Annotated in this window: 52 protein-coding genes and 1 riboswitch (1 of these 53 only partly in view); of the genes, 28 read left to right on the forward strand and 24 right to left on the reverse strand. The window is 69.6% G+C overall.

What is annotated here, in order from left to right:
• The 3 genes in view from ACY0MJ_RS17525 to ACY0MJ_RS17535 are tightly spaced (each overlapping or abutting the next) and all read left to right on the forward strand, a layout consistent with a single transcriptional unit that may run on beyond the window.
• Positions 1–262: the final stretch of an MlaD family protein gene (locus ACY0MJ_RS17525; RefSeq protein WP_462639824.1), read on the forward strand. The gene continues 698 nt to the left of window position 1, outside the view; 262 of the gene's 960 nt are visible here — the last part of the coding sequence; the start codon falls outside the window, past its left edge; the stop codon is at positions 260–262.
• On the forward strand, positions 259–882 hold the full coding sequence (locus tag ACY0MJ_RS17530; RefSeq protein WP_462639825.1) for an ABC-type transport auxiliary lipoprotein family protein: 624 nt from the start codon (positions 259–261) through the stop codon (positions 880–882). The genes ACY0MJ_RS17525 and ACY0MJ_RS17530 overlap by 4 nt, the downstream gene beginning before the upstream one ends.
• The gene (locus ACY0MJ_RS17535) at positions 882–1,442 is read left to right on the forward strand and encodes a Crp/Fnr family transcriptional regulator (RefSeq protein ID WP_462639826.1); all 561 of its coding nucleotides are present in this window, start codon (positions 882–884) and stop codon (positions 1,440–1,442) included. The genes ACY0MJ_RS17530 and ACY0MJ_RS17535 overlap by 1 nt, the downstream gene beginning before the upstream one ends.
• Before the next feature lie 39 nt (positions 1,443–1,481).
• On the opposite strand, the gene ACY0MJ_RS17540 is transcribed toward ACY0MJ_RS17535, so the two are convergent.
• Positions 1,482–2,426, reverse strand: coding sequence for a LysR family transcriptional regulator (locus ACY0MJ_RS17540; protein WP_462639827.1), 945 nt, complete (start codon positions 2,424–2,426; stop codon positions 1,482–1,484).
• Positions 2,427–2,519: 93 nt separating this feature from the next.
• On the opposite strand from ACY0MJ_RS17540, the gene ACY0MJ_RS17545 reads away from it, so the two are divergent.
• From ACY0MJ_RS17545 to acuI, 3 genes are read left to right on the forward strand one after another with little or no spacing between them, the layout of a single operon-like run.
• Complete coding sequence (locus ACY0MJ_RS17545; protein ID WP_462639828.1) at positions 2,520–3,494, forward strand: Bug family tripartite tricarboxylate transporter substrate binding protein; 975 nt, start codon at positions 2,520–2,522, stop codon at positions 3,492–3,494.
• 8 nt (positions 3,495–3,502) lie between these two features.
• Entirely contained in the window at positions 3,503–4,714 is a 1,212-nt protein-coding gene (locus ACY0MJ_RS17550) for a CaiB/BaiF CoA transferase family protein (protein ID WP_462639829.1), read from the forward strand.
• On the forward strand, positions 4,692–5,669 hold the full coding sequence (gene acuI / locus ACY0MJ_RS17555) for an acrylyl-CoA reductase (NADPH) (protein WP_462639830.1): 978 nt from the start codon (positions 4,692–4,694) through the stop codon (positions 5,667–5,669). The genes ACY0MJ_RS17550 and acuI overlap by 23 nt, the downstream gene beginning before the upstream one ends.
• Before the next feature lie 50 nt (positions 5,670–5,719).
• Here acuI and ribB read toward each other — a convergent pair whose 3' ends face one another.
• Complete coding sequence (ribB, locus tag ACY0MJ_RS17560) at positions 5,720–6,409, reverse strand: 3,4-dihydroxy-2-butanone-4-phosphate synthase (protein ID WP_462639831.1); 690 nt, start codon at positions 6,407–6,409, stop codon at positions 5,720–5,722.
• Positions 6,410–6,506: 97 nt separating this feature from the next.
• Positions 6,507–6,661, reverse strand: a riboswitch (FMN riboswitch).
• Positions 6,662–6,761: 100 nt separating this feature from the next.
• Between ribB and ACY0MJ_RS17565 the strand changes: the two genes are divergently transcribed.
• Positions 6,762–7,706 carry a DMT family transporter gene (locus tag ACY0MJ_RS17565; RefSeq protein ID WP_462639832.1) on the forward strand — a complete coding sequence of 315 codons (945 nt, stop codon included), beginning with the start codon at positions 6,762–6,764 and terminating at the stop codon, positions 7,704–7,706.
• 3 nt (positions 7,707–7,709) lie between these two features.
• On the opposite strand, the gene ACY0MJ_RS17570 is transcribed toward ACY0MJ_RS17565, so the two are convergent.
• Both ACY0MJ_RS17570 and gspF read right to left on the reverse strand, forming a co-directional pair.
• Positions 7,710–8,612: a 5'-nucleotidase gene (locus ACY0MJ_RS17570; RefSeq protein WP_462639833.1), complete on the reverse strand. Its 903-nt coding sequence runs from the start codon at positions 8,610–8,612 to the stop codon at positions 7,710–7,712.
• A gap of 3 nt (positions 8,613–8,615) precedes the next feature.
• Complete coding sequence (gspF, locus tag ACY0MJ_RS17575) at positions 8,616–9,839, reverse strand: type II secretion system inner membrane protein GspF (protein WP_462639834.1); 1,224 nt, start codon at positions 9,837–9,839, stop codon at positions 8,616–8,618.
• Between the two features lie 146 nt (positions 9,840–9,985).
• Here gspF and ACY0MJ_RS17580 point away from each other — a divergent pair, with 146 nt between their 5' ends.
• Genes ACY0MJ_RS17580 through ACY0MJ_RS17595 form a run of 4 tightly spaced genes read left to right on the forward strand, consistent with a single transcriptional unit; the run spans position 9,986 to position 13,057 of the window.
• The gene (locus ACY0MJ_RS17580; protein ID WP_462639871.1) at positions 9,986–10,447 is read left to right on the forward strand and encodes a hypothetical protein; all 462 of its coding nucleotides are present in this window, start codon (positions 9,986–9,988) and stop codon (positions 10,445–10,447) included.
• Between the two features lie 56 nt (positions 10,448–10,503).
• A complete protein-coding gene (locus ACY0MJ_RS17585; RefSeq protein WP_462639835.1) occupies positions 10,504–11,043 on the forward strand; it encodes a GNAT family N-acetyltransferase in 540 nt (179 codons plus the stop codon).
• A gap of 26 nt (positions 11,044–11,069) precedes the next feature.
• Positions 11,070–11,534 (forward strand): MarR family winged helix-turn-helix transcriptional regulator, encoded by a 465-nt coding sequence (locus ACY0MJ_RS17590; protein WP_462639836.1) that lies wholly within the window; start codon positions 11,070–11,072, stop codon positions 11,532–11,534.
• A complete protein-coding gene (locus ACY0MJ_RS17595; RefSeq protein WP_462639837.1) occupies positions 11,531–13,057 on the forward strand; it encodes a DHA2 family efflux MFS transporter permease subunit in 1,527 nt (508 codons plus the stop codon). The genes ACY0MJ_RS17590 and ACY0MJ_RS17595 overlap by 4 nt, the downstream gene beginning before the upstream one ends.
• Positions 13,058–13,187: 130 nt before the next feature.
• Here the strand turns inward: ACY0MJ_RS17595 and ACY0MJ_RS17600 are convergent, their stop codons facing one another.
• Together ACY0MJ_RS17600 and ACY0MJ_RS17605 are read right to left on the reverse strand one after the other, a co-directional pair.
• Complete coding sequence (locus tag ACY0MJ_RS17600; protein ID WP_462639838.1) at positions 13,188–14,807, reverse strand: AMP-binding protein; 1,620 nt, start codon at positions 14,805–14,807, stop codon at positions 13,188–13,190.
• Positions 14,804–15,283 (reverse strand): MarR family winged helix-turn-helix transcriptional regulator, encoded by a 480-nt coding sequence (locus ACY0MJ_RS17605; RefSeq protein WP_462639839.1) that lies wholly within the window; start codon positions 15,281–15,283, stop codon positions 14,804–14,806. The genes ACY0MJ_RS17600 and ACY0MJ_RS17605 overlap by 4 nt, the downstream gene beginning before the upstream one ends.
• Positions 15,284–15,426: 143 nt before the next feature.
• Between ACY0MJ_RS17605 and ACY0MJ_RS17610 the strand changes: the two genes are divergently transcribed.
• Together ACY0MJ_RS17610 and ACY0MJ_RS17615 are read left to right on the forward strand one after the other, a co-directional pair.
• Positions 15,427–16,689: a class I SAM-dependent methyltransferase gene (locus ACY0MJ_RS17610; protein ID WP_462639840.1), complete on the forward strand. Its 1,263-nt coding sequence runs from the start codon at positions 15,427–15,429 to the stop codon at positions 16,687–16,689.
• A 4-nt stretch (positions 16,690–16,693) separates the two neighbouring features.
• Entirely contained in the window at positions 16,694–17,017 is a 324-nt protein-coding gene (locus ACY0MJ_RS17615) for a DUF1840 domain-containing protein (RefSeq protein WP_462639841.1), read from the forward strand.
• Between the two features lie 3 nt (positions 17,018–17,020).
• Here the strand turns inward: ACY0MJ_RS17615 and ACY0MJ_RS17620 are convergent, their stop codons facing one another.
• From ACY0MJ_RS17620 to ACY0MJ_RS17660, 9 genes are all read right to left on the reverse strand, one after another.
• Positions 17,021–18,040, reverse strand: a complete 1,020-nt coding sequence (locus tag ACY0MJ_RS17620) for a Bug family tripartite tricarboxylate transporter substrate binding protein (RefSeq protein WP_462639842.1) — start codon at positions 18,038–18,040, stop codon at positions 17,021–17,023.
• Positions 18,041–18,120: 80 nt separating this feature from the next.
• Positions 18,121–19,107 carry a tripartite tricarboxylate transporter substrate-binding protein gene (locus ACY0MJ_RS17625; RefSeq protein ID WP_462639843.1) on the reverse strand — a complete coding sequence of 329 codons (987 nt, stop codon included), beginning with the start codon at positions 19,105–19,107 and terminating at the stop codon, positions 18,121–18,123.
• A gap of 102 nt (positions 19,108–19,209) precedes the next feature.
• On the reverse strand, positions 19,210–20,460 hold the full coding sequence (locus ACY0MJ_RS17630; protein ID WP_462639844.1) for a phenylacetate--CoA ligase family protein: 1,251 nt from the start codon (positions 20,458–20,460) through the stop codon (positions 19,210–19,212).
• Positions 20,461–20,474: 14 nt separating this feature from the next.
• The gene (locus ACY0MJ_RS17635) at positions 20,475–21,278 is read right to left on the reverse strand and encodes an ABC transporter ATP-binding protein (protein ID WP_462639845.1); all 804 of its coding nucleotides are present in this window, start codon (positions 21,276–21,278) and stop codon (positions 20,475–20,477) included.
• 50 nt (positions 21,279–21,328) lie between these two features.
• Positions 21,329–22,642, reverse strand: a complete 1,314-nt coding sequence (locus tag ACY0MJ_RS17640) for an ABC transporter substrate-binding protein (RefSeq protein ID WP_462639846.1) — start codon at positions 22,640–22,642, stop codon at positions 21,329–21,331.
• 35 nt (positions 22,643–22,677) lie between these two features.
• The gene (locus ACY0MJ_RS17645) at positions 22,678–23,754 is read right to left on the reverse strand and encodes a branched-chain amino acid ABC transporter permease (RefSeq protein ID WP_462639847.1); all 1,077 of its coding nucleotides are present in this window, start codon (positions 23,752–23,754) and stop codon (positions 22,678–22,680) included.
• A 2-nt stretch (positions 23,755–23,756) separates the two neighbouring features.
• Positions 23,757–24,686 carry a branched-chain amino acid ABC transporter permease gene (locus tag ACY0MJ_RS17650; protein WP_462639848.1) on the reverse strand — a complete coding sequence of 310 codons (930 nt, stop codon included), beginning with the start codon at positions 24,684–24,686 and terminating at the stop codon, positions 23,757–23,759.
• A 1-nt stretch (position 24,687) separates the two neighbouring features.
• Positions 24,688–25,572 (reverse strand): ABC transporter ATP-binding protein, encoded by an 885-nt coding sequence (locus ACY0MJ_RS17655; protein WP_462639849.1) that lies wholly within the window; start codon positions 25,570–25,572, stop codon positions 24,688–24,690.
• A 22-nt stretch (positions 25,573–25,594) separates the two neighbouring features.
• Positions 25,595–27,529 carry an AMP-dependent synthetase/ligase gene (locus ACY0MJ_RS17660; protein WP_462639850.1) on the reverse strand — a complete coding sequence of 645 codons (1,935 nt, stop codon included), beginning with the start codon at positions 27,527–27,529 and terminating at the stop codon, positions 25,595–25,597.
• A 120-nt stretch (positions 27,530–27,649) separates the two neighbouring features.
• Between ACY0MJ_RS17660 and ACY0MJ_RS17665 the strand changes: the two genes are divergently transcribed.
• Together ACY0MJ_RS17665 and ACY0MJ_RS17670 are read left to right on the forward strand one after the other, a co-directional pair.
• The gene (locus ACY0MJ_RS17665) at positions 27,650–28,372 is read left to right on the forward strand and encodes a Crp/Fnr family transcriptional regulator (RefSeq protein WP_462639851.1); all 723 of its coding nucleotides are present in this window, start codon (positions 27,650–27,652) and stop codon (positions 28,370–28,372) included.
• Positions 28,365–29,141, forward strand: coding sequence for a pseudouridine synthase (locus ACY0MJ_RS17670; RefSeq protein ID WP_462639852.1), 777 nt, complete (start codon positions 28,365–28,367; stop codon positions 29,139–29,141). Before ACY0MJ_RS17665 ends, ACY0MJ_RS17670 begins: the two co-directional genes overlap by 8 nt.
• A gap of 9 nt (positions 29,142–29,150) precedes the next feature.
• On the opposite strand, the gene ACY0MJ_RS17675 is transcribed toward ACY0MJ_RS17670, so the two are convergent.
• The 3 genes from ACY0MJ_RS17675 to groES form a co-directional block, all read right to left on the reverse strand.
• Positions 29,151–29,507 (reverse strand): hypothetical protein, encoded by a 357-nt coding sequence (locus ACY0MJ_RS17675; RefSeq protein WP_462639853.1) that lies wholly within the window; start codon positions 29,505–29,507, stop codon positions 29,151–29,153.
• Positions 29,508–29,610: 103 nt separating this feature from the next.
• On the reverse strand, positions 29,611–31,257 hold the full coding sequence (gene groL / locus ACY0MJ_RS17680; protein ID WP_462639854.1) for a chaperonin GroEL: 1,647 nt from the start codon (positions 31,255–31,257) through the stop codon (positions 29,611–29,613).
• Positions 31,258–31,299: 42 nt separating this feature from the next.
• Positions 31,300–31,620, reverse strand: coding sequence for a co-chaperone GroES (gene groES / locus ACY0MJ_RS17685; protein ID WP_462639855.1), 321 nt, complete (start codon positions 31,618–31,620; stop codon positions 31,300–31,302).
• Positions 31,621–31,894: 274 nt separating this feature from the next.
• On the opposite strand from groES, the gene ACY0MJ_RS17690 reads away from it, so the two are divergent.
• Positions 31,895–32,644, forward strand: coding sequence for a hypothetical protein (locus ACY0MJ_RS17690; protein ID WP_462639856.1), 750 nt, complete (start codon positions 31,895–31,897; stop codon positions 32,642–32,644).
• 4 nt (positions 32,645–32,648) lie between these two features.
• Here the strand turns inward: ACY0MJ_RS17690 and ygiD are convergent, their stop codons facing one another.
• Positions 32,649–33,521: a 4,5-DOPA-extradiol-dioxygenase gene (gene ygiD / locus ACY0MJ_RS17695; RefSeq protein WP_462639857.1), complete on the reverse strand. Its 873-nt coding sequence runs from the start codon at positions 33,519–33,521 to the stop codon at positions 32,649–32,651.
• 106 nt (positions 33,522–33,627) lie between these two features.
• Between ygiD and ACY0MJ_RS17700 the strand changes: the two genes are divergently transcribed.
• Positions 33,628–34,116: a DUF1003 domain-containing protein gene (locus ACY0MJ_RS17700; RefSeq protein ID WP_462639858.1), complete on the forward strand. Its 489-nt coding sequence runs from the start codon at positions 33,628–33,630 to the stop codon at positions 34,114–34,116.
• Here ACY0MJ_RS17700 and ACY0MJ_RS17705 read toward each other — a convergent pair.
• From ACY0MJ_RS17705 to ACY0MJ_RS17715, 3 genes are read right to left on the reverse strand one after another with little or no spacing between them, the layout of a single operon-like run.
• On the reverse strand, positions 34,113–34,757 hold the full coding sequence (locus tag ACY0MJ_RS17705) for a MarC family protein (protein WP_462639859.1): 645 nt from the start codon (positions 34,755–34,757) through the stop codon (positions 34,113–34,115). The two genes, ACY0MJ_RS17700 and ACY0MJ_RS17705, sit on opposite strands and share 4 nt — an antisense overlap.
• Entirely contained in the window at positions 34,758–35,258 is a 501-nt protein-coding gene (locus tag ACY0MJ_RS17710) for a MaoC family dehydratase (RefSeq protein ID WP_462639860.1), read from the reverse strand.
• Positions 35,258–36,004 (reverse strand): SDR family oxidoreductase, encoded by a 747-nt coding sequence (locus ACY0MJ_RS17715; protein ID WP_462639861.1) that lies wholly within the window; start codon positions 36,002–36,004, stop codon positions 35,258–35,260. Before ACY0MJ_RS17715 ends, ACY0MJ_RS17710 begins: the two co-directional genes overlap by 1 nt.
• A gap of 124 nt (positions 36,005–36,128) precedes the next feature.
• Here ACY0MJ_RS17715 and ACY0MJ_RS17720 point away from each other — a divergent pair, with 124 nt between their 5' ends.
• Both ACY0MJ_RS17720 and ACY0MJ_RS17725 read left to right on the forward strand, forming a co-directional pair.
• Positions 36,129–36,812, forward strand: coding sequence for a dienelactone hydrolase family protein (locus ACY0MJ_RS17720; protein ID WP_462639862.1), 684 nt, complete (start codon positions 36,129–36,131; stop codon positions 36,810–36,812).
• A gap of 8 nt (positions 36,813–36,820) precedes the next feature.
• The gene (locus tag ACY0MJ_RS17725; protein ID WP_462639863.1) at positions 36,821–37,468 is read left to right on the forward strand and encodes a glutathione S-transferase family protein; all 648 of its coding nucleotides are present in this window, start codon (positions 36,821–36,823) and stop codon (positions 37,466–37,468) included.
• A gap of 7 nt (positions 37,469–37,475) precedes the next feature.
• Here the strand turns inward: ACY0MJ_RS17725 and ACY0MJ_RS17730 are convergent, their stop codons facing one another.
• Both ACY0MJ_RS17730 and hemB read right to left on the reverse strand, forming a co-directional pair.
• Positions 37,476–38,579 carry a magnesium transporter CorA family protein gene (locus tag ACY0MJ_RS17730; RefSeq protein ID WP_462639864.1) on the reverse strand — a complete coding sequence of 368 codons (1,104 nt, stop codon included), beginning with the start codon at positions 38,577–38,579 and terminating at the stop codon, positions 37,476–37,478.
• Positions 38,580–38,592: 13 nt separating this feature from the next.
• Positions 38,593–39,594 (reverse strand): porphobilinogen synthase, encoded by a 1,002-nt coding sequence (gene hemB, locus ACY0MJ_RS17735; protein WP_462639865.1) that lies wholly within the window; start codon positions 39,592–39,594, stop codon positions 38,593–38,595.
• 259 nt (positions 39,595–39,853) lie between these two features.
• Between hemB and ACY0MJ_RS17740 the strand changes: the two genes are divergently transcribed.
• From ACY0MJ_RS17740 to ACY0MJ_RS17780, 9 genes are all read left to right on the forward strand, one after another.
• Complete coding sequence (locus ACY0MJ_RS17740) at positions 39,854–40,276, forward strand: CopD family protein (RefSeq protein ID WP_462639866.1); 423 nt, start codon at positions 39,854–39,856, stop codon at positions 40,274–40,276.
• A gap of 1 nt (position 40,277) precedes the next feature.
• The gene (locus ACY0MJ_RS17745; RefSeq protein WP_462639867.1) at positions 40,278–41,411 is read left to right on the forward strand and encodes a VanZ family protein; all 1,134 of its coding nucleotides are present in this window, start codon (positions 40,278–40,280) and stop codon (positions 41,409–41,411) included.
• A complete protein-coding gene (locus tag ACY0MJ_RS17750) occupies positions 41,408–41,758 on the forward strand; it encodes a (2Fe-2S) ferredoxin domain-containing protein (RefSeq protein ID WP_462639868.1) in 351 nt (116 codons plus the stop codon). Before ACY0MJ_RS17745 ends, ACY0MJ_RS17750 begins: the two co-directional genes overlap by 4 nt.
• Before the next feature lies 1 nt (position 41,759).
• Positions 41,760–42,389, forward strand: coding sequence for an alpha/beta hydrolase (locus tag ACY0MJ_RS17755; RefSeq protein ID WP_462639869.1), 630 nt, complete (start codon positions 41,760–41,762; stop codon positions 42,387–42,389).
• Positions 42,390–42,400: 11 nt separating this feature from the next.
• Positions 42,401–43,546: a D-alanyl-D-alanine carboxypeptidase family protein gene (locus ACY0MJ_RS17760; RefSeq protein WP_462639872.1), complete on the forward strand. Its 1,146-nt coding sequence runs from the start codon at positions 42,401–42,403 to the stop codon at positions 43,544–43,546.
• Positions 43,547–43,652: 106 nt separating this feature from the next.
• Complete coding sequence (rpsL, locus tag ACY0MJ_RS17765) at positions 43,653–44,030, forward strand: 30S ribosomal protein S12 (protein WP_048438439.1); 378 nt, start codon at positions 43,653–43,655, stop codon at positions 44,028–44,030.
• 153 nt (positions 44,031–44,183) lie between these two features.
• Positions 44,184–44,657, forward strand: a complete 474-nt coding sequence (gene rpsG, locus ACY0MJ_RS17770; RefSeq protein WP_135251794.1) for a 30S ribosomal protein S7 — start codon at positions 44,184–44,186, stop codon at positions 44,655–44,657.
• Positions 44,658–44,725: 68 nt separating this feature from the next.
• Entirely contained in the window at positions 44,726–46,828 is a 2,103-nt protein-coding gene (gene fusA, locus ACY0MJ_RS17775; protein ID WP_462639870.1) for an elongation factor G, read from the forward strand.
• Positions 46,829–47,055: 227 nt separating this feature from the next.
• Positions 47,056–47,150, forward strand: a 95-nt coding sequence (locus tag ACY0MJ_RS17780) for a GTP-binding protein (RefSeq protein ID WP_005434227.1), incomplete at its 3' end; no start/stop codon positions are given.

A 47,150-nucleotide genomic window follows, 5' to 3' on the forward strand; every position in this document is an offset into this window, starting at 1 on the left:
GCAGCGCCTCAACGCCTCCGGCGGGCCGATGGACCGCCTGACCGAGGGCACGGACGCGCTCGCGCAGGCGGCGCAGCGCTTCAGCAACGGCACCCTGCCGCGCATCGACCGCGTGGCCGACGAAACCACGCGCACGATGCGCACCGTGAAGCGCACGGTGAACGACCTGAGCGAGAACCCGCAGATGCTGATCTACGGCGACGGCAAGCCGCAACCGGGACCGGGCGAACCGGGCTTCCACGCCCCGGGGGCGCAGCGGTGAGGCGCCGCGCGTTCGCGCTGCTGCTCGCCGCGGCCACGCTCGCCGGCTGCAAGTCGCTGCCGGACAAGCCGGTGCGCCAGACGCTGTACGACTTCGGCCCTCCGGCGGCCCCGGGCACGGCCGCGGCGCCCGGGCGCGCGGCGCTGGTGCTGCCGGAGGTGCAGGTCCACGGCATCCTGGAGACCACGGCGCTGCTGTACCGGCTCGGCTACGACGATCCGCACGAACTGCGCCCCTATGCCTATGCGCGCTGGAGCGCGCCGCCGGGGCAGCTGCTGCACCAGCGGCTGCAGGACGTGCTGGGGCGCGACCGCGCCGTGCTCGACACGGATGCGGCCGCGGCGCTCGCGCGCCGCGGCGGCAGTGCGCCGCCGGTGCTGCGGGTGGAGCTGGAGGAGTTCAGCCAGCTGTTCGACTCGGCGAAGGAGAGCCGGGGCGTGCTGCGCCTGCGCTGCACGCTGCTGGAAAGCACGGCCGGCGGCGAGCGGCTGGTGGCGCAGCGCAGCTTCACCGTGCAGCGTCCCGCGCCCAGCGCCGATGCGCCCGGCGGCGTGCGCGCGCTGGCGGCGGCGGTGGATGCCGCGGCGCAGGACATCGCGGGCTGGCTGCAGCAGCACTGATGGCGGCGCCGTCCCCGTCCCTCGAGCAGCAGGTCCGCGCGGCCGGCCTGGAGGTGGTCGGCCCCTGCGAGCGGCTGTCGCAGTGGCCGGGGCTCATGGAGCACAGCGTGCTGCTGCAGGACTTCGCGCCGGAGGAAGCCGACGTGCTGGGCAGCCTGATGCTGCAGGTGCGCGCGAAGCCGGGGCAGATGCTGATCACCGAGGGCGACACGAGCGACTGGATGATGCTGCTGCTGCGCGGCACGGTGGACGTGGGCAAGCGCATCGGCCCCGACGCCGAGCCGGAAATGCGCGGCGACAACACGCGCCTGGCGGTGCTGCTTCCCGGCACCGTGCTGGGCGAGATGTCGATGTTCGACGGCGAGCCGCGCTACGCCAGCTGCTGGGCGCTGAGCGAGGTGGAGGCGGCGGTGCTGGACCGCGCCGCTGTCGCCCGCCTGATCCACGCGCGGCCGGAGATCGGCGCCAAGCTGCTGGTGAAGCTCACGCAACTGCTGGCGCAGCGGTTGCGCAATACCAGTCAGCAGCTGGTGCGGGTGTTGCATCGGCAGGTGGGGTGAGTCGGGAGCGGTGGGGTTCGCCTTCGGCTCACCGCCACCCTACGAATGCATGCTCAAGGCCGCGCGGAGGGCGTCCACCCGCGCATTGCGCGGGCCTGCGCGGGTGATCAAAGCTACCGGCGCGGGCGGCATGGCGGGTGACACGCGCAACCGTACGACGCGGCCCTGCGCCACGGCCGGCTGCGCCGCCGGGGCCGGGACGGCGCCGAGGCCCAGCCCCTGCGCCACCAGTTCGACGTTGGTCACCGGGCTCGTCGACTCCACCACCGGCGCGGGCCCCACCGTGCCGGCGCGCAGGAAGCATTCGCCCATCACCCGGTGCAGCATCGAATTGCGCCCCGGCAGCACCCAGCGCTCGCGCGCGAGCTGCGCCCAGTCCACGCGTCGGCTGCGCGCCAACGCGTGGCCGCGGGGAGCGATCACCTCGAAGTCGGCGTCGAACAGCTTCTCGAAGGCGAGCTCCGCGCCCAGGTCCTCCGGCATCTGCGCCGGATGGCTGCTCACGAGCGCATCGACCTCGCCGGCGGCCAGCGCGCGCAGCAGCATGGGCACGCGCTCCTCCAGCAGCGAGACCTGCACCGGCGGCGTCGCCGTGGTCAGGCGCGCCAGCACCGGCGGCAGGTAGCCGTGCGCGACGAAAGGCGGCGCCCCCACCCGCAGCAGCAGCGCTGGCGCCGCGGCCGTCAGCTCCTGCTGCACCTGCCCCAGCTGGGCCAGCAGCAGGGCCGCGCCCTGGAGAGCGATGCGGCCGCGCGGCGTCGCCTTCAGGCCGCGCGCATTGCGCTCGAACAGCGGCACGCCGAAGGCGGACTCGATCTCGGCGAGCGCCTTGCTGAGCGCCGGCTGCGTCAGGTTCATGCCCTGCGCGGCGCCGCGCAGGCTGCCTTCGCGCTCCAGCGCCAGCAGCAGCTGCAGGTGGCGGAAGCGCAGGCGCGCTGCCAGGCGGCCGGCGGCGTCGGCGACGGCGCTGGAAGGAGGTGGCATGAGCGATCACCGGAAGTTTGCAATGCCTGAAAACATATCACTTCCTTGCAATCCCCACCCGGCCTATCCTGCGGCCTTCCCAGGAGACAAGCCATGCAGCGCCGACACTTCCTCGCTTCCACCCTTCCCCTTGCGCTGGCCGCGGCCGGCGTGCGGGCGGCCGAGCCCTTCCCGAGCCGGCCGGTGCGCGTGATCATTCCGTACGCCGCGGGCGGCGGGCCCGACGTGCTGGTCCGCCAGTTCGGGCCGCAGCTCGGCGAGGCGCTGGGCCAGGCCGTCGTGCTGGAGAACAAGGTGGGCGCCGCCGGCGTGCTGGCCGCGCAGTACGTCGCGCAGCAGGACCCGGACGGCTACACGCTGCTGATGGGATCGAACACGCACCTGATCCAGAAGCTGCTGCAGCCCGCCCTCAAGTTCGACCCGATCGGAGAGTTCCTGCCGGTCAGCAACATGGCGGCGTCGCCCACGGTGATGGTGGTGCGCGCCGACGGCCCCTACCGCACGGTGGAAGACGTGATCGCCGCCGCCAAGGCGGCCCCGGGCAAGATGAACTACTGCTCGGGCGGCATCGGCACCTCGGCCCACCTCGCGGGCGCGACGCTCGTCTCGCTGGCCGGCCTCAAGGCGACGCACATCCCGCTGAAGGGCTCCGTCGAGATCATGGCCTCGCTGCTGCGCGGCGACACTGACTTCGCCTTCCCGGTCACGGGCACCGGCCTGCCGCAGGTCAAGGGCGGCAAGCTGCGCGCGCTGGCGATCACCGGTGCGAAGCGGCTGGCCGACTACCCGGACGTGCCCACGCTCAAGGAGGTCCTGAAGAACGACCTGGCGGTGCAGGAGTCCTGGTTCGGCTTCTGGGCGCCGGCGCGCACGCCGGCCGACGTGGTCGGAAAGCTTCACGCCGCGATCGTCAAGGGCCTGGCGCAGCCCGGCGTGCGCGAGCGCTTCGAGGCCACCGGCAACTCGGTGGTGCCGAGCGAGAGCCCGCAGGCCTTCGCTGCCTTCGTCCGCAGCGAGAACAGGAAGTGGGCCGACATCATCAAGCTGGCCGGCGTGTCGGTGGCCTGAGGAGCGACATGCTGCAAGCCCTGAAAGGTGTGCGCGTCGTCGACATGTCGCACGTCATCGCCGGCCCGCTGGCGTCGTTCTACCTGGCCCAGCTCGGCGCCGAGGTGATCAAGATCGAATCGCCGGAGGGCGGCGACGTGCTGCGCGGCCCGCGCACGGCGCCCACGGACACGCCCGACGGCTTCGTCGCGCTCAACGCCGGCAAGCACTCGGTGGCGGTGGACGTGCGCACGCCGGAAGGCGCGCAGGCCGTGCGCGACCTGGCCCGCACGGCCGACGTGTTCATCGAGAACTTCCGCCCCGGCGTGGTCAAGCGTTTCGGGCTCGACGAGCCGGCGGTCCGCGCCGTCAACCCCGGCATCGTCTACTGCTCGATCTCCGGCTTCGGCCAGCACGGCGCGTGGTCCGGCCGCGGCGCCTACGACCACGTGGTGCAGGCGCTCACCGGCATGATGATGATGTCCGGCGACGACCCGCAGGGTCCGCCGGTGAAGGTCGGCTTCCCCGTGATCGACGTCGCCGTCGGCATGCTGGCGGCGATGGCGATCTCGGCGGCGCTGCACCAGCGCGCGCGCGACGGCCAGGGCCAGACCATCGACGCCTCGATGGTGCAGGCCTCGCTGATGCTGATGTACCCGAACGTGAGCGCCTTCATGAGCAGCGGCGTCGAGCCGCAGCGCATCGGCAACCGCGGCTACAGCGGCAGCCCCACGGCGGACACCTATCGCTGCAGGGACGGCTGGCTGTCCACGGCCGCGAACACGCCGGCGCAGTTTCGCAAGCTCGCCAAGGTGCTGGGGCTGGAGTCCTTGTGCGAGGATGGCCGCGCGCTGGACCTGGACGCCTTCAACTCCGACGGCGGCTTCGTGGTCGCGCGCGACATCCCCTACCTGCGCGCGCAGTTCGCCGAGGCCTTCGTGCAGCGCAGCGCGGCCGAGATGGAGGAGCGGCTGAACGCGGTCGGCGTGCCGGCGGCGCGGGTGCGCAAGCTCGGCGAATTCCTGCGCGAGGTGCAGGACGGCGAGAAGCTGCCCCTGCCGGAAATGCAGTTCGTGCAGGGCGAGCGCACGGTGCGCACGGCCGGCCTGGGTTTCCGCGCCGGCGCCCCCGTTCCAGTTGACCCGCGTCCCGGGGCAGAATCGCTGGGTGCCAGCACCCGCCGCCTGCTGGAAGAGGCGGCTGCCACGAGGAGAGCGCATGTTCCGAGCCCTGGTCCTTGAGAAGGAACCCGAATTCCGCGCCGCCGTCCGCGAGGTCGGCGACGATTTCCTGCCGGAGGGCGACGTCACCGTCGCGGTCGAGTACTCGACGCTGAACTACAAGGACGGCCTGGCGATCACCAACAAGTCGCCGGTCGTGCGCAGCTGGCCCATGGTGGCCGGCATCGACGGGTCCGGCACCGTGCTGGAAAGCAGTTCGCCCCAGTGGCAGAAGGGCGATCCCTTCGTGCTCAACGGCTTCGGCGTCGGCGAGACGCACAAGGGCTGCCTGGCCGGCAAGGCGCGGCTGAAATCCGGCTGGCTCGTGCGGCGGCCGGACGCGTTCACCGCGCGGCAGGCGATGGCGATCGGCACCGCCGGCTACACGGCGATGCTGTGCGTGCTGGCGCTGGAGCGCCACGGCCTGCGGGCCGGCGACGGCGAGGTGCTGGTGACGGGTGCGACCGGCGGGGTCGGCTCGGTGGCGGTGGCCCTCCTGTCCAAGCTGGGGCATCGCGTCGTCGCGGCCACGGGCAAGGCCGCGGAAGCGGACTACCTGAAGAAGCTGGGCGCCGCTTCGGTCATCGACCGGGCCGAGCTGTCGGCGCCGGGCAAGCCGCTGCAGAAGGAGCGCTGGAGCGCCGTGGTGGACGCCGTCGGCAGCCACACGCTGGCGAACGCCTGCGCGCAGGTGCGCTACGGCGGCGCCGTCGCCGCCTGCGGGCTCGCGCAGGGCATGGACTTCCCGGCGAGCGTCGCGCCCTTCATCCTGCGCGGCATCGCCCTGCTGGGCGTCGACAGCGTGATGGCGCCGATGGCGCTGCGCCAGCAGGCGTGGTCGCGGCTGGCGCGCGACCTGAAGCCGGGACTGCTGGAGGAGATCACCAGCGAGATCCCGCTGTCGGAAGCCATTCCCGCGGCGCAGAAGCTGATGGCGGGGCAGGTGCGCGGACGGATCGTGGTCAGGACCGCGTGAGTGCGGTGGGGTTCGCCTGCGGCTCACCGCCACCCTACGAAATCGCTGCTCTACGAATGGGCCACCGGCTCCCGTAGGGTGGCGGTGAGCGGAAGCGAACCCCACCGATCCCCCGCAGCGAGCCGCCAAGCGCGCACTGCCTCCACCGTGGTGCAGAGCAGGCCGTGGCTTCGCGCGAATGCGGCGACCTGCGCGCCGCGCGCCATGCTTCCGTCCGGGTTCATCAGCTCGCACAGCACGCCCGCCGGCGCGCAGCCGGCCAATTCGGCCAGGTCGACGGCCGCCTCGGTGTGGCCCTGGCGCTCCAGCACGCCGCCGGGGCGCGCGATCAGCGGGAAGACGTGGCCCGGGCTCACGATCTCGCCCGCGCCCAGCGCGCAGCGGATGGTCTGGACGCGATCGGCCGCGGAGACGCCGGTGCTCACGCCCTGCGCGGCCTCGATCGACTGCGTGAACGCCGTCGCGTAGCGCGAGCGGTTCACCTCCACCATCGGCCGCAGCTTCAGCGCCGCGGCGCGGTCCGGGCGCAGGCACAGGCAGACGATGCCGCTGCCTTCGCGGATCAGCAGCGCCATGGTGGCGGGCGTGATGCGGTCGGCGGCGACGATCAGGTCGGCCTCGTTCTCGCGGTCGGCGTCGTCGAGCACGAGCACGGGTTCGCCGGCGGCGATGCGTGCCAGCACGTCGGGCACGGGCGCCAGCGCGAGGGCGCCGGCGGGAGAGAGGGTGTCGGTGGACATGAAACGCTCCTGTCGTTGAACAAAAACGCTCCAAGGCGGCAAGAACGCGCGTGCCTTCCCTCGCGGGCAGGCGCACGGCAACGCGCCGCGGGGCGGCGCGCATCTTCTTCCATCCGGACTGTGACCGTCGGCCCCGGCATTCGACCGGGTCTGCTGACCCCGCGGGTGCACGCGCACCTGCAGGCGCTCGCGGGCTCGCGGCTCGCGCCGCCTACCGCCGGTGGGGACTTCCACCCCGCCCTGAAGACCCCGGCATCCTAGGACAAGGCGAACAGCCCTGCTGGCGACGCAGTCGCGCGGGCGCCACGCACCGTTGGTGTCGCGTCAGGCGAAGGGCCCTATAGTGGCCGGCATGGGGAGAAGCGCGCAGGCCGCGGCACGCGGCAGGAGGCACCTGTGGGCGCGGCATGCCGCCGTGGTGCAGTGGCGCGCTTCGCGGCTCGACCCCACGGTGCGCGGCCTGCTCTGGTCCGGCGTGGCCGGCCTGCTGTTCGTCATGCTCAACACGCTGATGCGCGGGCTGTCGCTGGCGGTCGATCCCTTCCAGACGCAGTTCCTGCGCTACCTGATGGGCCTGGTCGTGATGCTGCCGCTGGTGCTGCGCAGCGGCCTGGCGACCTACCGGCCGGTGAACACGCTGGGGCAGTTCACGCGCGGCGGCGTGCACACCCTCGGCCTGGTCATCTGGTTCGTCGCGATCCCGCACATCAGCATCGCCGACACCACGGCGATCGGCTTCACGACGCCGATCTTCATCATGCTGGGCGCCGTGCTCGTGTTCAAGGAGCCGATGCGCTGGGAGCGCTGGGTCGCCGCCGGCCTGGGCTTCGCCGGCGTGCTGATCGTCGTGGCGCCCAAGCTGGCCGGTACGGGCGGCGTCTACACCCTGGTGATGCTGGCGTCCTCGCCGGTGTTCGCCGCGTCCTTCCTCATGACCAAGGCGCTCACGCGCTACGAGCGCGCCGAGGTGATCGTGCTGTGGCAGGCGATCTCGGTGACGCTGTTCAGCCTGCCGCTGGCGCTGCTGCACTGGCAGGCGCCGACGCCGGGGCAGTGGCTGCTGTTCGTGCTGTGCGGCCTGCTGGGGAGCGCGGGCCACTACTGCCTGACCAGCTCGTACCAGGCGGCGGACATCTCCGCCACGCAGTCGGTGAAGTTCCTGGACCTCGTGTGGGCGACGGTGCTGGGCTGGCTGGCCTTCGGCGACGCGCCGAACCGCTCGACCCTGATCGGCGGCGTGGTGATCTGCGTGTCGACGCTGTGGATCGCGCGCAGGGAGTCGCGCGGGGCGCGCTGACGCTCAGGCCACCGTGTTCGCGATGCCCGCGGCCACGTGCCCCGAGGGCACGTGCAGCGCCGCATGGGCGACGTGGCGCGTCTGGTCGTCGAAGAAGAAGTCAGGCTCGAACTCGCGCAGGAACTCGCCCTTGGGCAGGCCGCCGAGGAACATCGCCTCGTCCACCTGGATCTTCCAGTCCATCAGCGTGCGGATCGCGCGCTCGTGCGCCGGGGCGCTGCGCGCCGTGACCAGGGCCGTGCGGATGCGCATCTGCGCATTGCCCGCCTGCTGCAGCCGGTGCAGCGCGGCCAGCAGGGGCTTGAAGGGGCCGCCGGGCAGGGGCTGCGTGGCCTTGCTCAGTTCATGCTGCTGGAAGGCCTCCAGGCCCTGGTCCTGGAACACGCGCTCCGCCTCATCCGAGAACAGCACGGCGTCGCCGTCGAAGGCGATGCGCACCTCGTTGGGATGGTTGCTGCCCGCCAGCACCGACTCGGTCAGCACGCGCGCCGCCGGGAATCCCGCGGCCAGCGCCTGCCGCACGTCGTCGGCATTGGCGGAGAGGAACAGGTGGGCGCGCAGCGGGCGGAGATAACCGAAGGGCGAGCGGCCCTGCGTGAACACGCCGCGCTGCAGGTGGATGTCGTTGGCCTTGGCCGAGCGGAACACGCGCATGCCGGACACGGGATCGTTGCGCGAGAGCACCACGACCTCCACCCGCTGCGAGGTGGTGTCGTTGAAGGCCAGCAGCTTGCGGATCAGCGAGAAGGCGATGCCGGGCGCCGCCGGCCGGTCCAGCCGCTGCAGCTGCAGCTGCATGTAGCCGGCCGGGTCGCCGCTTTCGAAGACGCGGTTCTCCTCCTCGAAGTCGAACAGCGCCCGCGAGGAGATCGCCACCACCAGCTTGTCGTCGAGGGAGACGCCCATGGCCTATCGTACCCACTGGTTGAGCTGGATGATAGGCAGCAGCACCGCCAGCACGATCAGCATCACGACCAGGCCCATGCCGACGATCAGCAGCGGCTCCAGCAGGGTGGCCAGCTGCAGCGCCCGGCGCTGCACTTCCGCCGAGAGCTGGTTGGCGGCGCGCTGCAGCATCACGGGCAGCTGGCCGGTCTGCTCGCCCAGCCGGGCGAACATGCCCAGCAGGCCCGGGAAGCGCTTCTTCTGCGCCAGCGCCGAGGCGAGCGGGGCGCCCTCGCGCACCAGCACCAGCGCGTCCAGCGCGTCGGCCCGCATGGCGCGGTTGCCCAGCGTCTCCGCCGCCGCCTGCAAGGCCTTGAGGATGGGCACGCCGGCGCCAGCCAGCATGGCCAGCGTGCCGGCGAAGCGCGCCGCGTTGTAGCTGCGGCTCAGGCGACCGAGCAGCGGCAGCCCCAGCCAGCCGGCGTCGAAGCGCGCGCGGAAGGCCGGATTGCGCAGCGCAAGGCGCAGCGCCCCGAAGGCGCCTGCCAGGAGCACCAGCAGGACCAGCCCCCAGCTGCGCAGGAAGGCGCTGAGGGCGAGCATCGCCACCGTCAGCAGGGGGAGGGCCCGCTTGGTGCCGGCAAAGACGTTGGCGACCTGCGGCACGACGTAGGTCATGAGCAGCAGCACGATGGCGATCGCGGCGACCGTGACGATGGCGGGGTACAGCGTCGCGGCCAGCAGCTTGGCGTTGAGCGCCTGCCGCTCCTCCAGGTCGTCGGCCAGCCGCTCCAGCACGGCGCCCAGGTGGCCGCTCTGCTCGCCGGCGCCGACCACGGCCACGTAGATCTCGGAGAACTCGCGCGGGAAGCGCGCCAGCGCCTTGGCGAAGGAGGAGCCGGCGTTGACCTCCGCGCGCAGCGCGGCCACCAGGTGGTGCTGGCGCTCGTTCTCCGCCTCGTCGGCCAGCGCCGTGAGCGCCCGCTCGAGCGTGAGGCCGGAGCCGACCAGGCCGGCGAGCTGCCGCGTCCAGATCGACAGGCTGGTGGCGCTGAAGACGGGACGGCGCAGCAGGGCGGCGCCCGGCGCGACCGCCGCGCCGTCTCCTGCGGCGACCGGCCGCACTTCCAGCGGCACGAGGGCGCGGCCGCGCAGCAGGCCGCGGGCCGCCTTGGCGGTATCCGCCTCGATCACGCCCTTCTGCGTGGCGCCTTCGGCGTCCAGGGCTTCGAATGCGTAGGCCGGCATGACGGGATGATACGGGCGCAGCGCGGCCGCACGCGGCCGGCGGGGCGCGGCGGCGGCCTACACGGCAGGCTCTGCGGTTGCGCCAGCATGCGAGCGTGCGCATCCGCCACCTGATCCTCAGCGGCTTCGGCGTCGTCCAGGCCGTGATGGCCGCCCTGTTCGTGCTGGCGGCCCTGCTGCTCATCGCCGCGGCGGCGCAGGTGGGCTGGCATGCCGTGGTCGGCGGGCTCGACCGCGATGGCGCCCAGCAGGTCATCGAGGCGATCGGCCTGCTCGCGGCCGCCGTGGTGGCGCTGCAGATCGCGCAGACGATCGCCGAGGAGGAAGTGATCCGCGAAGTGCACGTGAGCGCGCCCACGCGCGTGCGGCGCTTCCTCTCGCGCTTCCTCGTGGTGCTGGTGGTGGCGCTCACGATCGAGGGGCTGGTCGCGACGCTCAAGGCCCTGCACGAGAAGCCGTCCGACCTGGTCTACGCCGCGCTCCTGATCGGCGCCTCGGGCCTGCTGCTCGTGGCCTGGGCGGTGTTCGTGCGGCTGAACACGGCGGCCGAAAAGCTCGAGCCCGAGGCGATGGAAGAAGCTAAGCAGGAAGACCGCAAGCTTCGCTAGAGAATCTCTGAAAAAGTCGTGAACGCCTTTTTTCAGAGTTCCTCTAGCATCGGCGCATGAGCGTCACCCTGCCGACCGCGCTGCCCGGCTGCGTGCTGCGTCCCTGGCGGTCGGCGGACAAGGCCGACCTGGTGCGGCACGCCAACGACCGGCGTGTGTGGCGCAACATGACCCACACCTTCCCGCATCCCTACACGGAGCAGGACGCCGACCTGTGGCTGGAGATCGCGGCGCATCCGGGCGCCAGCATCCAGCTGGCCATCGCGGTGGACGGGCGGGCCGTGGGCGGCATCGGCGCCATCGCCGGCGAGGGGATCTTCGCGGCGACGGCGCTGTTCGGCTACTGGCTGGGGCACGCCTTCTGGGGCCGGGGCATCGCGACGGCGGCGGCGCGGGCGCTGGCCGACCGCATCGGCAGCGAGCGCCTCTTCGCCCGGCTGGAAGCCCAGGTGTTCGAGTGGAACCCGGCGTCCATGCGCGTGCTGGAGCGCGCCGGCTTCGACCGCGAGGCCGTGCTGCGCTGCGCGGCCACCAAGGACGGCCGCCTGATCGACACCGTGCTGTACGCGCGCGTGTTCCCGCCGCGCCCGAAATAGTAAACATGCTTATAATCAGCGCGCTGATGAAAAAATCCGCGCTGGCCACCCGCTTCGGCTTCCTCGTCAACGACGTCTCCCGCCTCTACTCGCAGCAGTTCGACCGCCTCGCGCGCGAACGGCTGGGCCTGTCGCAGGCGCAGTGCCGGCTGCTGGCCGTGCTGGCCTGGCACGAGGGCGCCGCGCCCCTGTCGCAGGCCGAGCTGGCGCAGAAGCTGGGCCTGACGGCCATGGCCGTCGCCGGCATGTGCGACCGGCTCGCCGCCGCCGGCTGGATCGAGCGGCGCGCGCACCCGGAAGACCGGCGCGTGAACCACCTGCACATCAAGCCGGCGGCGCGCAAGGCGCTCGACCAGGCGCTGGCGATCGGCGATGAGCTGAGCGCGCGCACGCTGGCAGGCCTGGGCGCCGCCGAGCGGACGCAGCTGCTGGCGCTGCTGGCCAAGGCGCGGCAGGGGCTGATCGCCGCGGCGGAGGACGCGCCGGAATGACCGCCCCGGGCGAAGCCGCGGTGCCGCACCGCGGCATGATCACGCTGTCGATCATGCTGGCGACCATCATGCAGGCGCTGGACACGACGATCGCCAACGTGGCCCTGCCGCACATGCAGGGCAGCCTGCAGGCCTCGCAGGACCAGATCACCTGGGTCCTCACCTCCTACATCGTCGCGGCCGCGATCGCGCTGCCGCTGACCGGCTGGCTGTGCGCGCAATGGGGACGGCGCAAGGTGTTCGTGCTGTCGATCATCGGCTTCACCGTCGCCTCGGCGCTGTGCGGGCTGGCCACCTCGCTGGGCGGCATCGTCGCGGCGCGGCTGCTGCAGGGCATCTTCGGCGCGGCGCTGGTGCCGCTGTCGCAGGCCGTGCTGCTGGACATCAACCCGCCGCACAAGGTCGGCCAGGCCATGGCGATCTGGGGCGCCGGCATCATGGTCGGCCCGATCCTGGGCCCGATGCTGGGCGGCTGGCTCACCGAGAACTTCGACTGGCGCTGGGTGTTCTTCATCAACGTGCCGGTGGGCGCCTTCGCGTTCTGGGGCGTGGTGCGCTACCTGCCGGAGAGCAAGCCGCGGGCGGCGCCGCTGGACCTGTTCGGCTTCATCACCCTGAGCCTCGCCATCGGCCTGCTGCAGATGTTCCTGGACCGCGGCGAGCTGATGGACTGGTTCGATTCCTGGGAGATCCGCCTGGAAGCGGCCGGCGCGCTGGTCGCCTTCGCCTTCCTGGCCGTGCACACGTGGACGGTGCGCGGGCCGTCCTTCGTGGACCGCGACCTGCTGAAGGACCGCAATTTCGTCACCGGCTGCCTGTTCGGCTTCGTCGTCGGCATCGTGCTGTACGGGACGATGGCGCTGCTGCCGCTGTTCCTGCAGTCGCTCATGGGCTACCCGGTGGTCTACACCGGCATCGTGACGGCGCCGCGCGGCGTGGGCACCATGCTGGCGATGATCGTGGTGGGGCGGCTGGTGGGCCGCGTGGACTCGCGCCTGATCATGGCGACGGGCTTCATGCTGACGGCCGTCGCGCTGTGGCAGATGACGCAGGTGACGCTGCAGATGGACAGCGACCTGATCGTCTGGTCCGGCTTCATCCAGGGCGTGGGCATCGGCTTCACCTTCGTGCCGCTGTCGGCCATGGCCTTCGCGACGCTGGCGCCGCGGCTGCGCAACGAGGGCACGCCGCTGTACAGCCTGGTGCGCAACATCGGCGGCAGCGTCGGCATCTCCATCGTGCAGGCCCTGCTCACGCGCGGCGCAGGGCAGGCGCATGCGCAGCTGGCGACGACGATCAGCGAAGGCAGCCCGGGGCTGGTGGGATTGCCGCAGGCGCTGGACCCGCACACGGCGTCGGGGCTGGCGCTGCTGAACGCGGAGGTGACGCGCCAGGCGTCGCTGCTGGCCTACGTCAACGACTTCTGGATCATGATGGTGGTGACGCTGGTGTCGATCCCGCTGCTGTTCCTGATGCGGGCGCCGAAGCGGGCGTCGTCGGAAGCGGCGGAAGTGCCGCATTGACCGGGGTTGGCGGTGGGGTTCGCTGCGCTCACCGCCACCCTACGAAAACCGCCCTGCCGTAGGGTGGCGGCGGCCGGCGGCCGCCGGGAGGTGAGCGAAGCGAACCCCACCGCTTCCTCACAACCCCTACTCACATCTGCCGCAACCGGAACCGCTGCAGCTTCCCCGTCTCCGTCCGCGGCAAACTCGCCACGAACTCGATCTCGCGCGGGTACTTGTAGGGCGCGATGCTGGCCTTCACGTGCTCCTGCAGCGTGCGCACCATCGCGGCATCGCCCGCGTGCCCCGGCTTGAGCACGCAGAAGGCCTTCACGATCATCCCGCGCTCCTCGTCGGGCTTGCCGATCACGCCGCACTCGGCCACCGCCGGGTGCTTCAGCAGCGCGTCCTCGACCTCCGGGCCGCCGATGTTGTAGCCCGAGCTGATGATCATGTCGTCGGCGCGCGCCTGGTAGAAGAAGTAGCCGTCGGCGTCCTGCAGGAAGGCATCGCCCGGGTAGTTCCAGCCGTCGCGCACGTAGTTCGCCTGGCGCGGGTCCTCCAGGTACTTGCAGCCGGTGGGGCCGATCACCGCCAGCTTGCCGATGGTGCCGCGCGGCACTTCCCGGCCGTCGTCGTCGACCACCCTGGCCTGGTAGCCGGGCACGACCTTGCCGATCGCGCCGCGGCGCACCTCGCTGCCGGCCGACGAGATGAAGATGTGGAACATCTCGGTGGCGCCGATGCCGTCCAGCATCTCGATGCCGCTCGCCTCCTTCCACAGCTGCCGCGTCGCGTCGGGCAGGCCTTCGCCGGCGCTCACGCAGATGCGCAGCTTGCCCACGCCCAGCTCGCGCGCGAAGGGCGCGGCCTGGCGATAGAAAGTCGGCGCGGTGTAGCAGATGGTGGCGCCGATCTCCTTGATCGTGCGCACCATGGTCTCGGGCGTGTACGGCCGGTCGTGGAAGTACACCGAGCAGCCGGCCCACATCGGGAACACCAGCAGGCCCCCGAGGCCGAAAGTGAAGGCGAGCGGCGGGCTGCCCACGACGATGTCCTCCGGCGTGGCGCGCAGCAGGTGGCGCGGCCAGGCCTCGCAGGCGGCCAGCACGTCGCGGTGGGTGTGCACGGCCGCCTTGGGCTTGCCCGTGGTGCCGGAGGTGAATGCGAGCAGCGCGATGTCGTCGCCCGACGTGGGGCAGGCGGCAAAACCGGCGGCCCTGCCTTCGGCGCGCGCTTCCAGCGCCGCCGTGTCGTCCGGCGCGTTGAAGGCCACGACGGTCTTCAGCACCGGACGCTCCTTCGCGGCCAGCTGCAGTTCCTCCAGCAGCTTGCCGTCGCACAGGGCCAGCGCCGGCTGCGCCTTGTCGATGATGTCGCCCAGTTCGCGGGCCCGCAGCAGCGGCATGGTGGCCACGGCGATGCCCCCGGCCTTGACCACGGCCAGCCAGGCCAGCGCCATGGCGATCGAGTTGCCGCCGCGCAGCAGCACGCGGTTGCCGGGCACCAGGCCCAGGTCGTCGACCAGCACGCGGCAGAAGCGGTCCACGCGTTCGCGCGCCTGCGCGTACGTGAGGGTGAGCGCGGGCGAGCGCAGCATGGGCCGGTCGCCCCAGCCCCGGGACGGGGCGCGGTCCAGCAGCTCCTCGACCACGTTGAACTGCGCCGGCAGTTGCAGCTCGGGCAGGTCGTAGCGCAGGTCCGGCCACTGGGCCTTGGGCGGCAGGCGGTCGTGCACGAAGCGGTCGGCCTGGGCGGAACGGGAACTCATTGCACCACCTCCTGGCGGGCGCTGCCCGCGTGGTCCTTCACCTTGCCCAGCAGCTTGTGCAGGATGCCGATCTCCTTCTCGGTGAGCGCCGAGAAGGCCGCGACGATCCAGTCCTCGTGCTGGCGGGCCATGTCGTTGAACATCTTGCGGCCCTTGGGCGTCAGGCGCACGCGGTAGGCGCGTCGGTCGCCCTCGACGTCGATGCGCTCGACCAGCCCCTCGCCCACCAGCTGGTCGGTGATGCCCGTGACGTTGCCGCCCGTGACCATCATGCGGCGCGACAGCTCGTTCATCTTCAGGCCGGCGGGCGCGCGCTCCAGCTGCGCCATCAGGTCGAAGCGGGGCAGGGTCGTGTCGAAGCGCTCCCGCAGCATGGAGCGCACCTGTTTTTCCACCAGTTGCGTGCAGGTGAGCAGCCGCAGCCAGAGGCGCAGGGCCTCCGGGTGCTCGCTGTGGGCACGCGCTTCGATGTCCATGGGCAGCCTTTTCGATCGGATTTAAATAGTTTAGGCTTGAATAAATGGGCGCGCAAGCAACTGCCCGGGCGCCCTGCGGGTTCAGCCTTCGTCCTACAGCCCCTCGGTTGACGCGGATGGGCTCGCCTGACCAGAATCGGCCCATGGAACCCCTTCTGCAGAAGCTCGAATCGCAACTTGCCGCGCTGCCGGTGACGGTGGCGCTGGGACTGCCGGGAGGTCGCGCCGTGGGCCCGGCCGACGCCGCGGTGCGGCTGGAATTCCAGGACTGGTCGGGCCTGGCGACGCTCGCCGCCGGCCAGATCGGCAAGGTGGCCGAGGACTACGTGGAGCAGCGCGTGCGCATCGAAGGTCGCATGCGCGACGTCATGGCGGCCGCCGCCGGCCTGCTGCCCGGCAGCCCGGTCGCCAGCGACACGAGCTGGTGGACGCAGGTGCTGCGCCGCGCCAAGTCGCTCGCCTCGCACACGCCGCAGAAGGACGCCGAGCAGATCCGCTTCCACTACGACGTCTCCGACGATTTCTACGCGCTGTGGCTCGACCCGCGCCGCGTCTATTCCTGCGCCTACTTCCGCGAGCCGGACTGCTCGCTCGCGCAGGCCCAGGAAGCGAAGCTCGATCACATCTGCCGCAAGCTGATGCTGCGCCCCGGCGAGCGCTTCCTCGACATCGGCGCCGGCTGGGGCGGGCTGCTGCTGTGGGCCGCCGAGCACTACGGCGTGAACGCCACCGGCATCACGCTGTCGCGCAACCAGCACGCCTACGTGAACCGCCTGATCGAGGAGAAGGGCCTGCAGTCCCGCGTGAAGATGCACCTGCTCGACTACCGCGAACTGCCCGAGGACGCGCCCTGGGACAAGGTCGCCTCGGTCGGCATGTTCGAGCACGTCGGCCAGGCCAACATGCCGGCCTACTTCGCCAAGATCCACCGCCTGCTCGCGCCGGGCGGGCTGGTGATGAACCACGGCATCACGGCCGGCAGCCTGGAGCCGGGGCAGCTGGGCGCCGGCATGGGCGACTTCATCGGCAAGTACATCTTCCCCGGCGGCGAGCTGCTGCATCCCAGCCTGGTGCTGCGCGACATGGCGATCGGCGGGCTGGAAATGGTGGACGTGGAGAACCTGCGGCCCCACTACGCGCGCACGCTCTGGGCCTGGTCCGACAACCTGGAGGAACGCCTGCCCGAGGCGCACGCAGTGCTGCAGAAGACGCACGGCGAGGCCGGCGCCGGCACGGTGCTGCGCGCCTACCGCCTCTACCTGGCGGGATGCGCCATGAGCTTCGAGCGCGGCTGGATCGCGCTGCACCAGATCCTGGCGACCCGCCCCGACAACAACATGAACACCGGCAGCCTGCGCGGCGCGCAGTCGGTCTATCCTTTCAACCGCGGCTACATCTACCGCTGACCCGATGCTCTACAAGTTCAAATCCAAGGCCGCCGGCGACCTGATCATGCTGGAGCCGAACGGCCGGCGCGTGCTGGAGATCATCGGCAAGGACCCGGGGCCCAAGGGCATCATCCTGCCCGAGGAGATGCCCGCGGCCACGAAGGCGCTGGAGGCGGCGATCGAGCGCGAGGAGGCCGAGCACCAGGCCGCCATCGACGAGGCGAAGGCCAAGGGCGAGACGCCCCCGCGCTTCGACGCGATCTCCCTGCGCCAGCGCGCTGTGCCCTTCCTGGACATGCTCAGGCGCTGCAGCGCCGCCGACAAGGAGATCGTCTGGGGCGTCTGACGCTCAGTCGATCTTCGCGCCGGACGCCTTCACCACCGGCGCCCACTTCCTGATCTCGCGGTCGATCATCTGCGCGAACTGCGCCGGCGTGTTGCCGCTGGGGATCGCGCCCTGCGCCTGCAGCCGCTCCTTCATCGCGGGCGTGGCGAGCGCCTTCGCCGTTTCCTGCTGGATGCGGTTGACGATCTCCATGGGCGTGCCGGCGGGCGCGAGCAGGCCGAACCAGGAGCTCGCCTCGAAGCCCTTGAGCGCGGGGCCGCCGGCCTCTTCCACCGTCGGCACGTTGGGCAGCGCCGCCGAACGCGTCGCGCTGGTCACCGCGAGGGCCTTCAGCTTGCCCGACTTGATGTGGTTCATCGCCGAGGGCAGGTTGTCGAACATCACGTCCATGTCGCCGGCCAGCAGGCTGAACAGCGCCGGGTTGGAGCCCTGGAAGGGGAAGTGCGTCATGTAGACGCCGGTCATGGTCTTGAACAGCTCGCCCGCGAGGTGGATCGAGGTGCCGTTGCCGCTGGAGGCCATGTTCAGCTTGCCGGGGTTGGCCTTGGCGTACCGGATGAAGTCCTGCACCGTGTTGATGTGGCGCGCGGCCGCCTTCTCGGCGTTCACGACCATCACGTTGGGCACGCCCGCGACCAGCGTGATCGGCTGGAAGTCCTTCTGCGGGTCGTAGGGCATCTTCGCGTACAGCGACTTGTTGATCGCCTGCGTGCCCACGGTGCCCATCAGGATCGTGTAGCCGTCGGGCGCGGCCTTGGCCACCAGGTCGGCACCGATGTTGCCGCCGGCGCCCGGCTTGTTGTCGACCACGAACGACTGGCCGAGCGCCTTGGTGAGCTCCTGCGCCACGGCGCGGGCCAGGATGTCGGTGGTGCCGCCGGCGGCGAAGGGCACGACCAGGCGAACGGGTTTCGTCGGCCACGCGCCCTGCGCGAGCACCGAGGCGGGCAGCGCGCTGCCCAGGGCGAGGACGGCACCGGCGGCGAGGACACGGCGGCGGGAAGCAATGCGGAAACGGTTCAAGCAGATCTCCTGTTCTTGTGCGAAGGATGATGCCAAAAAAAAGCCGCCCCTCGGGGCGGCTTGCCTGCGCGGCGTCAGCCTCAGTCGGCGTACACGCCGGCCTTCTTGATCAGCGGGCTCCACTTGGCGATCTCGGCGGAGAGGAACTTCTTGTGCTCGGCCGGTTCCACGCGCTTGTCGCTCACCACGACCGCGCCCAGCCCTTCCTGGCGCTTCACGAAGTCCGGGTCCTTCAGCGCCGCCTTCAGCGCCTGGTTCAGCTTGGCGACCACCGCGGCCGGCGTGCCCTTGGGCGCGTACAGGCCGTGGAAGATGGTCACGTTGAAGCCCTTGTTGCCCAGCTCCTGCATGGTCGGCACGTCCTTCAGCGCCGGCGTGGCCAGGCGCTGGGGCGTGGAGACGGCGAAGACCTTGACCTTCTTGCCCTCGATCACCGAGGTGGTGTTGGTCGTCTGGTCGCACATCAGGTCGATCTGGCCGCCCATCAGGTCGGTCATGGCCGGGCCCGTGCCCTTGTAGGGGACGGGGGTCATGTTCACGCCCATGGCTTCCTGGAACAGCATGCCGCACAGGTGCGAGGCGGAGCCCACGCCGGCGTTGCCCAGGTTGATCTTGCCCTTGTTGGCCTGGATCCAGGCGACCAGTTCCTTGTAGTTGTTGGCCGGCAGGCTGGGCCGGCTGATGATGGTCATCGGCACGTCGTTGACCATGCCGATGTATTCGAAGTCGTTCTCGACGTTGAACGGCAGGTTGCGCAGCAGCGTCGGCATGGTGGCCATGCCGATGTGGTGCAGCAGGATCGTGTGGCCGTCGGCCGTGGCCTTGGCGACCTTGTTGGCGCCGATCGAGCCGGAGGCGCCGGCGGCGTTGTCCACGATGATGGTCGCGCCGCCCAGCGGCTTGCGCAGCGCCTCGGCGAGGTCGCGCGCCACCTTGTCGGTGGGGCCGCCCGCCGAGAAGGGCACGACGATGGTGATGGGCTTGCTGCCCGGGAAGTCCTGCGCGGCGGCGCCGAACGCGACCGCGGCGAGGGCCAGCGGGACGAGCGTGGTGAACAGCTTCTTCATTAAGGTCTCCGTAGGGAAAAGCCGGGGCATCATAAGGGAAGGCCGAGCCGGCGCGGAACCGGCCCGGCGGCGGTTTCGGCGGCTTGTTTGACGCAAGTGGAATCAGCGGTAACTGCGGGCGTCCTCGATCACCTTCCCGTCATTGGGCAGGCTGCCCGGCGCGACCAGCCGCACGTCGGCGCGCAGCTTGGTCACCTCGCGCGCGGCCTCGCCGATGCGCGCGTCCAGTCCCTGCGGCGCGCCGGCGACCTCCACCTGGAAGGTCATGACGTCGTTGGCCATCTCGCCGCTCACGACGAGGCGGGCCCGCAGGATCTCGGGGAAGCGCCGGACGATGTCGGCCACCTGGCCCGGATGCACGAACATGCCCCGGATCTTGGTCGTCTGGTCGGCACGCCCCAGCCAGCCGCGGATGCGCATGTTGGTGCGCCCGCCCGGGTCCTGGCCGGGCAGCACGGCGGAGAGGTCGCCGGTGCCGAAGCGGATCAGCGGATACGCGGGATTCAGCGTGGTGACGACCACCTCGCCGACCTCGCCCGCCTCCACCGGATCGTTGGTGCCGGGCCGCACGATCTCGACGATCACGCCTTCGTCGACCACCAGGCCCTCGCGCGCCGGCGTCTCGTAGGCGATCAGGCCCAGGTCCGCCGTCGCGTAGGTCTGGTAGACGTCCAGGCCGCGCTCGAGCAGCCAGTCGCGCAGGCTGGGCGGGAAGGCCTCGCCGCCGACCACGCCCTTGCGGAGGCTGGAGATGTCGCTGCCGGCCTCCTGCGCCTTCTCCACCAGGATGCGCAGGAAGCTGGGCGTGCCGGCGTACGCGGAAGGGCGCAGGTCCGCGATCGCCTGCAGCTGCTGCTCGGTCTGCCCGGTGCCGGCGGGGAACACGGTGCAGCCGACGGCGTGCGCGCCCGACTCCATGATGAAGGCGCCCGGCGTCATGTGGTAGCTGAAGGCGTTGTGCACCAGCTCGCCGCTGCGGAAGCCCGCCGCGAACATGGCGCGGCCGAGGCGCCAGTAGTCGCGCGTGCCGCCTTCCGGCTCGTAGATCGGGCCGGGCGAGGCGAAGATGCGCGTCATGGCCGGCCCGCGCACCAGCGTGGAAAAGCCGCCGAAGGATTCGCCGGGGCGCAGCGCCTTCTGCCGCTCCAGCAGTTCGCCCTTGCGCGTGACGGGCAGCTTCGCCAGCGCGGCGCGCGAGTGGACCTTGTGCGCGTCGATGCCGGCCAGGATCGCCGCGAAGGCGCTGCTCGCGCGCTGCGCGTGCGCCACCTGCGCCGGCAGCGCGGCGAACTGCTGCGCCTCGCGTTCGGCCGGGGCGCGCGCCTCCAGCCGGTCGTAATGCTCCGTTTGCATGGTCCCTCCCTCCTTCAGGCCAGCCAGCGCTTGCGCCGCTTGTAGCTCTTGACCTCGCGGAAGCTGCGGCGCTCGCCGCCACCGACGCCCAGGTAGAACTCCTTGACGTCCTCGTTGCTCGCGAGCTCCGCGGCGGGCCCGTCCATCACGATGCGCCCGCTTTCCATGATGTAGCCGTAGCCGGCGTACTTCAGCGCCATGTTGGTGTTCTGCTCCGCCAGCAGGAAGGTCGTGCGCTCGCGGGCGTTGAGGTCCTTCACGATCTCGAAGACCTCCTCCACGATCTGCGGCGCCAGGCCCATGGAGGGTTCGTCCAGCAGCACGAGGCTGGGGCTGGCCATCAGCGCCCGGCCGATCGCGCACATCTGCTGCTCGCCGCCCGAGGTGTAGGCCGCCTGCGAGGCGCGGCGCTGCTTCAGGCGCGGGAAATAGGTGTAGACCTTCTCGAGGTTGGCCGCCACCTCGCTGCGGCTCGCGCGCGTGTACGAGCCGGTGAGCAGGTTCTCCTCGATGGTGAGGTGGGCGAAGCAGTGCCGGCCCTCCATCACCTGCACGACGCCGCGGCGCACCAGGTCGGCCGGCGTCAGGTTCTCGATGCGCTCGCCGCGCAGCTCGATGGAGCCCTTGGTCACCTCGCCGCGCTCGCCCTTCAGCAGGTTGGAGACGGCGCGCAAGGTGGTGGTCTTGCCCGCGCCGTTGCCGCCGAGCAGCGCCACGATCTGCCCCTCGGGCACCTGCAGCGACACGCCCTTGAGCACGAGGATCACGTGGTTGTAGATGACCTCGATGCCGTTGACGTTGAGGACGATGTTTTGCATGGGTGATTCGGCCGTTGCCCCTCCCCCGGAGGGGAGGGAGCCACGTCAGGTCAGGATTGGCAATCCGCGGCGCTGCGGCGGGTCATCTTCTTGTCCGCCAGGTACTTGTCGGCGCCGGTCTTGACCATCGGCTTGATGATCTGCTCGTCGGCCTGGTACCAGTCGCTGGAGAAGTTCCACTTCTTGCCGTCCCAGGTATGGATGCGCGCCCAGGTGGAGCCCATGTGGTCCTGGCAGGAGGTGCTCAGGGGCCGCATCACGCCGGCGAAGCCCAGCGCGTCCAGCTTGGCCTGGGTGAGGTTCAGGTTCTCCAGGCCCCAGCGCACCTGCTCGCTGGTCATGACCTTGCCCTTGCCGAAGCGCTCCTGCGCGCGGCGCACGGCCTCGACGCCCAGCATCTGGATGATGACGCCGCGGGTGTACAGCACCGAACCCACTTCGTCGCGCGGGCCCGTGCCCTGGCCCTTGTCGTGCACGTACTTCAGGATGTCCTGGATCACCTTGGGCTGCTGGCCCGAGGTGTTGAGGGCCAGCGCGTGGTAGCCCTTGGCGCCTTCACCCACGTCCTTCACGTCCGGCTCCGCGCCCGACCACCACACGCCGTACATCTTGTCGCGCGGATAGCCCGTGGCCTGCGCCTCCTTCAGGGCGGTGGAGTTCATCACGCCCCAGCCCCACAGCAGAACGTAGTCGGGACGCGTCTGGCGCACCTGCAGCCAGGCGGACTTCTGCTCCACGCCGGGCGCCGTCACCGGGATCAGGCTCAGGTTGAAGCCGTGCATCGCGGCGCGCTCCTGCAGCAGCGGGATCGGCTCCTTGCCGAACGGCGAGTCGTGGTAGACCAGCGCGATCTTCTTGCCCTTGAGCTTGTCGAAGCCGCCTTCCTTCTTCGCGATGTGCTGGATGATGATGTCGGCGCCGGTCCAGTAGCTGCCCATGAGCGGAAAGTTCCACTTGAAGGCCGTGCCGTCCTGCGAGACCGACAGGCCGTAGCCCAGGGTCATCAGCGGGATCTTGTCGTTGGGCACCTTCTCCGTCAGCGCGAAGGTGATGCCGGTGGCCTGCGGGTCGAACAGCGTCACGCCCGGGCGGCTCTTCAGGCGCTCGTAGCACTCCACGCCGCGGTCGGTGGCGTAGCCGGTCTCGCACTCCTCGAACGTGATCTTCACGCCGTTGATGCCGCCGTCGCGCGCGTTGATCATCTTCAGGTAGTCCTGCTTGCCGTTGGCCCAGGGCGTGCCGTTCGGCGCGTACGGGCCCGTGCGGTACGACAGCAGCGGGAAGAACTGCTCCTTCGCCTGCGCGAAGGCGCCGGCGCTCACCGCGGCACAGGCCACGGCGACGAGAAGGGAACGCAACTTCATGGATGTCTCCTCTTTGGTGAACACAGGGTTGGAACTCAGTGCGGGAAGGGCCACAGGCGCAGCTTCTGCTTGCCGGTGGACCAGAGGCGGGCCAGGCCGTGCGGCTCGACCACCAGGAACCAGACGATCAGGGCGCCGAACACCATCAGCTGCGCGTGCTCGAGGCCGGCCGTGCCGATGCGCAGGCCGACCAGCCCCGCGGTGGCGGGCAGGAACTGCGTCAGGAAGATCGGCAGCACCACGATGAAGGCGGCGCCGAAGAAGGCGCCCATGATCGAGCCGAGGCCGCCGATGATCACCATGAACAGCAGCTTGAAGGAGATGTCCACCGAGAAGGCGGCGGGCTCCCACGCGCCCAGGTAGACGAAGGCCCACAGCGCGCCGGCCACGCCGATGATGAAGGAGCTGACGGCGAAGGCCGTGAGCTTGGCGTACATCGGCCGGATCCCGATCACGGCGGCGGCGACGTCCATGTCTCGGATGGCCATCCACTCGCGGCCGATCGCGCTGCGCACCAGGTTCTTGGCGAGCAAGGCCATGACGACCAGGAAGGTGAGGCAGAACCAGTAGCGCGCCGGGTCGCTCTCCAGCGACAGGCCGAACACCGTCAGGTCGTTGACCGAGACGGAGCCCGAGGGCGAGCCGTTCACGAACCAGCTGACGCGCAGGAACATCCAGTCGGAGAAGAACTGGGCGGCCAGCGTCGCGACGGCCAGGTACAGGCCCTTCACGCGCAGGCTGGGCAGGCCGAAGAACAGGCCGAACACCATCGCGCACACGCCGCCCAGCAGGATGGCGGGCACGAGCGGCATGCCGGGCACGCGCACGAAGAAGTTGTAGGCCCCGTAGGCACCGACGGCCATGAAGGCGCCGGAGCCCAGCGAGATCTGGCCGCAGTAGCCGACCAGGATGTTCACGCCCAGCGCGGCGAGCGACATGATCAGGAAGGGGATCAGCACCGCCGGGAACAGGTAGGGGCTGGCCACCAGCGGCACCACGGCATAGGCGGCGAGCAGCAGGGCGAGGATCACCCAGCGGTCCTGCACGATCGGGAAGATCTGCTGGTCGCTGCGGTAGCTGGTCTTGAACTGGCCGTTTTCGCGGTAAAGCATGTCTAGACCCGATCGATGATCTTTTCGCCGAACAGCCCTTGCGGCCGCACCAGCAGGAACAGGAGCGCGAGGACGTACGCGAACCAGATCTCGATGCCGCCGCCCACCATCGGGCCGATGTAGACCTCCGAGAGCTTCTCGCCCACGCCGATGATCAGCCCGCCGATGATGGCGCCCGGCACCGAGGTGAGCCCGCCCAGGATCACCACCGGCAGCGCGCGCAGCGCCACGGTGGCGAGCGAGAACTGCACGCCCAGCTTGCTGCCCCAGATCATCCCGGCGACCAGCGCCACGACGCCGGCCACGCACCACACGATCACCCAGATGCGCGACAGCGGGATGCCGATGGACTGCGCCGCCTGGTGGTCGTCCGCCACGGCGCGCAGCGCCCGCCCGGTGGAGGTCTTCTGGAAGAACACCGACAGCAGCGTCACGAGCGCCGCGGCGATCAGCGCCGCGATCAGGTCTTCCTTGTTCACCAGGATGCCGCCCTCGAACACCTGCTCGAAGGCGATCACCGGGTCCTTGGGCATGCCGATGTCGATCTTGTAGATGCTGTTGCCGAACATCGCCTGGCCCAGGCCTTCCAGGAAGTAGGTGATGCCCAGGGTGGCCATCAGCAGCGTCGCCTCGTGCTGGTTGACGAGGTGGCGCAGCACCAGCATCTCCACCGCCCAGGCAACGACGAACATCAGCGCGCCCGCGATCACGAAGGCCGCCACGGTGGCGAGCACCGGGCTCTGGATGCCGGTCCAGGCCGGCAGCCATTCGGCGAAGCGCGCCATGGCCAGCGCCGCGAACAGCACCATGGCCCCCTGCGCGAAGTTGAAGACGCCGGAGGCCTTGAAGATCAGCACGAAGCCGAGCGCCACCAGCGAGTACAGCATGCCCGTCATCAGGCCGCCGAGAAGCGTTTCGAGGAAGAAGCCCATGTCAGTGCGAAGTCCCGAGGTAGGCGCGGATGACGTCGGGGTTGTTGCGGACTTCGTCGGGCGTGCCGTCGCCGATCTTGCGTCCGTAGTCCAGCACCACCACGCGGTCGGAGATGTCCATCACCACGCCCATGTCGTGCTCGATCAGCACCACGGTCGTGCCGAATTCGTCGTTCACGTCGAGGATGAAGCGGCACATGTCCTGCTTCTCCTCCAGGTTCATGCCCGCCATGGGCTCGTCGAGCAGCAGCACCTGCGGCTCCATCGCGAGCGCCCGTCCGAGGTCGACGCGCTTCTGCAGGCCGTAGGGCAGCTGCCCCACGGGCGTCTTCCGGTAGGCCTGGATCTCCAGGAAGTCGATGATGCGTTCCACCACCTCCCGGTGGCGGATCTCCTCGCGTTCGGCCGGGCCGATGCGCAGGGCCTGCAGCAGCAGGTTGCTCCTGATCCGCAGGTTGCGGCCGGTCATGATGTTGTCCAGCACGCTCATGCCCTTGAACAGGGCCAGGTTCTGGAAGGTGCGGCCGATGCCCATCTCCGCGACCTGCCGGCTCTTCATGTTGCTGAAGGTCCGGCCGCGGAAGGTGATGCTGCCTTCCTGCGGCTGGTACACGCCGTTGATGCAGTTGAGCATGGAGCTCTTGCCGGCGCCGTTGGGGCCGATGATGGCGCGCACCTCGTGCTCGCGCACGTCGAAGGAGATGTCGGTGAGCGCCTTCACGCCGCCGAAGGCGAGCGAGATGTTCTTCACGTCCAGGATGACTTCGCCGAAGCGCCGGCCAGGGGCGGGCGTCGCCGGCGCGGCGGCGCTCGCGTGCCGCTGCGCCGCCTCGGGCTGCGGCGGCAACTCGGCGAAGGGCGTCGCCAGGGTGGGGGCAGTGCTCATGCCTTGGGTTCCTCGATCCGCCTCATGCCGCCGCCTTCAGCGGGGCGAAGCTGCGCGCGTCCATGATCCGCAGCGTGGCGCTCACCACGCCGGTGCGGCCGTCCTCGAACTTGACCTGGGTCTCGATGTACTGCTCGGACCTGCCGCCGTACAGGGCGTCGACCAGCACCTGGTACTTCTCGGCGATGAAGCCGCGCCGGACCTTGTTGGTGCGCGTGAGCTCGCCGTCGTCGGCATCCAGCTCCTTGTGCAGGATGAGGAAGCGGCGGACCTGGCTGCCGGCGAGCTTCTCGTCGGCGGCGAGGTCGGCGTTGACCTTCTCGATGCACTCCCGGACCAGCTCGTAGACCTCAAGCTTCTGCGCCAGGTCGGTGTAGCCGGCATAGGGCAGGTTGCGCCGCTCGGCCCAGTTGCCCACGGCCTCGAAGTCGATGTTGACCAGCGCGCACACCATGTCGCGCCGGTCGCCCACGGCCACCGCCTCCTTGATGTGCGGGAAGAACTTCAGCTTGTTCTCGATGTACTTGGGCGCGAACAGCGACCCGTCGGCGAGCGCGCCGACGTCCTTGGCGCGGTCGATGATGCGCAGGTGGCCCTGCGCGTCCAGGAAGCCGGCGTCGCCCGTGCGGTACCAGCCGTCGGCCGTCTTCACTTCGGCCGTGGCTTCCGGGTTCTTGTAGTACTCCTTCAGCAGGCCGGGCGAGCGCACCAGGATCTCGCCGTTGGCTTCCAGCCGGATCTCGACGTCGCGGCAGGGAATGCCCACCGAGTCGGCGTTCACCTGGTGGTCCGGCTGCATGCAGACGAACACCGCGGTCTCGGTGCTGCCATAGAGTTGCTTGAGGTTGATGCCGATCGCGCGGTAGAAGGTGAACAGGTCGGGGCCGATCGCCTCGCCGGCCGTGTAGGCCACGCGCACGCGCGACATGCCGAGGTTGTTGCGCAGCGGGCCGTACACCAGCACGTTGCCCAGCGCGTACTTCAGCCGGTCGAGCGCGTCCACGGGCTTGCCGTCGCGCAGGGCCGGGCCGACGCGCCGCGCCACGTCCATGAAGGCGTGGAACATGCGGCGCTTGGGCGCGCTCGCGTCCTCCATGCGGATCATCACGCTGGTGAGCAGCGCCTCGAAGATCCGCGGGGGCGCGAAGTAGTAGGTGGGCCCGATCTCCTTCAGGTCGATCATTACCGTGCCGGCGGATTCGGGGCAGTTCACCACGTAGCCGCAGGCCAGCCACTGGGCGTAGCTGAAGATGTTCTGGCCGATCCAGGCGGGCGGCAGGTAGGCCAGCACTTCCTCGTGCGGGCCGAGCTTGTCGAATTCGGCGCCGGCGCGCGCCCGATCGAGCAGGGTGCGGTGCGTGTGCACGACGCCCTTGGCCGCGCCCGTCGTGCCCGAGGTGAAGAACATGGCCGCGACATCGTCGGCATGGCCGGCGTCCACCTGCGCGCGCAGCAGGCCGGGCTGCTCCTTCGCGACGCGGGCGCCCGCCTCCTGCAAGGCGTCCATGGACTGCAGGCCCGGCTCGCTGTAGTTGCGCAGCCCGCGCGGATCGTCGAACCAGATCGTGGAAAGCTGCGGGCACTGGGGCCGGATCTCCAGCAGCTTGTCGACCTGCTCCTGGTCTTCCGCCAGCGCGAAGCGCACTTCGGCGTTGTTGATCGGGTAGACGCATTCGGCGGCCACGGCGTCCTGGTACAGCGGCACCGGGATCGCGCCCAGCGCCTGTGCCGCCAGCATCGTCGCGTACAGGCGCGGGCGGTTGGCGCCGATCACGACCATGTGCTCGCCGCGCGCGAGGCCCGCCTGGTGCAGGCCGCAGGCGATGTGTTCCACCATGGTGGCGAGCTGGCTCCAGCTGAGGGTCTGCCAGATGCCGTATTCCTTCTCGCGCATCGCGGCGTCGCCGGGCCGCTGCGCTGCGTGCTGCAGCAGCAGCCGCGGGAACGTCGTCTCCATGCCTTGTCCTTGGTCGGGCGCCATGTGGACAATGTAGGGAGTGGTTTGACGCCAATCTGTCTTTGCGACGACATTCCTAGGGATAATCCTGAGAGGGACTGTCCCCATACTCCAGATCCGATGTCCGCCGAACTCACGCTGCACGAGCGCCGCCGCCCCCCGAAGCCGGCCGAACTCGCCGGCATCCCGTGGCTCGCGCTGCTCTCGCCCGTCGAACGCGAGCGGGCCATCGCCGACATCCGGGTGAGCGACGCGCTGCCAGGCGAATACGTGTGCCGCATCGGCCGGCCCGTCACCTACTGGTTCGGCGTGGTCGCGGGCCTGCTGAAAATGAGCAGCGACACCGAGCAGGGCCAGACCATCACCTTCACCGGCCTGCCGCCCGGCGGCTGGTTCGGCGAGGGCACGGTGCTCAAGAACGAGATCTACCGCTACAACATCCAGGCGCTGCGCCGCAGCGTCGTGGCCGGCCTGCCGGCCGAGACCTTCCTGTGGCTGCTGGATCACTCCATCGGCTTCAACCGCTTCGTGATGAACCAGCTGAACGAGCGCCTGGGCCAGTTCATCGCCGCGCGCGAGATCGACCGCATGGCCAACCCCGACCTGCGCGTGGCGCGCAGCCTGGCGGCGCTGTTCAACCCGGTGCTGTTCCCCGGCGTGGGCGAGGTGCTGCGCATCACGCAGCAGGAGCTGGCCTACCTCGTCGGCCTGTCGCGCCAGCGCGTGAACGAGGCGCTCGCGTCGCTGCAGGCGCAGGGCATGATCGCGGTGGAATACGGCGGCGTGCGCATCCTGGACCTGCCTGCCCTGCGTTCGAATTCCTTCGCCCCCGCCGATGCCTGAACCTTCCCCCGACCGCGGCACGACCCGCCTGAACAAGCGCATGGCCGAACTGGGCCTGTGTTCGCGCCGCGAGGCGGACGAATGGATCGCCAAGGGCTGGGTGAAGGTCGACGGCGCCGTCGCGCCCATGGGGCTGCAGGTGGGGCCGCAGGCGCGCATCGAGGTGGACCCGAAGGCGCGCGGGCAGCAGCGCGAGCAGGTCACCATCCTGCTGCACAAGCCGGTGGGCTATGTGAGCGGCCAGGCGGAGGAGGGCTACCAGCCGGCGGTGGTGCTGGTGCAGGGGCGCAACCGCTGGAGCGGCGACCGCGCGCCGCAGCGCTTCGCGCCCGCGCAGCTGCGCGGGCTGGCGCCGGCGGGACGGCTGGACATCGATTCGACCGGGCTGCTGGTGCTGACGCAGGACGGACGCGTGGCGCGGCAGCTGATCGGCGAGGACTCCACGATGGAGAAGGAGTACCTGGTGCGCGTGGCCTACGGGCAGGTGACGGCGAACGTGCAGGCGGCCTTCCCGCGGGAGCAACTGGCCCGCTTGCGCCATGGCCTCAGCCTGGACGGGCAGCCGCTGAAGCACGCGCAGGTGGACTGGCAGAACCCGGAGCAGCTGCGCTTCGTGCTCACCGAGGGCAAGAAGCGGCAGATCCGCCGCATGTGCGAACTGGTGGGGCTGAAGGTGGTGGGCCTCAAGCGCGTGCGCATCGGCCGCGTGACGCTGGGGCAGCTGCCGCAGGGGCAGTGGCGCTACCTGGCGCCGCACGAGCGCTTCTGAAGCGCCGCGTCAGCCGGCCAGCAGCAGCTCGCCCAGCGCGTGCACGGCGGCGGCGACCTGGGCGTCCTGTTGCATCTGGTCCTGGATGGCGTCGAGCATCTGCGGGAACTGCGGGTCGTTGAGCAGCGGCGCGCCGAACTCGCGGGCGAGCTCGCTTTCGAGGTAGACGCGCACGGCCTTGCGGCGGCGGTCGGGGTCGGCCGCGGGGATCGCTTCCAGCCGCTGCGCCATGGAGGCGGCCGCGGCCTGGCCCGCGCCCGCCGTGGCCGGAGCGGCGGACGGCCGGGCGCGCGCCCGCTGGCGCAGCGGCGCGAGCTGCGACTGCAGGGCTGCGACGAGGGATTGCCGGGGATCGATGGTGGTCACGGGCGGTATATCCGTGCCGCGCGCCGGCGGTTTAGCGCGGCGCAAAAAAAAGCCGCGGCTCGCGCCGCGGCTTTCCTTTCGAGCTGTGAGGCTCAGGCGGACATCACATGTCCATGCCGCCCATGCCGCCCATGCCACCCATGCCGCCACCGGGCATCGCGGGCGCTTCGTCCTTCGGCGCTTCGGAGACCATGGCTTCCGTGGTCAGCATCAGCGACGCGACGGACGCGGCGTTCTGCAGCGCGGTGCGGGTCACCTTGGTCGGGTCCAGGATGCCCATCTCGATCATGTCGCCATAGGTGTCGTTGGCGGCGTTGAAGCCGTAGTTGCCCTTGCCGTTCAGCACGGCGTTGACCACCACGGACGGCTCGCCACCGGCGTTGGCGACGATCTCGCGCAGGGGCGCCTCGATCGCCTTCAGCACCAGCTTGATGCCGGCGTCCTGGTCGGGGTTGTCACCCTTGATCTCGCCGGCGGCCTGGCGGGCACGCAGCAGGGCGACACCGCCGCCGGCCACGATGCCTTCTTCCACGGCAGCGCGGGTGGCGTGCAGCGCGTCTTCCACGCGGGCCTTCTTCTCCTTCATTTCCACTTCGGTCGCGGCGCCGACCTTGATCACGGCCACACCGCCGGCCAGCTTGGCCACGCGCTCCTGCAGCTTCTCGCGGTCGTAGTCGGACGTGGCTTCCTCGATCTGCACGCGGATCTGCTTCACGCGCGCCTCGATGTCGGCGGCAGCGCCGGCGCCATCGATGATCGTGGTGTTTTCCTTGCCCACTTCGATGCGCTTGGCCTGGCCCAGGTCGGCCAGCGTCACCTTCTCGAGGGTCATGCCGGTCTCTTCGGAGATGACCTTGCCGCCCGTCAGGATGGCGATGTCTTCCAGCATGGCCTTGCGGCGGTCGCCGAAGCCGGGGGCCTTGACGGCCACGACCTTCAGGATGCCGCGGATGGTGTTGACCACCAGGGTGGCCAGCGCTTCGCCTTCGACTTCCTCGGCGACGATCAGCAGCGGGCGCGAGGCCTTCGCCACCTGCTCCAGCGTGGGCAGCAGGTCACGGATGCTGGAGATCTTCTTGTCGTAGAGCAGGACGAACGGGTTGTCCAGCAGGGCGGCCTGCTTCTCGGGGTTGTTGATGAAGTAGGGCGACAGGTAGCCGCGGTCGAACTGCATGCCCTCGACGACGTCCAGCTCGTTCTGCAGGGACTTGCCGTCCTCGACGGTGATGACGCCTTCCTTGCCGACCTTGTCCATCGCCTCGGCGATGATCTCGCCGATGGAGGAGTCGCTGTTGGCGGAGATGGAGCCGACCTGGGCGATTTCCTTTGAGGTGGTGGTGGGCTTGGAGGCCTTCTTCAGCTGCTCGGTCAGCTGCACCACGGCCTTGTCGATGCCGCGCTTCAGGTCCATCGGGTTCATGCCCGCGGCCACGTACTTCATGCCTTCGCGGATGATGGCCTGGGCCAGCACCGTGGCGGTGGTCGTGCCGTCACCGGCGTTGTCGCTGGTCTTGGAAGCGACTTCCTTGACCATCTGCGCGCCCATGTTCTGGAGCTTGTCCTTCAGCTCGATTTCCTTGGCCACGGACACGCCGTCCTTGGTCACGGTGGGGGCGCCGAAGGAGCGCTCGAGCACCACGTTGCGGCCCTTGGGGCCCAGGGTCACCTTGACCGCGTTGGCCAGGATGTTCACGCCTTCGACCATGCGGGCGCGGGCGTCGCCGCCGAACACTACGTCTTTTGCTGCCATGTTGGGATTACCTCAGAGAGATGAATTGGGTTGGGGGGAGACTCAGGCGACCTTCTTGAGGCCGGTCGAGGCGGCGCCTTCGATCACGGCAAACAGGTCGTCTTCCTTCATCACCAGCAGTTCTTCGCCATCGACCTTGACGGTCTGGCCGCTGTACTTGCCGAACAGCACGCGGTCGCCCACGGCGATGTTCGGAGCGATCAGTTCGCCCTTGTCGTTCTTGCGGCCCGGGCCGACAGCCAGCACCTCGCCCTGGTCGGGCTTCTCGGCGGCGTTGTCCGGGATCACGATGCCGGAGGCCGTCTTGGTTTCCTGTTCGAGGCGCTTGACGATCACACGGTCGTGCAGAGGACGAAGTTTCATTGCATCTCCTTCAATGGAAGCAGTGGTGGACACCAAAGAGCGCCAACGAGAGTTAGCGCTCAGTAACTTGCGCGGAGGGTGCGCCCAGCTCTGCTGTTAGCACTCAATTCCGACGAGTGCTAATGATAGTGGGTTTTTGCCGGCTTTCAAGCGGGGCGGCGGCTGACGCGTGACGCCGCCCCGCCCGGCTTCGACGTAGGGAAATGGCTGCCCATCCGTGGTGCACCGCGATTTCCAATATCGCCTGTCTTCACGTCAGCCGATTCCTACACCGATGTTCTTCCGCAAGCTCGCCACGGCGGCCCTGCTGGCCCTCGTGGCGATCGCCGCTCCCGCCGGCGCCCGCGTCCTGCAGTTGCAGCCCATGGCCGCCACCCGGGCCGACGAAACCCATTCCTTCCTGGCCGTCAGCAGCCAGCCGTTCGGGGCCGGCGGCACGCCCTATGCCTTCAGCGGCCGCCTGCGCACGGTCAAGCAGCTGCGCACGCCCACGCCCAACGCCTGGGAAGTCACCTGGCTGGTCTGGAACTACGTCGACAAGGACCACCTGTACTACTTCATCCTGAAGCCCAACGGCTGGGAGATCGGCAAGCGCGACCCGCGCTACGCCGTGCCGGGCGTGAACGACGGCCAGAAGATCATCGCCACCGGTTCCAGCTTCAAGGGCGTCATCGGCCAGTGGTACCGCTTCCAGGTGCAGGTCGCCGGGCCGCGGGCCAGCATCTCGATCGACGGCGTGCAGGTGGCCCGGTTCCACGACAAGGACACGGCCCCCCTGCTTGGCGGGCGCGTGGGCCTGTACGGCGAGGATGCGCTGTGCGAGTGGAGCGACATCTCGGCGCCCTTCGCCGACAGCTTCGAAGCTGATGCCGCCACGCCGCTTGCCGATGGAGCGCAGCTGGCGAACTGGCGGGTGGAGTTCCTCGGCTACGGTTCGGGCGGCGTCGTCGACGCGCCCCCGCAACTGCTGCTGGCGGACAATCCGGCGCGGCCCGCACGGCGCCGCGCGCGCAGCGGCACCTGAGCGATCAGATGTTGGTCTGTTCCGGCGGCACCTGCCGCGGATCGGGCAGGTCCTGGGCATCGTGCGCCCGCGCCGGCGGCGCGCTGCCCACTTCGCCGACGAGGTAGCTGGTCATCGTGAGCGACCCCATGGTGCCGCCTTCGGCGAAGGCGGTCGCGGGCTGGCCGGCCGCGCGGGCCGCGCCGGCGATGTAGGCCAGCGGGAGGAAGTGCTCCGGCGTCGGCACCGAGAGCGCGTACGCGGGGTGGCGCAGGGCCTGGGCCAGCCGGCCCGGCTCGGAGCCCATGATGTCCTTCACTTCCGCATCGAAGGCTTCGCCCCAGTCGAAGGCGCTGTCGGCGCGGCCCCAGTCGATGCGGCGCAGGTTGTGCACCACGTTGCCGCTGCCGAGGATCAGGATGCCGCGCTCGCGCAGCGGCGCCAGGCGCGCGCCGAGCTCGATGTGGTATTCGACCGGCTCGCCGCTGTGGATCGAGAGCTGCAGCACCGGGATGTCCGCCTGCGGGAACACGTGCGCCAGCACCGACCAGGTGCCGTGGTCCAGCCCCCAGCTGTCGTGGTCCAGGCCGACGTACGCCGGCTTCACCGTGTCCACGATCTCCTGCGCCACTTCGGGCGCGCCGGGCGCCGGGTAGTCGAAGGCGAACAGCTCGGGCGGGAAGCCGTGGAAGTCGTGGATCACGCGCGGCCTCGCCATCGCGGTGACGGCCGTGCCCGGCACGAACCAGTGGGCGGAGATCGCGAGGATCGCGCGCGGCCGCGGCAGGCTGCGCCCCAGCGCCGCCCAGGCCTCGGTGAAGCGGTTGCGCTCCAGCGTGTTCATCGGGCTCCCGTGGCCGATGAAGGCGGCGGGCATGGTGCTGGCGGCGGCGCTCATGGAGCGATTCTGCGGCAAGGCGCGCGACCCGAGGTGCGCCGGCCTTCCATACACTGGCCTTCCCTCATCCACGGGCAAGCCAATGGAAACAGACGCAGCGGAAAGCATGACGCGGCGCAACGTCGAGCGGATGCGCAAGATGGAGGACTGGTCCAAGCGCCACCGCAGCGTGCCGGACCGGGCGGCGGAGGCGGTGGCGCGTTTCTGCGGGCGGATCTCCTTCGTCTGGATCCACGCGGTCCTGTTCGCGGTGTGGATCCTGTGGAACGTGCTGCCCAGGCTGCCGCGCTTCGATCCCTATCCCTTCACCTTCCTCACGCTGTGCGTCTCGCTGGAGGCGATCTTCCTCTCGTCCTTCATCCTGATCAGCCAGAACTACGAGATGCGGGTGACCGAGCGGCGCACCCAGCTCGACCTGCAGATCAACCTGCTGGCCGAACAGGAGAACACGAAGATCCTGGCGCTGCTGGAGCTGATGGCCAAGAAGATGGGCGCGATCGAGGCGGACGACCCCGAGATCGACGCGCTCGCGGCCGCGATCCAGCCCGAGAGCATCGTGCGGCAGATCGAGGAGGCCTACCGCGCAGGCTCCTAGAGGACGCTCACGCGTCCCAGCACCGGGAACAGCTTGCCCAGGCCTTCCGCCATCACCTCGACGGCCAGCGCCGCGAGGATCAGTCCCATGAGGCGCGTCAGCACGTTGATGCCGGTCTGCCCGAGCGCACGGGCGATCGGGTTCGCGAGCGCGAAGCAGATGAACGTGACCGCGCCGATCACGACGCCGTAGCCCACCAGCGTGAGCGTCTGCAGCGCCGTCTGCGCACGCTCCGCGTAGACCACCACGGTGGCCATGGTCGCGGGCCCGGTCAGCAGCGGGATGGTCAGCGGCACCACCGCGATGCTCGCGCCCATCGCCGCCTTCTCCGCGCCCTCCTGCATGGCGTTGGTCGTCGGCTTCGCTTCGGCCGGCTTGGCGTTGAGCATGTTGAGCGCGCTGGTCAGCAGCAGCATGCCGCCGCCGACCTGGAAGCTCGCGAGCGAGATGCCGAAGAACTCGAGGATGCGGATCCCCAGCAAGGCACTGGCGGCGATCACCACGAACGCGGTGAACGACGCGACCACCACCGTGTGCCGCCGGTTGGCGCGCGAGAACCCCTGCGTGTAGTGGATGAAGAAGGGGATGATCGCCGGCGGATTGACGATCGCCAGCAGCGTGATGAGCGGCTTGAAGTCCATTCAGGCGGCCGCGCGCGCGGCGTCCAGCGCCGCCAGTTCCTGCGGCGTGGCGGGGTGGCGCCGGCCGAAGAAGCCGTAGCCCTCCATCTGCAGCACCAGCTCGCCCCTCTGGTTGCTCACGTCCCAGCGCGAGCGCACGAGGCCCGCGTCCGGCCGCTTGCGCAGGGGCCGCGCCTCCAGGATCGTGTGGCGCAGCGAGAGCACGTCGCCGGGGAACACGGGCTTCAGCCACTTCAGGCTGTCCAGTCCCGGCGAGCCGAGGCTGGGCGTGTGGCGCAGCAGGTTGTCGACCGTCAGGCGCATGATGAGCCCGCACGTGTGCCAGCCGCTCGCGCACAGGCCCCCGAACATCGACTGGCGGCCGGCCTCCTCGTCGAGGTGGAAGGGCTGCGGGTCGTAGCGCGAGGCGAACTCCTTGATCTCCTCCGCGCTCACCGTCGTCGTGCCCAGGTCGCGCACGCTGCCCGGCTGCATGTCCTCCCAGAAGATCGTGGGCGCCATCAGCGGCCCCCCGACACTTCCACCAGCGACATGGTGGTGTAGCTCGCCTCGGGCGAGAGGAGCCACACGATGGCCTGGGCCACCTCGTCGGCGCTGCCGCCGCGCTGCATCGGCACCTGGTGCGACAGCTCGCGGACGCGGTCCGGCAGGCCGCCCGAGGCGTGGATGTCGGTCTCGATCAGGCCCGGGCGCACCGCGTTGACGCGGATGCCGTCGGCCGCGACCTCCTTGGCCAGCCCGATGGTGAACGCGTCGATCGCCCCCTTGGCCGCCGCGTAGTCCACGTACTGGCCGGGCGCGCCCAGCCGCGCCGCGGCGCTGGAGACGTTCACGATGGCGCCGCCGTTGCCGCCGTGGCGCTTCGCCATGCGCAGCACCGCCTCGCGCGCGCAGACGAAGCTGCCGAGCAGGTTGATGTCGAACATCCGCTTCAGGCGCGCGAGCGACATCTCGTCGACGCGCTGCGGCCGGTCCACCACGCCGGCGTTGTTCACCAGCGCCGTGAGGCGACCGAGCTGGCGGTCGACCTGGCGGAACATCTCCATGACCTGCGCCTCTTCCGCCACGTCGGCCTGCAGCGCGACCGCACGGCCGCCGCCCGCGCGGATGGCGCGCACGACCTCCTCCGCCGCCGCTTCGTTGCGCGTGTAGTTGACGGCCACGGCGTAACCCTTGCGCGCGGCCAGGAGCGCCGTTGCGGCGCCGATGCCCCGGCTGCCGCCGGTGACCAACAGGACTTCGTCCACTCGCTGCCTCCTCCTGCCGCGCCCGCCGCGGCACGGCTCCATTAGATCAAAAGAGATGGATTGACGCCGCACCCGCCGATGAGGGAAGCTCGGCGCCTTCGCATCACGACCAGGAGAACGACAAATGGGCCAGTTCACAGACCTCAAGGCCGCCGACGGGCAGGCGATTCCCGCGTACGTGGCGCAGCCCGCCGGCAAGGCGAAGGGCGGCATCGTGGTGATCCAGGAGATCTTCGGCGTCAACTCTCACATCCGCTCGGTCGCGGACGGCTACGCCGCGCAGGGCTATCTCGCCGTCGCGCCCTCGACCTTCCACCGCGTGAAGCCGGGCGTGGACCTGGGCTACGAGCAGGAGGACATGGCCGCCGGCATGGCGCTGAAGACCGCCACCGAGGCGCTGCCCGCGCCCGGCGTGATGCAGGACATCCAGGCGGCGATCCGGCACGCGTCGCAGGCCGGCAAGGTCGGCATCGTCGGCTTCTGCTACGGCGGCCTGCTCACCTGGCGCGCCGCCTGCCAGCTCGAGGGCCTGAGCGCCGCCGTGCCCTACTACGGCGGCGGCGTCACCACGCCGGACGAGATCGCCCGCAAGCCGAAGTGCCCGGTGATGGCGCACTTCGGCGACCAGGACCACTGGATTTCGCTGGAGAGCGTGGAGGCCTTCAAGAAGGCGCATCCCGACGTGGAGGTGCACGTGTACCACGCCAACCACGGGTTCAACTGCGACCAGCGCGGCTCCTGGAACGCCGAGGCGGCGAAGCTGGCGCGCGAGCGCACGCTGGCGTTCTTCGCGAAGCACGTGGGCTGACGCGGCGCATGCGGCTGTACTACGACCCTGCCACCGCGGCCATGGTGCCGCACATCCTGCTGGAGGAACTGGGCGTGCCCTACGAGCGCGTGCTGGTGGAGCGCGCGCGCAACCAGCACAAGGAGCCTGCCTACCTGGCGCTCAACCCGAACGGGCTGATCCCGGTGCTGGCCGACGGCGACCTGGTTCTGTACGAGACGGCGGCGATCGTGCTGCACCTGTGCGACACGCACCCGGCCGCGCGCCTGGCGCCGGAGGTCGGCACGCCCGGGCGCGCGCACTTCTACAAGTGGCTCGTCTGGCTCACGAACACCTTGCAGGCCACGCTGCTGCTGTACTTCTACCCGGACCGCTGGGTGAAGGAAGGCAATGCGGAGGGCGCGGCCGAGGTGAAGGCGAAGGCCCACGAGAAGATCGTCGGGCTGCTCGCGCAGCTCGACGCCCTGCACGCCGCCAACGGCGGGCCGTGGATCCTGGGCGAGCCCTACGGCGCCCTCGACCCCTACGTGTTCACGTTGTGCCGCTGGACGCGCAACTTCCCGCAGGGCAAGGCGCGCGAGTTCCCGAACCTGGGGCCCTACCTGCAGCGCATCACCGACCGGCCGGCCGTGCAGCGGGTGATCCAGGTCGAGGGGCTGTCGCCGCCCTTCTTCTGAAGGAGCGTCAGCGGCCCGTGCGCGCGAGGTAGCGCTTGCGCCAGAAGACGACGCCCAGCACGGCGGCGATCAGCCCCATCGAGGCCAGCGTCCACCAGAAGCCGGCCGCCTGGTGCGTCAGCGGCAGCAGCTCGAAGTTCATGCCGAAGATGCCGGCGATGAGGTTCAGCGGCAGGAAGATGGCCGTGAGCGCCGTGAGCGTGCGCATGATGTCGTTGGTGCGGTTGCCGACGGCGGAGAAATGGATCTGCACGGCCGTCTCCGCGCCCTGCTCCATGCGGTGCACGTGGTGGGTGACGCGCTGGATGTGTTCCACCACGTCGCGCGCCCGCGCGAGCAGGCCGTCGCGCTCGGACTGCGTCATCCAGGGCGGCGGCTGCTCGCGCTGCGCGTCCAGCCATTCCTGCATCGCGTCGTTCTGTTCCTCGCACAGGTCCTGCAGCGTGTGCAGGGCGTTGCGCGCGGTCATCAGGGCCGCCCAGTCGGCCGCCGCATGGCGGTTGGGCGCGAGCAGCTGCTGCTGCCAGCGATCGAGCTCGGTGCTGAGCACCTTGCGCAGCTCCAGGTAGCTGTCCACCACCAGGTTCAGCATGCGCAGCATCAGGTCCGCCGAACTGGTGGGAAGGCGGTTGCGCGCGGCGGCGCTCATGGCCTCGCTCTGCAGCGCATCCTGCAGGTAGCGCTCGATGAAGGAGCGCGCGGCGAAGCAGCCCTGCGGATGGACCGTGACCAGCAGCCGGTCGAACACCACGAAGCCGACGGCGCGCGTGCGGATGCGGCTGAAGCTCGCGAGTGGCGCCTCGCGCGCCACCGCCTCCTCGCCCAGCTCCACCCGCACCTCGGCGTCGGTCGCGAGCCGGCGGAAGATCACCAGGTCGTACACCGAGGTGTAGTCGTAGTGCGAGGGGTGGCTGCGGTTGCCGAGGTCCTTCAGGTGCAGGTCGAGCAATTGCGATCCGCCCAGGGTGGCGGCCGCACGCTGCAGCGTCGGGAGGTTCTGCTCGAGGTGCTCGCGCTCGACGTAGATCCACAGGAAGCCGCGCTCGGGGGCGCGGGCCGGCAACTGGTCGAGGAAGCGCAGCGTGCCGGCGCCGAATTCGACGATGTGCACGCCGCCCGGCCTCCTAGGCGCGCAGCTGGCGCGCGGCGTCCAGCGCGAAATAGGTGAGCACGCCGTCGGCGCCGGCGCGCTTGAAGGCGAGCAGGCTCTCCATCATCACCAGGTCGTGGTCCAGCCAGCCGTTGGCGGCGGCGGCCTTGAGCATCGCGTACTCGCCCGACACCTGGTAGGCGAAGGTGGGCACGCGGAACTCGTCCTTCACGCGGCGCACGACGTCCAGGTAGGGCATGCCGGGCTTGACCATCACCATGTCGGCGCCCTCGGCCAGGTCCATCGCGACCTCGCGCAGCGCCTCGTCGCCGTTGCCCGGGTCCATCTGGTAGACCTTCTTGTTGCTCTTGCCCAGGTTGGAGGCCGATCCCACCGCGTCGCGGAAGGGGCCGTAGAAGGCGCTCGCGTACTTGGCGCTGTACGCCATGATGCGCGTGTGGATGTGGCGGCCGGCTTCCAGCGCCGAGCGGATCGCGCCGATGCGCCCGTCCATCATGTCCGAGGGCGCGACGATGTCCACGCCGGCGCCGGCCTGGGTGAGCGCCTGCTTCACCAGCATCTCCACCGTCTCGTCGTTCAGGATGTAGCCGGTCTCGTCCAGCAGCCCGTCCTGCCCGTGGCTGGTGAAGGGGTCGAGGGCGACGTCCGTCATCACGCCCAGATCGGGGAATTCCTTCTTCAGGCCCTGCACGACGCGCGGCACCAGGCCTTCCGGGTTGCAGGCCTCGCGGCCGTCCGGCGTCTTCAGCTTCGCATCGATCACCGGGAACAGCGCCAGCGCGGGCACGCCCAGCTTCATGCACTGTTCCGCGACGGGCAGCAGCAGGTCCAGGCTCAGTCGCTCCACGCCCGGCATGGAAGGCACGGCCTGCCGCTGCCTCTGGCCGTCCAGCACGAACACGGGGTAGATCAGGTCGTGCGGCGACAGCGCGTGCTCGCGCACCAGGTTGCGGGTGAACGCGTCGCGCCGCAGGCGGCGTGGCCGTCCCTGCGGAAAGGGTGCGAAGGAAGTCATGCGGAAAATTGTGCCCGATGCGCGGTGGCCAGGATCATGAGGGAACTGAGGACTTTATGCTTGAAAGCAGGGCCCGGCGCTGTTAAATTACGCGCGGGCGGCTTGCCGCCCCCCGCTTTTCCTCCCTGAGCGGGCGCCTTGATGTGTGACAGCAAAAAGGCTTCGCACCCCGGCTTCGCAAGAGCCGGGGTTTTTTTCCGCCTGCTGCATCGCAATGCGTGCGCGCCCCCGGGCCGCGGGGCCTCCTTACACTCCGCCCATGCTCTGGGTGAAGGCTTTCCATATCGTGTTCGTGGCCAGCTGGTTCGCCGGCCTGTTCTACCTGCCGCGGATCTTCGTGAACCTCGCCATGGTGGCGCCGGGGTCGTCGGCCGAGCGCGAGCGCCTGCTGCTGATGGCGCGCAAGCTCCTGCGCTTCACCACGCTGCTGGCGGTTCCGGCCGTGGGCCTGGGGCTGTGGCTCTGGCTGGGTTACGGCATCGGGCGCGGCAGCGGCTGGATGCACGCGAAGCTGGCCGTCGTCGTGCTCACCGTCGGCTACCACCACGCCTGCGCCGTGCTGCTGCGCAAGCTCGCGGCGGGCACGAGCCGGCGCAGCCACCGCTGGTTCCGGTGGTTCAACGAGCTGCCCGTGCTGTTCCTCGCCGCCGCCGTCGTCCTGGTGGTGGTGAAGCCCTTCTGACATGCAGCACAAGACGTCGGCCTGGCCGCTGGCGGGCGCCTATGCGGTGCTGGTGGTGTATGCGAGCCTCTACCCCTTCTCCGGGTGGCGCAACCAGGAGATCGCGCCCTGGGAGTTCCTGTTCGCCGGCTGGCCCAAGTACTGGACCGGCTTCGACGTGGCGGCCAACGTGGTGGGCTACATCCCGCTCGGCTTCCTGCTGGCCCTGAGCTTCCTGCGGCGCGGCAACGTCCGCTATTTCGCCTCCCATCCCAACCTCGCGGCCGTCGTGGTCGCGGTGCTGGCCGGCGGCGTGCTGTCCTTCTGCATGGAAGCGGTGCAGAGCTTCCTGCCCTCGCGCGTGGCCTCCAACGTCGACTTCGGCCTCAACGTCGGCGGCACCCTGCTGGGCGCCGCCGTCGCCGCCGGCCTGGAGCTGGGCGGTGCCATCGCCCACTGGAGCCGATTCCGCGAGCGCTGGTTCATCCCGGAAGCGCGGGGCGCGCTCGTGCTGCTGGCGCTGTGGCCGTTCGCGCTGCTGTTCCCGGCGGCCGTGCCGCTGGGGCTGGGGCAGGTGCTGGAGCGGCTGGAAAACGCGATCGCCGAGTGGCTGCTGGAAACGCCTTTCCTGGAGTGGCTGCCGGTGCGCGAGGTGGAGCTGCAGCCCCTGGTCCCCGCGGCGGAGCTGTTGTGCGTGGCGCTCGGCGCCTTCATCCCCTGCCTGCTGGGCTACACGATCCTGCGCTCGGTCGGCCGGCGCGCGGTGTTCGCCGTGGCGGCCGTGGCCGTGGGCGCCGGGGTGACGGCGCTGTCGGCCGCGCTCAGCTGGGGGCCGGCGCACGCCTGGGCCTGGCTGAGCCTGCCGGTGCGCCTGGGGCTCGTGTTCGGCCTGCTGCTGGCGCTGCTGATGCTGGCCGTGCCGCGGCGCGGGTGCGCGGCCATGCTGCTGCTGGCGCTGGTCGTCCACCTGAGCGTGCTGAACCAGGCGCCCGCCAGCGCCTACTTCGCCGACACGCTGCAGGCCTGGGAGCAGGGCCGCTTCATCCGCTTCCACGGCCTGGCGCAGTGGCTGGGGTGGCTCTGGCCTTATGCGGTGCTGGTCTATGTGCTGGTGCGGGTCTCGCGTCCGGAGCGCACTCCTACAATGCCCGCATGAGCGTTCCCGTGCCCGAGTCCCCGCAGTATTACCGCCACCACATCTTCTTCTGCCTGAACCAGCGCACCAATGGCGAGGCGTGCTGCGCCGACCACGATGCGCAGGCGGCGTTCGACCGCTGCAAGGCGCAGGTCAAGGCGAAGGGGCTCTCGGGGCCCGGGCAGGTGCGCGTGAACAAGTCCGGCTGCCTCGATCGCTGCCAGGGCGGCCCGATCGCCGTCGTCTACCCGGAAGGCGTCTGGTACACGTACGTCGACGCCGCCGACATCGACGAGATCGTCGAATCGCACCTGCAGAACGGCAAGATCGTCGAGCGCCTGCTCACGCCGCCGCACCTCGGACGCTGACATGAACGCGCAGACCGAGCGCCTGGAGCTCGCCGGGCCGGCGGGGCGCATCCAGCTGCTGCGCGACCAGCCGGAGGGCGCGCCGCACGGCACGGCCGTGATCGCGCATCCGCATCCCCTCTTCGGCGGCACCATGGACAACAAGGTGGTGCAGACGCTGGCGCGCGCCTTCGTGCAGTGCGGCTGGACGGCGCTGCGCTTCAACTTCCGCGGCGTGGGCGCCAGCGAAGGCGTGCACGACAACGGCGAGGGCGAGACCACCGACCTGCTGCACGTCGTGCGCGAGCTGGCCGGCGAAGGCCCGCTCGCACTGGCCGGGTTCTCCTTCGGCGCGTACGTGACCGCCCGTGCGCTGCAGTCGCTCGCGGCCGGGCGGCAGCCGGAAGCTGTCGTGCTGGTGGGCGTCGCGGCGGCCCGCTTCCAGGTTCCGGAACTCCCGGGCGAATGCGCGGATCGCACGTTGTTGATCCATGGCGAGGTGGACGACACCGTCCCGCTGTCCGCCGCCATGGACTGGGCCCGTCCCCAGCTGCTGCCGGTCACGGTGGTGCCGGGGGTGGGGCATTTCTTCCACGGGCAGCTGCCCCTCTTAAAGAAACTGGTGGTCCGCCACCTCCGCACACAAGGATGAGAACAAGCTGGATGCGGGCGCTGCTGGCGCCCTGGATGGTCCTTTTCTGCCTGGCCGCCGCGGCCCAGGTCCCGCAACCGCCCGAGGTCGCCGCCAAGAGCTACCTGCTGATGGACGTCAGCGCGAACCAGATCCTGGCGTCGCGCGACATCGATTCGCCGGTGGAACCGGCGTCGCTGACCAAGCTGATGACCGGCTACCTGGTCTACGACGCCCTGCGCTCCAAGAAGATCACGCTCGACCAGAAGCTGCCGGTGAGCGAGAGGGCCTGGCGCATGCCCGGCTCGCGCATGTTCATCGACCCCAAGATGCAGGTGCCGGTGGACGACCTGATCAAGGGCATGATCGTCCAGTCGGGCAACGACGCCACCATGGCCCTGGCCGAGGGCGTGGGCGGCACGGCCGAGCACTTCGTGGAGATGATGAACCAGCAGGCCAAGGCGCTGGGCATGAAGAACACCACCTTCAAGAACCCGGAAGGCCTGACCGAGCCCGGCCACACGACCACGGCGCGCGACCTGGCGATCCTGGCGACCCGGCTGATGCAGGACTTCCCGGAGGACATGAAGTACTACTCGATCAAGAAGTACCGCTATCCGGGCACGCCGGCCGCCAACGACACCAACCGCAACACGCTGCTGTTCCGCGACCCGACCGTGGACGGCCTGAAGACCGGCCACACGGACGCCGCCGGCTACTGCCTGATCGCCACCGCCAAGCGCGACTTCCCCAACCTGAAGGGGCGCCGCCTGCTGGCCATCGTGCTGGGCGCCAGCAGCGAGGCGGCCCGCGCGAACGAGGCCCAGAAGCTGCTGAACTGGGGCTACACGGCCTTCGAGGGCCTCAAGCTCTTCGACGCCAACCAGCCGGTGCTGGAGCCCCAGGTCTGGAAGGGCACCCAGGACACCCTGAAGCTGGGCCAGACCAAGCCGATCGTGCTGGCGGTGCCCTCGGGCAGCGCCTCGCGCATCAAGACCCAGGTGGCGCGGCCCGATCCGCTGGTCGCCCCCTTCACCAAGGGCCAGCAGGTCGCCACCCTGAAGATCCTGGTGGGCGACCAGGTCCTGCGCGAGGTGCCCCTGGTGGCCCTGGAGCCGGTGGAACAGGCCGGCATCTTCGGCCGCGCCTGGGACGCCATCCGCCTCTGGATCAAGTAGCCGTCGGACAGGGTTTCGGTCCGCGGGTTATACTCGCGGGCTTTCCCGCAATTTGGGGCGGGAGAGCTTTTCCGTTTCCACACGAACGTTTAGGGACGTTTTTTCAATGCCAACCATCAATCAACTGGTGCGTCACGGGCGGGAGGTCGAGAAGACCAACTCCAAGAGCCCCGCGATGCAGAACAGCCCGCAGCGGCGCGGCGTGTGCACCCGCGTGTACACCACGACGCCCAAGAAGCCGAACTCCGCCCTGCGGAAGGTCGCCAAGGTCCGCCTGACCAACGGCTTCGAAGTCATCTCCTACATCGGCGGCGAAGGCCACAACCTGCAGGAGCACTCGGTGGTGCTCGTGCGCGGCGGCCGCGTCAAGGACCTGCCCGGCGTGCGTTACCACATCGTCCGCGGCTCCCTGGACCTGCAGGGCGTGAAGGATCGCAAGCAGTCCCGTTCCAAGTACGGCGCCAAGCGCCCGAAGAAGGCGTAAAGCCAAGAGTGGTTTGTCGGTGCTTCCCAGCCCTGGCAGGCTGAGTGAAGCGTAGTGACCCCGGACAAGGGTCGAGTAAGTGGGATGTCCTGATGGCTCCCGCGGCCGCGGCGAAGACAGCCGGGCCAACTGAAGCAAAGAGAGAGGTTAGAAATGCCACGTCGTCGCGAAGTCCCTAAGCGTGAAATCCTGCCGGATCCCAAGTACGGCAACGTCGAGCTCGCCAAGTTCATGAACGTCATCATGCAAGGCGGCAAGAAGGCGGTCGCCGAGCGCATCGTCTACGGCGCGCTCGAGCAGATCGAGAAGAAGAACCCGGGCCGTGACCCGGTGGAAGCCTTCACCATGGCCATCAACAACGTGAAGCCCATGGTCGAGGTGAAGTCCCGCCGCGTCGGCGGCGCCAACTACCAGGTGCCCGTGGAAGTCCGCCCGGTGCGCCGGCTTGCCCTGTCGATGCGCTGGATCAAGGAAGCCGCCAAGAAGCGCGGCGAGAAGTCCATGGCCCTGCGCCTGGCGAACGAACTCATGGAAGCCACGGAAGGCCGCGGCGGCGCCATGAAGAAGCGTGACGAAGTGCACCGCATGGCCGAGGCCAACAAGGCCTTCAGCCACTTCCGCTTCTGAGAATCGCCCCCATCTAGCGGTGCGGCCCGCCACGAACGGGCCCGCACCCGTCCACAGAAAGATCCATCATGGCCCGCAAAACGCCCATCGAGCGGTACCGCAACATCGGTATTTCCGCCCACATCGACGCCGGCAAGACCACCACCACCGAGCGCATCCTCTTCTATACCGGCGTGAACCACAAGCTCGGCGAAGTGCACGACGGCGCTGCCACCACCGACTGGATGGAGCAGGAGCAGGAGCGCGGCATCACGATCACCTCCGCGGCCGTGACCTGCTTCTGGAAGGGCATGGACCTGTCCTACCCGGAGCACCGCTTCAACATCATCGACACCCCCGGACACGTGGACTTCACCATCGAGGTGGAGCGCTCCATGCGCGTCCTGGACGGCGCCTGCATGGTCTATTGCGCCGTCGGCGGCGTGCAGCCGCAGTCGGAAACCGTCTGGCGCCAGGCCAACAAGTACAAGGTGCCGCGCCTCGCGTTCGTCAACAAGATGGACCGCACCGGCGCGAACTTCTTCAAGGTCTATGACCAGATGAAGACCCGCCTGAAGGCCAACCCCGTGCCGGTGGTGATCCCGATCGGCGCGGAGGACAACTTCAAGGGCGTCGTCGACCTGCTGAAGATGAAGGCCATCCTCTGGGACGAAGCCTCCCAGGGCATGAAGTTCGAGTACGCCGACATCCCGGCCGAGCTGGTAGCGACCGCCAACGAGTGGCGCGAGAAGATGGTCGAGTCGGCCGCCGAGGCCTCCGAGGAACTGATGAACAAGTACCTCGAGGAAGGCGACCTGAGCGAAGCCGAGATCAAGCAGGGCCTGCGGACCCGCACGATCGCGACCGAGATCCAGCCCATGCTGTGCGGCACCGCCTTCAAGAACAAGGGCGTGCAGCGAATGCTGGACGCCGTGATCGACTTCCTGCCGTCGCCGGTGGACATCCCCCCGGTGGCCGGCCTCGACGAGGACGAGAAGGAAACCTCGCGCAAGGCGGACGACACCGAGAAGTTCTCGGCGCTGGCGTTCAAGCTGATGACCGACCCGTTCGTGGGCCAGCTCACGTTCGTGCGCGTGTACTCGGGCGTCCTGTCCAAGGGCGACACCGTCTACAACCCGGTCAAGGGCAAGAAGGAGCGCATCGGCCGGATCGTGCAGATGATGGCCAACACCCGCACCGAGATCGAGGAGATCCGCGCCGGTGACATCGCCGCCTGCGTGGGCCTGAAGGACGTGACCACGGGCGAGACCCTGTGCGACCCCGAGTCCATCGTGACGCTGGAGCGCATGGTGTTCCCCGAGCCGGTGATCCGCCAGGCCGTGGAGCCCAAGACCAAGGCCGACCAGGAGAAGATGGGCATCGCCCTGCAGCGCCTGGCCTCGGAAGACCCGTCCTTCCGCGTCAACACCGACGAGGAATCGGGCCAGACCATCATCGCCGGCATGGGCGAGCTGCACCTGGAAATCATCGTCGACCGCATGAAGCGCGAGTTCGGCGTGGAAGCCAACGTGGGCAAGCCGCAGGTGGCCTACCGCGAGACGATCCGCCGCAAGACGGCCGACGTGGAAGGCAAGTTCGTGCGCCAGTCGGGCGGCAAGGGCCAGTACGGCCACGTCGTCTTCACGGTCGAGCCGAACGAGACCGGCAAGGGCTTCGAGTTCGTCGACGCGATCAAGGGCGGCGTGGTGCCGCGCGAGTACATCCCGGCGGTGCAGAAGGGCGTGGAAGAAGCCCTGACGTCCGGCGTGCTGGCCGGCTACCCGGTGGTGGACGTGAAGGTCACGCTGACCTTCGGTTCCTACCACGAGGTGGACTCGTCCGAGCAGGCGTTCAAGATGGCCGCCATCTTCGGCTTCAAGGAAGGCGCGAAGAAGTCGCAGCCCGTGATCCTGGAGCCCATGATGGCCGTGGAAGTCGAGACGCCGGAAGACTACGCCGGCAACGTGATGGGCGACCTGTCGTCCCGTCGCGGCATGGTGCAGGGCATGGACGACATGCCCGGCGGCGGCAAGGTCATCAAGGCCGAGGTCCCGCTGTCGGAAATGTTCGGCTACTCGACCACGCTGCGCTCGATGTCCCAGGGCCGCGCGACGTACACGATGGAATTCAAGCACTACAGCGAAGCCCCGAAGAACGTCGCCGAGGCGATCATCGCCGCCCGCGCGAAGTAATCGGCGCGCACAGGAAGAGAACGCAGAGGACGCAGAAACTACGCAGAGGACGCAGAGAACATCCATTGACTGGTTTTTTCTGCGTTCTCTGCGAAACCTCTGCGTCCTCTGCGTTCAAGAGTTCGTCTGCGACCCGACCACCTTTGCTGCCCGTGGCAAAGGATTCGTGAGTCGGGTGCAGACGTAAAACCAGCACACGGGCATAGCTCTTTATCGGAGATTTCTCAATGGCAAAAGGCAAGTTCGAGCGGACCAAGCCGCACGTGAACGTGGGCACCATCGGCCACGTGGACCATGGCAAGACGACCCTGACGGCGGCGAT

This window comes from Ramlibacter sp. bp-362 (assembly GCF_054956735.1).

Bases quoted from the DNA above. Each gene is read 5' to 3' on its own strand.
- ACY0MJ_RS17565 (WP_462639832.1), top strand. From the start codon at position 6,762: ATGGGGAGAAGCGCGCAGGCCGCGGCACGCGGCAGGAGGCACCTGTGG.
- ACY0MJ_RS17725 (WP_462639863.1), top strand. From the start codon at position 36,821: ATGCGGCTGTACTACGACCCTGCCACCGCGGCCATGGTGCCGCACATC.
- groES (WP_462639855.1), bottom strand. From the start codon at position 31,620: ATGAAACTTCGTCCTCTGCACGACCGTGTGATCGTCAAGCGCCTCGAA.
- ACY0MJ_RS17610 (WP_462639840.1), top strand. From the start codon at position 15,427: ATGGAACCCCTTCTGCAGAAGCTCGAATCGCAACTTGCCGCGCTGCCG.
- ACY0MJ_RS17545 (WP_462639828.1), top strand. From the start codon at position 2,520: ATGCAGCGCCGACACTTCCTCGCTTCCACCCTTCCCCTTGCGCTGGCC.
- ACY0MJ_RS17700 (WP_462639858.1), top strand. From the start codon at position 33,628: ATGACGCGGCGCAACGTCGAGCGGATGCGCAAGATGGAGGACTGGTCC.
- ACY0MJ_RS17760 (WP_462639872.1), top strand. From the start codon at position 42,401: ATGCGGGCGCTGCTGGCGCCCTGGATGGTCCTTTTCTGCCTGGCCGCC.
- ACY0MJ_RS17595 (WP_462639837.1), top strand. From the start codon at position 11,531: ATGACCGCCCCGGGCGAAGCCGCGGTGCCGCACCGCGGCATGATCACG.
- ACY0MJ_RS17745 (WP_462639867.1), top strand. From the start codon at position 40,278: ATGCAGCACAAGACGTCGGCCTGGCCGCTGGCGGGCGCCTATGCGGTG.
- ACY0MJ_RS17540 (WP_462639827.1), bottom strand. From the start codon at position 2,426: ATGCCACCTCCTTCCAGCGCCGTCGCCGACGCCGCCGGCCGCCTGGCA.
- ACY0MJ_RS17550 (WP_462639829.1), top strand. From the start codon at position 3,503: ATGCTGCAAGCCCTGAAAGGTGTGCGCGTCGTCGACATGTCGCACGTC.
- ACY0MJ_RS17740 (WP_462639866.1), top strand. From the start codon at position 39,854: ATGCTCTGGGTGAAGGCTTTCCATATCGTGTTCGTGGCCAGCTGGTTC.
- ACY0MJ_RS17705 (WP_462639859.1), bottom strand. From the start codon at position 34,757: ATGGACTTCAAGCCGCTCATCACGCTGCTGGCGATCGTCAATCCGCCG.
- rpsL (WP_048438439.1), top strand. From the start codon at position 43,653: ATGCCAACCATCAATCAACTGGTGCGTCACGGGCGGGAGGTCGAGAAG.
- ACY0MJ_RS17535 (WP_462639826.1), top strand. From the start codon at position 882: ATGGCGGCGCCGTCCCCGTCCCTCGAGCAGCAGGTCCGCGCGGCCGGC.
- ACY0MJ_RS17660 (WP_462639850.1), bottom strand. From the start codon at position 27,529: ATGGAGACGACGTTCCCGCGGCTGCTGCTGCAGCACGCAGCGCAGCGG.
- acuI (WP_462639830.1), top strand. From the start codon at position 4,692: ATGTTCCGAGCCCTGGTCCTTGAGAAGGAACCCGAATTCCGCGCCGCC.
- ACY0MJ_RS17755 (WP_462639869.1), top strand. From the start codon at position 41,760: ATGAACGCGCAGACCGAGCGCCTGGAGCTCGCCGGGCCGGCGGGGCGC.
- ACY0MJ_RS17615 (WP_462639841.1), top strand. From the start codon at position 16,694: ATGCTCTACAAGTTCAAATCCAAGGCCGCCGGCGACCTGATCATGCTG.
- ACY0MJ_RS17650 (WP_462639848.1), bottom strand. From the start codon at position 24,686: ATGGGCTTCTTCCTCGAAACGCTTCTCGGCGGCCTGATGACGGGCATG.
- ACY0MJ_RS17710 (WP_462639860.1), bottom strand. From the start codon at position 35,258: ATGGCGCCCACGATCTTCTGGGAGGACATGCAGCCGGGCAGCGTGCGC.
- ACY0MJ_RS17670 (WP_462639852.1), top strand. From the start codon at position 28,365: ATGCCTGAACCTTCCCCCGACCGCGGCACGACCCGCCTGAACAAGCGC.
- ACY0MJ_RS17655 (WP_462639849.1), bottom strand. From the start codon at position 25,572: ATGAGCACTGCCCCCACCCTGGCGACGCCCTTCGCCGAGTTGCCGCCG.
- ACY0MJ_RS17600 (WP_462639838.1), bottom strand. From the start codon at position 14,807: ATGAGTTCCCGTTCCGCCCAGGCCGACCGCTTCGTGCACGACCGCCTG.
- gspF (WP_462639834.1), bottom strand. From the start codon at position 9,839: ATGCCGGCCTACGCATTCGAAGCCCTGGACGCCGAAGGCGCCACGCAG.
- ACY0MJ_RS17630 (WP_462639844.1), bottom strand. From the start codon at position 20,460: ATGCAAACGGAGCATTACGACCGGCTGGAGGCGCGCGCCCCGGCCGAA.
- hemB (WP_462639865.1), bottom strand. From the start codon at position 39,594: ATGACTTCCTTCGCACCCTTTCCGCAGGGACGGCCACGCCGCCTGCGG.
- ACY0MJ_RS17645 (WP_462639847.1), bottom strand. From the start codon at position 23,754: ATGCTTTACCGCGAAAACGGCCAGTTCAAGACCAGCTACCGCAGCGAC.
- ACY0MJ_RS17585 (WP_462639835.1), top strand. From the start codon at position 10,504: ATGAGCGTCACCCTGCCGACCGCGCTGCCCGGCTGCGTGCTGCGTCCC.
- ACY0MJ_RS17605 (WP_462639839.1), bottom strand. From the start codon at position 15,283: ATGGACATCGAAGCGCGTGCCCACAGCGAGCACCCGGAGGCCCTGCGC.
- ACY0MJ_RS17590 (WP_462639836.1), top strand. From the start codon at position 11,070: ATGAAAAAATCCGCGCTGGCCACCCGCTTCGGCTTCCTCGTCAACGAC.
- ACY0MJ_RS17580 (WP_462639871.1), top strand. From the start codon at position 9,986: ATGGCCGCCCTGTTCGTGCTGGCGGCCCTGCTGCTCATCGCCGCGGCG.
- rpsG (WP_135251794.1), top strand. From the start codon at position 44,184: ATGCCACGTCGTCGCGAAGTCCCTAAGCGTGAAATCCTGCCGGATCCC.
- fusA (WP_462639870.1), top strand. From the start codon at position 44,726: ATGGCCCGCAAAACGCCCATCGAGCGGTACCGCAACATCGGTATTTCC.
- ACY0MJ_RS17690 (WP_462639856.1), top strand. From the start codon at position 31,895: ATGTTCTTCCGCAAGCTCGCCACGGCGGCCCTGCTGGCCCTCGTGGCG.
- ACY0MJ_RS17570 (WP_462639833.1), bottom strand. From the start codon at position 8,612: ATGGGCGTCTCCCTCGACGACAAGCTGGTGGTGGCGATCTCCTCGCGG.
- ACY0MJ_RS17720 (WP_462639862.1), top strand. From the start codon at position 36,129: ATGGGCCAGTTCACAGACCTCAAGGCCGCCGACGGGCAGGCGATTCCC.
- ACY0MJ_RS17750 (WP_462639868.1), top strand. From the start codon at position 41,408: ATGAGCGTTCCCGTGCCCGAGTCCCCGCAGTATTACCGCCACCACATC.
- ACY0MJ_RS17640 (WP_462639846.1), bottom strand. From the start codon at position 22,642: ATGAAGTTGCGTTCCCTTCTCGTCGCCGTGGCCTGTGCCGCGGTGAGC.
- ygiD (WP_462639857.1), bottom strand. From the start codon at position 33,521: ATGAGCGCCGCCGCCAGCACCATGCCCGCCGCCTTCATCGGCCACGGG.
- groL (WP_462639854.1), bottom strand. From the start codon at position 31,257: ATGGCAGCAAAAGACGTAGTGTTCGGCGGCGACGCCCGCGCCCGCATG.
- ACY0MJ_RS17665 (WP_462639851.1), top strand. From the start codon at position 27,650: ATGTCCGCCGAACTCACGCTGCACGAGCGCCGCCGCCCCCCGAAGCCG.
- ribB (WP_462639831.1), bottom strand. From the start codon at position 6,409: ATGTCCACCGACACCCTCTCTCCCGCCGGCGCCCTCGCGCTGGCGCCC.
- ACY0MJ_RS17625 (WP_462639843.1), bottom strand. From the start codon at position 19,107: ATGAAGAAGCTGTTCACCACGCTCGTCCCGCTGGCCCTCGCCGCGGTC.
- ACY0MJ_RS17635 (WP_462639845.1), bottom strand. From the start codon at position 21,278: ATGCAAAACATCGTCCTCAACGTCAACGGCATCGAGGTCATCTACAAC.